The following is a 49596-nucleotide window of genomic DNA, read 5'->3' on the forward strand; positions in this document are numbered from 1 at the left end:
CGTCGCCTATGTGCTCGCGGGCATGATGTGGTTCGACGTGCTGACCACATGGCGGCTCGATATGCCGTTGCCGCCATATTTCCTTTGGTGGGGATCGGCTGTCGTCGCCTTGCAGCTGCTGGCGGGTTTCACGCTGGAACGGGCCAGTTCTGCAAAGGAGGCAATGACATGAACCGGCGTTGGCTTACCCTTGCATTTGCCGCGACCTTTGCGGCATCGGCGCTATCCTTGCATCTTGGCGATTTTGTCGACAGCGACTTGCCGGAAAAGGTGCATGTCGATCATTTGATCGCCAATGGCCTTGAGTCGCTGGGCTGGCTGGCGGTCTTCCTGCTTTATCAGGGCAAGCTGGCGCGGCTGGCTGGTCGGATCGGCCTTTTTCTGATCGGCATGTGGCTCTGGGACATGACGACGACCTTGCCGCTCGCGCTGCCAGTTCCGCCCTATCAGACCGTGTGGGGACCCGCATCGTTGCTGATCCAGCTCTACGTGATCGCACCATTGCTGCGCCGCGATCCGCCCGCAAAACTCTGAAGGAAAATCCGTGATAAAAGAAATAGATGGACGCACAAGCGTTCTCATCGCTGGCGGCTATGGCATCGTCGGCGCGCAAGTCGCCGAACTGCTCGCGTCGCGAAATCCCGAGCTGGAGATCATCATTGGCGGGCGCTCGGAAGCCGCTGCCGCCGCCGCCGCCGAAAGGATCGCCGGCGCGCGCGGGGTCAGGGTCGATATCGACGAGGTCGATCCGCTGGCGAAATTTGCGAAGCTGCCCGATGCGATCATCGCGGTGGCTAATGATGGCGACGACCGTCTGCTACGCGCCGCCGTGACGCGCGGTATCGCTTATGTCGACATTACGCGCTGGACCGAGCGTATGCAGGCATCGATCCTTCGCCTCGCGCCGATGCGGCCCACTGCACCCGTTCTGCTCTCGTCGGGTTGGATGGCGGGGGTCACCGCAACGGTAGCGGCGGCCAACGCGCGGAATTTTGCCCAAGTCAGTTCGATCGACATCGATATTTTATACGCCTTGAAGGACAAGGCCGGTCCCAACTCGCTCGATTATGTCGATCGGCTGCTGATTCCGTTCCCGGTGACGATCGACGGCAAGGTCGAAATGAAAAAGTCGATGTCGGAGCCCCGCGCTGTCCGGTTCTCGGGCGATCGCCTTTTCAATACCTATCGGTTTGACACGCCGGAACAATATACGCTGGTCCACGCAACTGGTGCCGCCAGCGTTTCGTCGCGCCTGTCCTATGACAATGCGTCGGCGATCAACTCCATGCGGTTTCTGATCAATTCGGGCATCTGGAAACTGCTCAGCCTTTCGACATTCGACAAGCTGCGACGCTCGATGCTGTACAACCCCGGCGAAGGCGACGCGCACGAAGTCGTCATTGAGACACACGGGACCGATCCAGCGGGCCGACCGATACGCACACGATCGACGATCCTCGACCCGCTTGGCCAAACGCACATGACCGCGGTTGGGGCCGTGACGGGATTGGAACGTGTCTTGGGGCTGCGCAAACGCCAGCGCGCGCCGATCGGCGTAAGCTTGCCGGAACATTGCTCGGATTTGGATGCGACACTGCGTGCTTTTGCTGAAATGGGGGTCGAAATTCGCTCTGAGCCCTGAACGCTTGTGGATGCTACTCCACCCTCGGCCTGTACCGCCCGAATCTCGTGGCGTGTCTCAGCGCTTAGGGTAAAGGCATCATGGATGCGGAAGGTCCAGATGGCGAAGGCGATAGCGGCGAGGAAGAGGTCGGCGCGTTCGTCGTATCTTGTCTGGATATGTCGCCAGTCCTTGAGCCTTGCGCACATGTTTGCGATGTGATGCCGCCAACGGTAGGTTGCCGGACCGTAGGTGGGCAGGTTACGCCGTTGGCACTGTGCGGGGATGCGGGTTCGCACAAGCAATTTAATTGGTCCTTATCCTAAGCTGCGCGTTTGTCGGGCCATCTCGATGTCCTTGAGGAGACACAAGGATAATCGGACGCTTGGCTGATGCCGGCCTGCAACTGGCAATTTTTCATAGAAACTGACCGTCGCATTGAACGAGTTATAGATCGTGTCGCCGCCCGCGGCGGGAGAATGGCTATTGCGAGAGCTTCGACGAATCGCTGCGTGATGAACTGCTCAACAGCGAAATCTTCTACTCGCTCGCCGAGGCCTCGATCCTGATCGAAGCTTGGCGGCGACTCTATAACACCGTCTGGCCGCACAGCTGGCTCGGATATCGACCCCCGGCGCCGGAGGCGGTTCCATCGCCAGTGCCGCCCTCCGATTGCGCTTCGCCCCATCTATGGCCAACACGGGCGATGGAGGCGTCAATGCACTGACAATCCAACCGGAATACTCCGTGGGGTCCGCATCTGACTGCGACCACCGCCATTTGCGAGACCTCAGCTTTCAACAGGAAGCCGGCGGGCGCGCCACACGGTCCATAGCGTGAAGACGCCCATCAAAGCCCAGACGATGTTGAGCCCCGCCGACGGGAGCGCGCCATTATAGCCTGAGTTGAGCACGAAACCGCTCGCGCCGATGACGTTCATCCACTGATAGAGATAGCTGCGCGGTTCGATCTTACCGAGCGAGAGCAGGACATAGCTGGCGAGGATCAGGATGGCAGCGAGCCAGCCGATAACCTCGATCGCGATCTCAACAACGCTCATATGCCGTCCCTTCGGGTGGCCTGCACCCCGGTCGGGGACAGGTGATTCAGCGCATCGTCTGTTCGAGCGCCTCGACTGCGTCCTTGGCTTCGGCAAGGCTGAATCCGGTGCGTTCGCGGACCAGCTTGATCGCGTCGATCTTGCGGTCCTGGCGGATCAGGGCGCGGATTTCCTCGTCGTCGATCCGCTCGTCGCCGACGCGCACCATCGGGCGAGGCGGCGGCGCGGCGAGGTCGCGGCCTGTCCGCCGCCCGCGCAAATAGCGGGCGAGGAGCAGGCCGAGAGCCAGGCCGAGGACGAGGATCAGCAGCTTGCCCATCCGCCGTCCCCTTGCTTACGCCGCCAGCTTGCGCAGGACGTAGTGCAGGATGCCGCCGTTCATATAATATTCGACCTCGTTCGCGGTATCGATGCGGCAGAGCGTATCGAAGCTGAAGGTCGAACCGTCGGGGCGGGTAACGTTGACGGTCACCGTCTGCCGCGGCTTGAGGTCGGCGACGCCGGTGATCGTAAACGTATCGTCACCGGTCAGCCCCAGCGTTTCGCGCGTGTCGCCGTCCTGGAACTGCAGCGGCAGCACGCCCATGCCGACGAGGTTCGAGCGGTGGATGCGCTCGAAACTCTCGACGATCACGGCGCGGACGCCGAGCAGGTTGGTGCCCTTCGCCGCCCAGTCGCGCGACGAGCCGGTGCCATATTCCTTGCCAGCGATGACCACCAGCGGGGTGCCGTCGGCCTTGTGGCGCATCGCGGCGTCGTAGATCGGCATGACTTCGGCGCCATAGCGCGACATGCCGCCTTCGATGCCGGGGACCATTTCGTTCTTGATGCGGATGTTGGCGAAGGTGCCGCGCATCATGACGTCGTGGTGGCCGCGGCGGGCGCCGTAGCTGTTGAAGTCGGCCTTGTTAACCTGATGTTCCATCAGCCATTTTCCGGCCGGCGAGTCCGCCTTGATGCTGCCCGCCGGAGAGATGTGGTCGGTCGTGATGCTGTCACCCAGGATCGCGAGCGGTTTCGCGTCGATGATGTCCGACACCGGCGCCGGGGTCATCGTCATCCCCTCGAAGTACGGCGGGTTGGCGACATAGGTCGAACCGGCGCGCCACTGATAGGTGTCCGAGCCTTCGACCTCGATCTTCTGCCAATGCTCGTCGCCGCGATAGACATGCTCGTAGCGCGCCTCGAACATGTCGCGGTCGATGCACGACGCGATGGTGTCGGCGACTTCCTGATTGGTCGGCCAGATGTCGGCGAGGAACACGTCCTTGCCTGATTGGTCCTGCCCGATCGGGGTGGTGGTGAAATCTTCGGTCACCGTGCCCTTGAGCGCATAGGCAACAACCAGCGGCGGCGAGGCGAGGAAGTTCGCGCGCACGTCGGGCGACACGCGGCCTTCGAAGTTGCGGTTGCCCGAAATCACCGACGCGGCAACGATGTCGTTGCCGTTGATCGCTTCCGAAATCGGCGCAGCGAGCGGCCCCGAATTGCCGATGCAAGTGGTGCAGCCATAGCCGACGAGGTTGAAGCCGATGGCGTCGAGATCGGCGGTCAGCCCCGCGCGATCGAAATAGTCGGTCACAACCTGCGATCCCGGCGCGAGCGAGGTCTTGACCCACGGCTTGGGCTTCAGGCCCAAGGCGTTCGCCTTGCGCGCGACCAGACCCGCGGCGACCATGACCCCGGGGTTCGAGGTGTTGGTGCAGCTGGTGATCGCGGCGATGACGACGTCGCCGTCGCCGATGTCATGATCCTTGCCCGCAACCGGAACGCGCTTGATGCCGTCGTGCTTGTACACCGACGCCAGATCGGCGTTGAACACATCGTCGACTTCGGTGAGGATGACCTTGTCCTGCGGACGCTTCGGCCCCGCCAGCGAGGGGACGACGGTGCCCATGTCGAGTTCGAGCGTGTCGGTGAACACCGGATCGACCATGTCGGCCGACAGCCACAGACCCTGCGCCTTGGCATAAGCTTCGACCAGCGCGACATTTTCGGCGCTGCGCCCGGTCAGGCGCATATAGTCGAGCGTCTTGTCGTCGATGCCAAAGAAGCCGCAGGTCGCGCCATATTCGGGCGCCATATTGGCGAGCGTCGCGCGGTCGGCGAGCGACAGCGAGGCAAGGCCGGGACCGAAATACTCGACGAAGCGCCCGACGACGCCCTTGGCGCGCAGCATCTGCGTCGCGGTGAGCACGAGGTCGGTCGCGGTTACGCCTTCCTTCAGCGCGCCGGTCAGCTTGAACCCGACGACTTCGGGGATCAGCATCGACACCGGCTGGCCCAGCATCGCGGCCTCGGCCTCGATCCCGCCGACGCCCCAGCCGAGCACGCCCAGCCCGTTGATCATCGTCGTGTGGCTGTCGGTGCCGACGCAGGTGTCGGGATAGGCGATGGTGGTGCCGTCGGCGTCCTGGCTCGACCACACCGCCTGCGCGATATGTTCCAGATTGACCTGGTGGCAGATGCCGGTGCCGGGGGGGACCGCCTTGAAATTGTCGAGGCTTTTCGATCCCCATTTCAGGAAGTCATAGCGTTCGCCGTTGCGATAATATTCGATTTCGACATTCTGTTCGAATGCCTTGGGATGGCCGAATTCGTCGACCATGACGCTGTGGTCGATGACGAGGTGGACGGGGACGAGCGGGTTGATCTTGGTCGTGTCGCCGCCGAGCTTCGCAATCGCATCGCGCATCGCGGCCAAGTCGACGACGCAGGGAACGCCGGTGAAATCCTGGAGCAGCACGCGCGCCGGACGATACTGGATCTCGCGGTTCGAATGCGGGTCTTTCTGCCAGTCGACCAGCGCCTGCACATCGTCGGTCGACACGGTGAAACCGCCATCTTCGAAGCGCAGCAGGTTTTCGAGCAGCACCTTCATCGAAAACGGGAGCCGCGAGACGTCGCCCAGCTTGGCCGCGGCCTTGTCGAGCGAATAGTACGCATATTCTTTGTTGCCGACGCTCAGCGTCGAGCGGGTGCCCAGCGTGTCATGTCCGGTGGTCGTCATCTTGCAGCAGTCCCCTGTTGGCGCGGCGGGGAATGACCATCCGCTGGCGTGGCGGGAGAGCGGGGCCAGCAGGAGTCGCGCGCGCGGTTTTTGTTGGGGACGCCTTACGCGGGGGGTGGGGAAATGCAAGGGGGTGGGGGGTTAATGCCCAGTTGCCTCGTCGGCCCCTGCTGCTCGTTGGACAACAAGAGTTGTACGCAATCGGAAAATCATCATACAGATTACTATAGCTCAAACTGTTGATAAAAATGTTAAAATGTCAGATGCGTACTCGATATATACTAAACGGTATGTCTTCTGATATCCAACGAGCAGCAGGCACCTGTGAAGGAACTGGGACCTAGCTTGGCGTTCTAGGCGCTAAGACTAACCAATAACATCAACAGAAACTGCAAAACCAGTTTCGTTAAGCCGCATGCAAGCTCCCGCCGATCGCGGTAACGAATCGTCTTGTTGACAAGTGCGTAATGAAACTATACCTGATTCGTTGAAGGGACAAATCATGAACGACTCAACCGGAGATTATTCCATCTCGATAAAGGGGCCTGGTCTCAGCTTCCAGCGAGAGTGTAGCTTCGAAGAAGCGTCGAGAGCAATTGCTGCATTGGCGGGTGGCGCTGCGAAGCCTGCTGCGGTCGACGTCCAGAAGGAGTCTAGGGCTGCATCCGTAGAACCAGTGTCCATACGTGAGCGCCTAGATGAGCTAGGTGGAAAAACCAAAGTTGAACAAATTCTGGTAATTTCCGAGTGGCTTATAAGTCAAAATGGTATGAAGTCGGTTACCAAGGATGACATTAAGAGTAGCTTTGTGGATGCGGCTGAGCCGCTCCCGTCGAATTTTCCAAGAGATTTTGCGAATGTTCTCAAAAGGGGTTGGCTCGCAACCGTTCACGGAGATCGAAACAGTTTTTATGTTACGCAGACAGGCCGCAAGGCGTTAACGACCAAATTTGAGTGAGGACGTGAAATGGCTTTAAAAGACCTTATCAGTTCCGCCGATTCAGTTCGAGAGAATGACATTGAAGAGATCGTCGCAGAGACTGTGCGTTTTGATACAAAGCGGAAGTCTCTGGTTCTAACGAGCGCGGGAACTCGGCTTTCGAACAAGGCCAAGGTCCTTACCCTTCTCGTTGCGAATGCGGGGTGGGTATATGTGGACCCAGATGTTTCGCCGATGATCCTTAAACCGAAGACTTTAGAGGATTTGACTGGCATCGCGGGCGGAACCCTGCGTCCAATGTTAATATCTCTCAAAAAGCAGCGGCTCGTCAGCGCAGATGGGGGCGCGTATCAAATTGTCGCTCCAAATCTTCCGGCAATTCGGGATGAAATTTTTGGGTAGATAGCCAAGGAGGTGTTCATGGAAACCCGCGTTCGCGTCTCCGTGAAGGGAAATGAGCTTAGCGTGGAGGGGGCCGATGTCTTCGTGAAGGAGATGTATCTGGATTTCATGGCAAGGATGGAGCTAGCGCTTGACCCACAAGCTTCAATCGCCCCCGACTTGGAGGAAAAGGCTTCCGCCCCTGCAAACAAAAAGGTGCCTCCTTCTTCAAAGACAAAGGCGTTGAAGGCACCTTCAGGCGGTAAGAGCAAGGAGCCCACATATAAGCCGAAGCAGATACATGGTCTGAATCTGACGGGTTTAAGTTCATATTATGAGAAATTTTCTCCTAAGAATAACTCCGAGAAAATTCTTATTTTTGGAAAGTTCTTTGAAGAGAATCTTGGCCAAGATAAGTTTAAGGCTGACGAGATTTATAGCTGTTTTCGCCTTCTAAAGCTAGAAATTCCTAAAGCTTTTTGGCAGGCCTTCATCGACACTCGATCAAAGCACCAATATATAAACTTTTCAGGGCATGAAGAAATATGGATCGCCGATATGGGCGAAAACTTCTTCAATCATAAACTCGCCAAAGCTGGTCACCAAGAGGCCCATGCATGAGCGCGTTCGAGGCGATCAACGTGCTTGGCGGCGTTCCAGCTAACTTGCGCGCTCCTTTGATCAAAGAATTCAACAAGATTCAGACTAATTTTCGCGAACACCGATGGGAGCCGACCGAGTTAGATGGAGGTCGCTTTGCTGAAATAGTCTATGTCATTGTGAAAGGGTACCTCGACAGCAAATTCCCGGCATTGATTTCTAAGCCCGACAACATGCTAGATGCATGTAAAAAATTGGAAGATTACGACAAAAACAAATTCCCAAGATCATTGAGGATTCAAGTGCCTCGGCTCTTAATCGCCCTGTATGAAATTCGTAATCAACGGAATATCGGCCATATCGGCGGAGATGTTGACCCGAATGAAATGGATTCTTCCGTTGTTGTTTCAATTTCGAAGTGGGTATTTGCCGAGCTTGTTCGAGTATTCCATAGTTTAACAGTTTAAGAAGCCCAAGCATGTGTTGCTGCTATAATTGAACCCGTTTATCCCCTACACGCATGTAGCTGGCAACCGGCCGCACTAAGCGTATAGTCCCCCTCTTGAACGAAGGGGGACAACCATGAAGCTACCGAAACGCCTACCCTACGAACTGGTGATCCTCGCCGGTCTGCTGCTGGGAAGCTGTAAGCCCGCATGGGAGAGCAAACTGGAATACGCCGACGTGAACGCGCGCAACGCCATCGCCCGTGTCGATGCTCTGGAGAGCCGCGTAGAGGAACTGGAGCGCAAGCTGCGAGAGTAGGATCAGCGGCGGAACAGGCTTTCAGGCAGGCCCGACTGGCGTATCATCGACTTGAGCGTTTTTGGCCGTATTTCGTCCGACCACCTATGAGCCGCGACATCCACGAGGCGGACTTCGCCGCCGACTAGTCCACGATAGCGCGCATGGCTTCCCTTGCCCTGACGGTGCAGAACGAAGCCGTGAGCTAAGAGAGCATCAAGAAACTGCTGGAATGTGCATTTTAGGCGCGGCATGGACTGGGAAACTAGCCCGACTGATTTGCGCGCGTCTATGTTTTAAATTTGCCCAGATTAGTCTCAAGGCAAAGCCAGCCGTGACATGCCAAGGAGCCACCCGCCCTAGCAGCTTGCGGCGCGTATCCTCATCTTCAGCCATGGCATCCTCAACATATGAGGCCACCGCCTGCTCAAGGCACTCTTGAACCTCATCAAAGGATTTGCCCTGAATTGAGATGTCAAGATCGACGCACAGGGCTTCCCAGCCCTTTTCATCGCCCTCAGCGAAACAAAGAAAATCTCTACCTGCCATTTGTCATTCACCAGATTTCCGGATGCAATCGCTAACCGGAATGCGTTGACAAAAAATGTAGGCGCCGCCGACGTCACGAATCAATGCCCAACTTTTCCGCCCCCTTTTTTTGGAGTCATCCATAAGGGGTCTATTGCATGTCACGCGGGAGCCGCGTATAGGAGTGTAATGAGTGACGCCATGAACGATCTGTTTGCGGGCCTGCCTTCTCCGGAAGATGTCGGCAAATGGGAAAGGGCGAGCGCCGAACTCGGCGAAAAAATTAAAGAGCTTTCAGATCGAAAGCTGCGCGTTGATGAGCTTATTGAGCGCGCGAAACTGATCTTCTCACCCGATCCTTCCCGCCAGGTAGAAACGATTTCGCCCTCTGTGGTTGATTCGGAGCCCCCGAAGTCAAGTGACGGCGCTCGAATGCCAAAGGGAATTTGGATGTCATCAATACTGGAGGTGGCTCGCGCTAAACCGGATGGGCTGTCCTACGAAGATGTTAGGAGCCAGCTTCCAGAGCGCCTTCAAAATCAGATTGTTAGAGGAAATAATAAGGCCTTCTATGGCTCAATGAGGCGTTTGGAGCGCGACGGGCTAGTTGTGCGATATAATGGCCACTTGTTCACCCCGGAGGGCTACGAGAGATTCAAAAAATCTCCCGAACATGGGAGTCTTACGGCTCAAGGGGGGGCTAAGCGTGGGTCGCCTATCGGAGACGCAATTAAGGCTTTCTTGGAAAAGAACGGACCATCTAAGGCGCTGCAAATTAAAGAACATCTTTGCCTTACGCCCGAATTTCGGAGCCCGTTGCTCCGGAATTCATCTGCTCTCTACAATGTCCTAAAACGGCTGTCCGATAGAAACGAGATCATCCACGACAAGGAAAATGCTCTTTTTTCCGTCGCGGACGAGAATGAGGCCCCGAACGACAAAGTCGCCGGGGCCTCAGAAGCCGGAGAAGTTGGCGCTTCTCCAAACGAGAACCGATCACTCTTTCGATTGATCGGCTGAACCTTTGCCTTGGAACGGCGCCGACCGGGGACGGTTCATTTCCCCGGAGAAAGGAGACCCTAGATGCTTACTACAGGACTGATCGCACTGGGGGTCGTAATGACCCTAACCGCGATCCTGTTAATATAACGTCTAAGGCCGGGGCGGGTCGCGATAGCGGCTCGCCCTGTCCCATATCTAGCAAATCCCCGGATTCTCGTCTATAGTGAAGTGTATGGACCGCATTTCCCTAGCGGACGCGCTTGCGTCCGGCGATTTAGAGCCCTTCATCAAGCAAGCGGAAGCGCAAGGCATAGGCCCCGCCGATCGCTCTGACTTTGAGACAATGGTGGGGCGCATCACAGCGCCCCAACCAGAAGATCAAACATCCCATTCACCCGCTCGCGGTTTGTCGCGCGGAAAGTGAACTCCGACAGATAGCGTTGCATATGCTTGCTGCTGATCTGGACGTGGGTCGAGCGGATCGACGCTTTGAACAGGCGCCAAAAGCCTTCCACGGTGTTGACGTGGAACGTCTCGCCAGTGCGATAGTCGTAGTGAGCATATTCCTTCGCGCCGTGCTTCACAGCGCCATGCGTGAAGCCGTCACCAGTGAGTAAGTTGTAGCTGTAGAGTTCGTCGGTCGAGACGACCGAGCCCGGCTCCACGTTGTCCAGAACGACGTTGCGGAGCGTGTCCTTTTTGACGTCGGGGATGACCACTGCCTTCATCGGGCCGTCGCGGCTGATAAGGCCCATCACGATCGTCTTGCCCGGTGCGCCCCGACCGCGCTTGCCACCCGAACGGCGACCGCCAACATAGGCTTCGTCCAGTTCGACGTGACCAGCCAGCAGCGCGTCAAACGATTGAGCCTTGGCGGTCAGGTCGCGGATTTGCTGCCCGATGCGATAGGCCGTCTTATACGTCACCCCAAGCTGGCGCTGGAGTTCTTTACCGCTGACACCGTGGCGCGTCGTGCAGAACAGGTACATTGCGTAGAACCAGCTAACCAGCGGGGTGCGCGTGTCGTGTAGGATCGTGTTGGCCGTCGGGTTCACGTGATAGCCGCACGACGCGCAAACGTAGGTGCGGCGCTTCGCCAGCTTGTGAAAGGTCGAGTCCACGACGCCGCACTTGGGGCAGTCGAAACGGGTGCCGCCGAAACGAACTTGCATGATGTGTTCAAGGCAGGCGTCATCGGTCGGGAAGCGAGCAAAGAACTCGCGAACGCTGAACTCGGGGCTGGCGGAGGGGCTCTTCTTGGTCATGCCATCTTAATGGCAGAATTCCATACATGCGTCAAGGGGATAAACGGGTAATTGAAAGGCAATTGCCAATCGTTTGGCTCGTTAATGGCAAAATCAGGGTTTTGGACAACAAGCTTGGTGCCATCGATAAGGCGCTAATTGTACTTTATTACACTAGAGCGCCCATTGCATCGAAAGATATCGTTTCTCATATTAAGTATTCCAACGCTTCAGTGTTTAGGAAGAAAGTCCTAAAGCCTGCCGATAGCGAGATGTTGCTGGAATTTGATGAGAAATCTGATTTGGTTCACATCTCGCCGCTGGGATCGGAGCGGGTAGAGAAGCTTCTGGCGCAGCGAACCTAGACCAGCGATTTTGGATTACGGTGACGGTTCACCTAATCCAAATCCGTGTGAACAGGCCTGCTCTCTCCTTAACCCCAATTCTCTGCCGGCCTGCACTGCCGCCAGCCTTGCACCCCCACCAAAGCAATGTCACCTTCCCGCTCCGATCGGCGAACAGGGGAGATGATTATGCGAACCATTCAGGCTGCCGCCGCGACAGCGATCCTGGGCCTTGCCCTTCTCGCCGCGCCCACCACCGCCCGTGACCCCGCCAACGTCCTGATGCCCGAAAATCCCGAGGCGCGGGCGTTTCAGGAGGCGGTGGGCTATGCGACCGCGGTGATCGCGGGCGACACCATCTATCTGTCGGGGGTGGTTGCGGGGCCGGCGGAGGGGGAGAGCGATCTGGCGCCCGGATATGAGCGCGCCTTTGCGCATATCGCCGCGACGCTGGCGCGCGCGGGGGCGAGCTGGGACGATGTGGTCGACATCACCACCTTTCACACCGACCTGGCCGCGCACATCGACGGCTTTGCCGCGGTCAAGAACCGCCATGTGAAGGCACCCTTTCCGGCGTGGACCGCGATCGGGGTGTCGCGATTGTACGAGCCGACGGCGGTGGTCGAGATCAAGGTCGTGGCGCGGGTGGTGAAGAAGTAGGGGTTGGGTTGGGGGCTCTCCGCCGTATCGTCACCCACGCTCTCCCTTTGAAACAATCGGTCGTTCCCCGGCGAAAGCCGGGGTCCAGGGCGTGTTCGACAGACGCGGGCGCTTTGGCGCTCTGGGCCCCGGCTTTCGCCGGGGAGCGGTTGTTGCAAGCGTGGATGGGGATGGCGTGGCGGGATGCGGCCCTCCTAATTCAGCGCGTCGTTGATCGTGTCGAAGGGCCGTTCTTTCCTTTGGCGTCGCAAGAAGAAGAACAGTGCTTCGACAAGCTCAGCACGAACGGATTTGGAGACGGTGCAGATTTAGCGGCATGATGCTCTAATTCAGCGCGTCGTTGATCGTGTTGAAGATGTTGGCAAGGCTGAGGCCGAGCATCTGGAAGGCGATGATGCTGGCGAGCGCGATCAGCGCGGCGATCAGGCCATATTCGATCGCGGTGGCGCCGCGCTGGTCGGTGCGCAGCTTGGTTCGCTGGTTGGGTCTGGTCATGCTTGTTCCCGCTGGTGTCTGGCGCGTTGGTCCCCGTCGCTGTGGCTAGGGCTTGCGGGCGAACAGGGTGTTTGCAGGTGCGGTTAACGGCGCGGCAGCGATGGGTGCGGTGCGTTTTGGCTTGACAAAATAACCAATTTGGTTCATATGGATCATCATTCTATCCAGAAATGATATGGGAGATTGGTGTGGGGCGGTTGGTGGAGCGGGGTTCGTGGGGGGCGGCCGGGGTTGCAGAGGGTGGTGCTGCGGCCCTCCCCGCTGCGACTAGCGAACAAGTTCGCAAGTCTCGCTACCCCTCCCGCAAGCGGGAGGGGGTCAAGGAACGGGGGGAGGGGGGCAAGAAGACCAATCCCTTCATGCCGGGGCTGCGGGTGCGGGAGGACGGGTTTACCGCGGCGCGGACGCGGGTGTTTCTGGCGGTGCTGGCGAAGACCGGGTGCGTCAGCGATGCGGCGCGGGTGGCGGGGGTCAGCCGGACGTCGGTCAACCGGTCGCGCAGCCTGTTCGCGCCGTTCGATGCGGCGTGCCGCGAGGCGCTGGCCAAGGCGCTGCGCGGGCTGGAGGCGGTCGCGTACCAGCGCGCGGTCGAGGGGCGCGAGACGGTGGTGATCCGCGGCGGGCGTGAGGTCGAGCGGCGGATCGCGCCGTCGGACGCGCTGCTGGCGCTGCTGATCAAGCGCGGCGAACTGAACGAGGACGCGGCGACCGAGGCGGCGGCGGAGGCGGCGCGGGTCGACGCCGCGACAGCGATCACGAGGGAGGAATATCTGGAGGGGTGGCGGTTCGATGTGGAGGGCACCAAATATTTCTATCCGGGCAGCGCGAAGCAGCGATTGCGGGACAAGCTCGATGCCATGCGCGCGGTGGTGCAGGCTGACAATTGGGCGCATCAGGCCGAGACGGGCGAATGTTTGCGCTGCGGCGAGCGGGCGAGCGGCGCGGGGCTTGACCGGCTGGCGGCGCGGCGCGCGAAGGAGCAGGCGGACGAGGCAGAATATGCGGGGGACGGGCCGCTGGAGGATTAGCGCGGCAGGATGACCTCGACGCGGCGGTTCTTTGCGCGGCCGGCCGGGTCGTCGGCGCCGGTGGCGGTCTCATTGGGGGCGATGGGGGCGGTTTCGCCTTTGCCCGACACGGCGAAGTCGCGCTGGCGCACGCCGATCTGCGCTCCGAACCAGTCGGCGACGGTGCGCGCGCGGGCTTCCGAGAGGCGCTGGTTATAAGCGTCGTCGCCCTTGGCATCGGTGTGACCGATGACCTGGATGCCGCCGGGCGGCGCCTTGCGGATCAGCGCCGCGGCCTTTTGCAGCTGCGCCTCGGCGGCGGGGGTCAGGTCGGCCTTGTCGAATTCGAACAGCGCGTCGGCGGCCAGATCGATGATCGTGCCCATGTCGGTGACGCGGATGTTCAGCCCGCTGATGTCGCCGGTCAGATTGCTGACCGTGCCGGTCATGCCGCCGGGGGGGTTGGCGGGGGCCGCGGCCGCGGTTGGCGCGGGGGCAGCGGGCGCCTCGCTCGCAGGCGGTGGCTCGCTGTCGGCGGCGGGTGCGCAGGCGGCGAGGGCCAGCGCCGACAGCGCAAGCGCGGGTCGGATCATCGGGTGACCGGGATGCCGTCGAACGGGCCGACTTCGGGCAGGTTGATCGACACCGTCGGGCTGGTGACCGGCGGGGCGGGGAATTTGACCCAGAAGATGCCGGGCTTGACCTCGCAATCGGTGCGCAGGAAATTGCCGCTGACGTTCGACGCCATCCAGTCGGCCTTGTCGTCCTTAAGCACGCCCAGGCGCTGCGACGTGCTGTCGTCGATGACGCTGATCTTTTCGACATTGAACGACTGGCTGTTGATTTTCTGGTCGCTCGAACAGCGCAGGGTGACGGTCAGGATGTCGCCGGTGACCGCAACCTTCAGCAGATCGACCTGCGCGCCGTCGGGGCCGGGCTGGCTCTGGATCGCGGCCTGCGCGGGCATGCGGGCGACGGGGGCGGGTTCGGGGGCGGCCATCGGCTCGCGCGTGACGCCGGTGTCCGAGGCGGTGGTGGTCGTGGCGGCGTCATCGGACGGCGGCGCGTCGCTGACGTTGCAGCCCGCCAGACCGATGCCGGCCGCAGCCATGAACGTAAGGTGCCGAATATCCATCGATATTGCCTCCATGCTGATCGTAGCAGGTTTACGCGCGGCCGGGCGTTGGGTTCCCGCAAGCACCGCCCCAGGCGACCGCGCTACGCGATGATACCGGCGTGGCGGGCCTTGTCGGCAAGTTCGCTGCGCGTCGCGGCGCCCATCGTGCGGAGCAGGTGCGAGACATGATTGCGCACGGTGAAATGCGACAGGTCCAGGCTGCGCGCGATCTGTTTGTTCGATTGCTTCTGCGCCAGCATCGTCAGCACTTCGACCTGGCGGTCGGTCAGCGCCGGCGGCGCCGCGGGTATCGCCTGAACCGAAGGCTGGTCGGATCGCAGGACGACAAATTCGCCCTTTTGCAGCGCGCGCAAGCCGGCCACCATGCGGTCGGGACGCACCGATTTGGCGATATAGCCGTCGGCGCCATACCCCATGACGCGATCGATCGTCGCATCGTCGTCGAACATCGAGACGACCGCGATCGACGAGCGCGGGAAGCGGTGGCGCAGCATGGGCAGCGTCTGGGCCGGGTCCATGCCAGGGAACAGCAGGTCGATGGTGAACAGCTGCGGCGCGCCTTCGCGTTCGGCGACGCCCAGCATCTCGTCGACGGTGCCGGCCTGGTGGATCGCCAGATGCGGAAAGGCGCTGCCGAGTAGTTGGCCCAGCCCGGCGCGGAAAATGGGATGATCGTCGGCGATGATGACGTTGTCGATCATGGCATGCGGCTTAGCGCCGCGGCGCAGAATGTCAGATGAATGGATATGGGCGTTCATGGGCTTGGCTCAGTATCGAAGAGTGTCGGGCCACAGGACGCGGTCGCAGCGTGCGATGGGGTCGGGCGTTTTGGCGGCGAGGGCGGTGCGCAGCGCGGAGAGCGCCGCGACCGCCTGGCGCAGCGCCGCGATGTCGAGCGTGCCGCGCGCGAGTTCCTGGTCACCGCCGAGGCGGTCGGACGGGCGGATCAGGGTCCAGCCGAGCGCGTCATAGCCCGTGGCATAAGCGAGCAGGTCGCCAAGTGGCAGCTCGCCGCGGCCGTTGGTCGGGTCGTGCGCGCCATAGGGAAAGATCTGGGTCGACAGCGCGGTGCTGCCGATGATGCCGTGCGGCTGGACCGGGAAGGGACGCTGGATGCGGAGCAGCGCGACATCGGGCAGCGCCGCGTCGATACCGACGCGCAATTTGACGTCGATTGCGCGATCGTCGACCGCGGGCTGGCGCGCGGGTTCCCAGATATAGGACAGTTCGAGTTCGAGCGGGCGCTGCGTCTTTTGCGGATCATACCCGGCCGCGGTCCAGCGCATGAAATCGCCGCCGTCGAACTTGCCGTCTTCGGTGAACAGGCGGGTGAGGGTGATGGTGCCGCCCGCGAGCTGTTGTTCGACGTCGCAGGTGTAGCGCCAGCTTTCGCGATAGGGCGGGTTGGCAACGGGCGGCTGGCCGGCGAGCGGCGGCAAGCGTGCTTCGGCGGCGCCGGGGGCGAGCAGGAGCAGCGGGAGGACGGCAAGGGCGAGCGGGCGACGCATATGTTTTTTTCCGGTTCGGGCAGAAGATGGCCAAACTATCGCACGGGCGGCGGCGCCGCCGTGATCGCGATCACAGCCGCGCCCGACGATCAGCGCGCCGGAGGTGCCGCGGGACGAGTCCAGCCTTTGCGGTATTTGTCGAACCAGGCGAGGATCGCTGCGGCCTTGGCGGCCGATTGCGACGGGCGCGCGGCGATGCCGCCGTGGCTGGCGCCGGGGATTTTGACGAGCGCGGTGGGGACGCCGCGCAGGCGGAGCGCGGTGTAATATTGTTCGGATTCGCTGACCGGGGTGCGGTAATCCTCGGCGCCGACGACGACCAGCGTCGGGGTTTCGACATTGCCGACGAGCGAGAGCGGCGACAGCGACCAGTAAAGTTCGGGCTTTTCCCATGGCATCGCGCCGAGCCAATAGGGGCCGAAAAAGGCAGGGCCGTCGGCGGTGAGCGCCTGCGTCGTCCAGTTGATCACGGGCTTCTGCGTCGCCGCAGCCTTGAAGCGGTTGGTTTTCCCGACGATCCAGCTGGTGAGCACGCCGCCGCCCGACCCGCCGGTGACGAACAGCGCGTCGGGATCGGCGATGCCGAGCGCGATGGCGCGGTCGACGATGCTGATCAGGTCGAAATAATCATTGCCGGGATAAGCCTTGTCGATTTCCTGCGCGAAGGCCTCACCATAGCTGGTCGAGCCGCGCGGGTTGGCCGAGAGGACGGCATAGCCGCCGGCGGCGTACAGCTGGTTGTCGGTCGAGAAATGCGGGCCATAGGCGGTGAAGGGGCCGCCGTGGATTTCAAGGATCAGCGGTACCTTTGTTCCCTCGACATAGCCGGGGGGCAGGGTCAGCCAGCCTTCGATCGGCTTGCCATCGTGGCTGGACGGCGTGGTGATCTTGCGAACTTCGCCGAGCGCTTTGACTTCGCGAAGCGAGCGGTTGAGGTCGGTCAGAATGCGCGCCGAACCGCCGCGCGCCAGTTGCACCTCGGCGGGGCGGGTCGCGGTGCCGCCGGTGAAGGCGATGGCGCCGCCGTCGGACACGGTGAAGCTGCCGCCGGTATAGGGGCGGTCCATGCCGTCACCCGACAATCCCTTGGCGACGTCGCGGACCGATCCGTCGAGGCCGATGCGTGCGATCTTGGTTTCGCCGTGGTCGTCATATTGCGCGTAAAGCGCGCGGCCGCCCTCGCCCCACTGGATCGCATCGACGCTGTAATCCCAATTTTCGGTGAGGTTGCGGCGCCCCGAGCCATCGCGATTCATCACATAGAGGTGGGTGTTTTCATAAGCGCGGCGGGCGTCGTCGAAACCGAGATATGCGATCTTGCCGCCGTCGGGCGAGACCAAAGGATTGGCGTCCGGGCCGTTGCGGTCGGTAAGCGCGGTGATGCGGCCGCTGGCGACGTCGAGCGCGTAGATCTCGCTTTCGAGCGGGTCGGTTTCCCAGTCGGGCTTGCGATTGGCGGCGAAATACAGCGTGCGGCCGTCGCGCGACCAGCTCAAAGGTCCATTGTCGTGATAGGGACCAAAGGTCAGCTGGCGCGGCGCGCCGCCGGTGGCGGGGACGAGAAAGATTTTTTCGAACCCCGGTTCGACATAGCCCTGTCCGTCGGCGCGGTAGGTGAGGAGGTCGCGCACTTCGAGCGGCTCGGCCCAAGTCGCGCCCTTCGGCTTGTTGGCGGGCGCGGCGCCGAGTTTGAGCCCCTCGTCCTTGACCAGCATCGTGTAGGCGATCGAACGGCCGTCGGGTGCCCAGGCGAGCGACGAGGGCGCAGTCGGCAGGCCGGTCAGCCGCACCGCCTCGCCGCCCTGCATCCAGCGCACCCACAGCTGCGCGCTGCCGCCCTCGGTCGAGGCATAGGCCAGGCGCTTGCCGTCGGGCGACCAGCGCGGGGCGAAAGCACCGCCCTGCCGTCCCGCCAGCGGGGTTTCTTCGCCGGTCGCGGTGTCGATCAGCCAGATGCTGCTGACCGCGCGATCGGTCATGATGTCGTTTGCTCGGCGGACATAGGCGATGTGGCGCCCGTCGGGGCTGATCTGCGGATCGGCGGCGATGGCGAGGTCGAACAGGTCGGCGCCGGTCAGGCGGCGTTCGGGGGCGGTGCGTGCGCTGCCGACCGCGGCGGCGGATGTGGCGGCGGGTGCGGGTTTGGGGGCGACCTCTTCCGGCGCGGGCGGCACGGGTGCGTCTTGCGCGACGCTGGGTTGCCCCGAAAACACGAGCAGGCTTGCGCCCAAAATTGCCAGTTTGCGCATGAAAAGCCGCCCCTTTTTGTCCAAGAGGCAGGTTTGTATCTTTCGCGGCGGCGCGTCAACCGGGGCTGTTTTGGCCTTGATGCGAAAGGGGGAGATTTCGATCCCGATCGTCGCGCGGGGTGCGGAAGGTCGAGGCGAGCACGGCGCCGATTGCGGCGGTGGTGACGACCATCAGCGCCACCGCCAGATTGATCCCGCCGACCGCGACCTCGCTGCCGTCGCTGTGGCGCATCGTGCCGCCGTAGAGCGGACTGAGCGCGTAGGCGACGAGGAAGCCCATCGATATGGCGAAGGCAATCAGCGCGGGAAGGCGCAGCTGGCGGCACCACCAGATCAGCCACAGGCAAAGTATCGCGAGCGAGCTGTTAGTGAGTAGCTGCCAAACCTCGTGCAGCCGGGCGTGGCCGGGCCAGTCGGGGTTGACGACGTGCATCGCCCCCAATTCGAGGATCGGGGTGAGCACGCCGAAAGGGATCAGGGCGAGCGAGAGGATGATACGGCGCATCGGGCAACTCCAATTGACACTGTCAATATACGCGCATTAAATTGACAATGTCAATCAAGATCGTTGCCCGTCGATCTCTCGCGCCGCCGTTGAGAGAATGTCGTCAAAGACGGCGGGATCGGGCGATGGCTGGAGCACGGAGCGATCGTGGTAGCCGATCCCTTTCGGCCGGTGCCCGGCCGCGCCAAAGATGGGCCCTGCCGTAACAATCAGCGCCGACCAGCATGGGTGACATCGAACTTGCGTCGCCCGATTGACAGCGTCAATACAGGGCCATGAAGAGAGGCCAACATCATGGCGCGCTGCGCGAGCTGCTGATCGATACGGCGCTGGGCCTGCTCGACCGCGAGGGGGTCGAGGCGGTGACGATCCGCGCCGTCGCGCGGGCATCGGGGGTGTCGCACGCCGCGCCGGCCAATCATTTCGTCGACCGCCGCGCCTTGCTGACCGCGCTGGCCGTCCAGTGCTTCACCGATCTGCGCGCCGGCGCGGCGGCGGCGCGCGATGCGGCATCGCAATCGCCGCGGGCGCGGATCACCGCCTTTGCCGATGCCTATTTCGCCTATGCGCTGGCGCACCCCAATCGCTATCGGATGATGTGGCGGATGGACATGCTCGATCCGCACGACGCCCGATTGACCGAGCTGGTCGACGGATTATATGCCGGTATCGAACAGGATGTGCTGGCGCTGCCCGGCGCGCCGGACGATGATGCGACGACGCTGTTGATCGCGCTGAGCAGCGCCGTCCATGGCTATGTCGCGATGCGGATCGACGGCAATTTCGTCGCTGCGGTGGATACCGCCAGTGGCAAGCCGCGGCATGTCGCGATCGTCGAACGGCTGCTCGGCCCCTAACCGGCGGCGATGTCGGCGGGCGGGTAATCCTCCGCGGTCGACGGGCAGGTGCCTTGTTTCATCACCGCGGGCTGGCCGGGGGTGAACCAGGACGACGACTGCAAGTCCGCGTCATAGTCGCCCGCGTCATAAATGCAGACCTCGGGCTTTGAACCGTCGGGGGCGATCACCACCGCCCAATTATAGCGGTCTTCGGCGCGCCATTCGCCGCCCCAGATCAGGATCCGTCCGCCCGCGACGCGGACGATCGGCACGCCGAGGCTGCGGTCGGCAAAGGCGATGCCAGCGCGCGTTTTGGCATCGGGGACCGCAGCAGCGATGGCCGCCTTGACCGCGGGGTGATCGAGGAAGCGGTGGCCGTTCACGACATCGAACGGATATTTGCCGACGTAGGGCGTCAGATCGACCGGGCCGCGGCGCGCTTCCTTGACGCTGATCGGGATGGAAGGGCTGATCTTGGGTTCGCTGGCGGCGGTTTTGGCGGGTTCAGCGTTCGGATTTTCGGCCTCTGCGCACGCGGACAGGGGAAGCAGCGTGGCGAGAGCAGCGGCGACGAACTTCATGGTATCTCCTGTCTATTCAAAGGTATGATCGTGGGCCGCGGCGGCGCGGCCAATGTGAACCGATTACCGCGCCAATGCCATGGCCGCGGTGACCCGGATCACAAATATGCGTCAGCCGCCGCTTGCGGCCAGACGGATCGATGCGGGGGTGACGGTGCGCACGCGATTGCGGCCGGTGCGCTTGGCTTCGTAAAGCGCCTGATCGGCCTCTTGCATCAGCGCCGACAGATTGGCGCCGGGGGTGCCAATGGTCAGACCGATGCTGGTGGTGGGGACAAGCGCGGCCGGGATGCGGTCGGCAGCGGCGGCGGCGAGCCCGGTGCGCACCGCTTCGGCAAACTGGCGCGCGGTTTCGATCCCGGCGCCGGGGACGAGGAGGGCAAATTCTTCGCCACCGATGCGCCCCGCGATCATTTCGGCGGGGGCGATGGCGCGGACATGCGCGCCAAACGCCGCGATGATCGCGTCGCCGACCGCGTGGCCATAAGTGTCGTTGACGCGCTTGAAATGATCGAGATCAGCGATCATCAGCGCCACCGGGCGGTCGTCGTCAATGCAACGGCGCAGCACCGACCCCGCCCGCGCCTCGAACCCGCGGCGGTTGAGCAGCCCCGACAATTTGTCGTCGTCGACCTGGCGGCGCAGTTCGCTGATCTGGTCGATCGCGACCGCGACCATCAGGCTGATCGCGGCAAGGATCGACACCATCGCCTGCGTAAACTGGACGGTGGTCCAGTATAATGACTGCTGGAAGCCGTCGTAGCTGTCGAAACCGCCGCCGAGCGCGAGCAGGACGATCGGGGGCGCGGTGAGGTTGATCACCGACAGCGCCGCGACCCAGAACAGCACGCGATCGATGACATAGGGTTTGTCGATCGGCCAAAGCGCGCGGACGATCATCGCCGCGATGATCGCGGCGCCGATGCTGATCGACAGGATACGGCCGCCGATGCTGGGCTGGCCAAGCAGGAACCACAAAAAGACCGCCGTTGCCGCCGCGCTGGTGACGGCCATCGACCGCCACGGGATCGGCAGGCCATAGCGACCAATGATCGCGGCGGCGAACAGGGCGCCGGTGGCGAGGAAGCCGATATTGGCGGGAATGCGGTGCAGATCATGGGGCAGGGCGGGACCGACATCGAGGATCAGGAAGGCGATCGTCGAGGCGGCGTAGGCGCCGGCGGCATAAGCGACATAAAGGTCGCGGCGGTTCAGCCACAGCAGGAAAAAGGCGGCCGCGAACAACAGGCCGATGCCCGGATTGAGCAACTGGATGAAAAACTGACCTGACAAATGACTGCCTCTCTGCCCCCCAAAAGGTAGCAGCGCTATGGATAACGAAATGTTACTTTTCTGTGTGTTAGATCACAGCAGCCTATAAAGCCACGAGCCGTCAGGCGGTTCCGCGCACGACTAGATGAACGGGGATGCGGGTGCCGCTGCGCGTGCGTTCGTCATCCTCCAGCGCCATCGCGACCAGCGCCTCGCCAGCAGCGTCGAGATCGGGTTCGAGCGTGGTGAGCGCGGGGTCGGCGAGGGTTCCGGCGCGGATACCGTCGAAGCCGATCAGCGCGACATCGTGCGGGACGCGGCGGCCCGCATCCTTCAGGCCTTGCAGGACGCCGAGCGCGAGCATGTCGCTGGCAGCGAAAATCGCGTCGGTGTCGGGGTGCGCTTCGAGCAGCGCCTGGACCGCGGCGACGCCCTGTGCGTGGCGGTCGGCGGCGGCGGGCGGTTCGGCGATGATCGCGGTGAGGCCATGCGCGGCGAGGGTCGCGGTGAACCCGTCGCGGCGTTCGTCGAACTGGCGCTGCGGCGATTGTTGCGGCCCGACAAAGGCAATGCGGCGGCGGCCGAGTTTGATGAAATGCTCGGCGGCGAGCTGGCCGCCCTCGTCATTTTCGCTGCGCATCCAGTGGAACGGGCTGCCCGGGCTGCCCCAGCAGACGAAGTCGAGGCCCGACGCTTGCGCCTGCGCAAAATAATCCCAGGCGGCGCGGTTGCTGGTGGTGCCGATGACAATCATCGCGTCGGCGAGCCCCGAGGCGACGAAGTCGGCGCGGAAATTGGCTTCGCTCTCCTGGAACGACACGAGCAGGTTGAACCCGCGCGCCGAGGTCGCGGCGGCGATGCTGCCGAGCAGCGCGAAGTAGAAGGGGTTGATCGCACTGCGATCCTCGCCGGGGCGGCAGATGGTGACGAGCGCGATCGTCTCGCTGCTTTTCAGGCGTAATGACGAGGCATGGCGATCGACGACATAGCCGAGTTCGCGCGCGGCGGCGGCGACACGGGCGCGGGTTTCGGCGTTGACGCCGGGGGAGTTGCGGAGCGCGCGCGAGACGGTCGATTGCGACACCCCGGCGCGTTCGGCAACGTCGAACGATGTCGGGCGCAGCATTTTTGCGGTCATGGCGGCCTCTCTCCCCTCGGCGCGTTCTCTCGCCGGGGGGGCGGGGGTTGTCAATCGGGTGTCACGGGCGGCGGCGTGGGTGCGTCAGCGGCCAGGGTCGCGGTCGGGCCAGCGAATGGTGATGGAGAGGCGGTGGTCGGCGGCGCTGCGCTGCCAGCTGCCCTTCAACTGCCGCTCAATCAGGGTGCGGATGAATTGGGTGCCAAAGCTTTCGCCCTCGATCCGCGGGGTTTCGGGCAGATTGCTTTCGGTCCAGCTGAGTTCGATGTCGCTGCCATTGCGGCGCCAGCCGACCGCGAGATCGCCGTGTCCCGCGAGCGCCCCATATTTGATGCTGTTGGTGACAAATTCATGGATGGCGAGCGACAATGCTTGCGCGCCTTCGTCGTCGAGGCGGACGTCAGGGCCAGTGACCGCGGCCATCTGTTCGGGCGAGCGCCCTGCGAGTTCGAGTTCGCGGCGGACGATCTGGCCCAGTTCGACCGAATCCACGGCGCCAGTGACCAGCATCTGCTTGGCGTCGGACAATGCGCGCATCCGGCCGTCGAATTTGGCCTCGAATTCCTCAAGGCTGGCCGATTCGCGCAGGGTGATGCGCGCGAGCGCGCCGATGCGCGCGAAGGCGTTTTTCATCCGGTGCGCCATTTCGCCGATCATCAGCTCGCGGTCCTCGGCATGGCGCGCCTTCTCTTCGGCCAGCGCCTGTGCGGCATCGATCCGCCGCCGCTGCACAAGATGGAGCTGGGTCGCGAGCAGCGCGACGGCGATGCCGAAGATCATGATCGCGAACGGACGCCCGAGCCGTTCGAGCAGACGGCCATAGGAAATCCGCATCGTCCATTGTCGGTCGGCGACATGCAATGTCTGTTCCTGTGCGTCCCAGCCCATCGTCCCTTTGCTGAAGACGAGCGGCGCCGAGGGGCCTTTGCCTGCGTAAATTTCGATGCCGTCGATGGTGTCTAGCTGGGCGCCGAGCACTGCTTTCATCATATCGTCGGTGCGGAAAGGTGCATAGACGAACGCCTCGATCGGGCGCGCGCCTCTGGCGGTTGCGATGGTATCGGGATTGGTGCCGGCCGGCGAGCGGGCATAGACGGGCAGGTAAATCAGAAATCCGGGCTGTTTGACCTTCGCGGCTTTTTCCTGGGCCAGATAGACGATGCCGCTCGCCGCCGGTTGGCCGGTCTGCCACGCGCGGCGCATCGCGGCGCGGCGGGTCGGATCGCTGTACATGTCGAAGCCGAGCGCGGCATTGCGGCGCGGCGTATAGGGTTCGACCAACACGACGGCGAAGCCTATCGGCTGGTCCGTGGTCGGCCAGACCTTGATGTCGCGGCCGTAATTTTCACGCAGTTTTGCCTCGAGCGCAGCGGGGGTGCCGGCGCGCATCGCGGCGGCGATGCCGACGCCCTCCATCCCCGGTGCCTGCACCTGCGGTTGCAGCGCGGCGAGATAGGCGCGAATGCCGGGGCCGCTGGCGGCGGCGTCGGACTGATAGAGCGCGCGCACCCCCTTGAGCACCGCGACATGATCGTGCAGCCGCATATTGACCTGCGCCGCAACGCGCGCGGCGCGGTCGGCCTCTTCCGATTGATTGTACAGAAAACTTGCAGTGGCGGCGGCAAGGGTTGCCAAGAGGATGACCAGCCCGACGAAACGGACCAGCAGCGCCAACAGCCGATCTGCCCATGAATTAGGGCGCATTCATTCTTCCTGCCTGTTGGCTGCCGCGGCAGCGCCCCCCTCGCAGTCCGGATGTTCCACGCGGCGCGCGCGTTGGCAAGATTATTTCGTGGCGCATTGGCAACGTTCGCAACGGGTTGCGAACCGCAACCTTTTGGCTAAGCTGGACACAATGCAATCGGGAGAGACGCAATGATCATTTATGGTTCGCTGGTGTCGCCATTTGTGCGCAAATTGCTGGCGTATCTGGGCGAAAAGGGAATTGAATTCGAGCTGAAGGGCGTCGGCATTGGCGATGCCGATCCCGGGTTCCGCGCCGCATCGCCGCTGGGCAAGATGCCTGCGATGGACGATGACGGCTTCACGCTGGCCGATTCGAGCGCGATCATCCATTATCTGGAAGCGAAATATCCCGAGCCTGCGCTGATCCCGACCGACGCGCAGGACCGCGGGCGGGTGATCTGGTGGGACGAGTTCGGCGACACGGTGCTGGCCGCGTGCGGCGGCAAGATGTTCTTCAATCGCATCGTCGCGCCGAAATTCCTGGGGCGCGAGGGCGATCTGGTGGCGGCGGCGCAAGCGGAGAGCGAAGAGCTGCCCAAGCTGCTCACCTATCTGGAAAGCGCGATTCCCGCGTCAGGCTATCTGGTCGGCGACCGGCTGACGCTCGCCGACCTGGCGGTGGCGTCGCCGCTGATGAACCTGCGCCACTGCGGCTGCGGGGTCGATGCAGCGGCTTATCCCAAGGCGGCGGCGTGGAGCGAGGCGATCCTGTCGCGGCCGAGCATCGCGCCGTGGATTGCCAAGGAAGAGCGGATGATGGCGAAGGTGCTGGCCCCGGCATCATAACGCGATCAGCCATCCGGCGAGCGCAGCGACGGCAATGATCGCGGGCGTGACCCACGCGCCCTTGACCCGCCAGACGATCGCGAGCGCCACGGCGAACAGCAGTATTGCGACCAGCGGGGCGGAGATGCGCGCCGCCGTTGCTTCGCCCAGCTGGACCAGCGTTGCCGCGATCACGCCGACGACGGCGGCGGCAACCCCGGCGAGCAGGCGGTGGAGCGCCGGGTTTTCGACCACCGCCTCCAGCCGTTCGAAGAAGATCAGCGAGAAAGCGAAGGCGGGCAGGAACATGCCCGCGGTGATCGCGAGCGCACCGCCAAGGCCGCCGACGACATAGCCGACGAAGGTCGCAAAGATGACGAGCGGCGCCGGCAGCACCCCGGCGAGCGCGATGCCGTCGAGGAAGGTCGCGTCGTCGACCCAGCCGCGCCCGACGGTATCGCTCCGCACATAGGGGATGGCGGTATAGGCGCCGCCAAAAGTCAGCAGCCCACCCTTCAGGCCCGCGATGAACAGCGCAAGCAGCGTGATCGGGGCGTCCGCAGCGCCCGCGACCAGCGCGCCGCCGGTGTCGGGACCGGCAAACTGCTGGGCGGCCACGGCGGCGGCAATCGCGCCGACAAGGACGGTGGTGGCAAGCAACGGGCGCTGGGCGGCGGCATAGACAAGCCCCCCCGCAGCGAGCGGGATCCAGAATGGCACCCCAACAAGCGTCGCGAGCAGGCTGGCGATCGCGATGACAGCAAGCAGGCGATCCTCGATGATGTGCTGGCCGATACGGACGACGGCGCGCAGAATGATTGCGAGCACCACGATCTGCACCCCAAGCAGGACGCCGGTCAGCCCCGCGTCGCCCGCGATCCAAGTGACATAGAGCCAGCCCGCAAGCAGCATCAGCAGGAGCCCGGGCAGCATGAAGCCGAGCCCCGCAAGCAGGCCGCCGATCCGGCCGCGCGCAATCATGCCAAGATGGACGCACAGCTCATGCGCTTCGGGGCCGGGCAGGACTTGCAGCACCGCGAGCAGGCGGTTGAAGCGCCCCGAATCGATCCAACGATCCTGATCGACCAACGTCTGCCGGACCATCGCAATCTGTGCCACGGGGCCGCCGAATGCCAAGGCGCCAAAGCGCAGGAATTTCAGAAATAGCGCCAGCAGGCTGAGCTGGGACGGGTCGGTCGGGGTCGGGTGAGGGGTCATATCAACGCTCCTTGCGCCGCAGTTGCGACGGGTGGAGCGGACTTGGACGGCGCCGAAATGTTCTTGGCCGTCTGAACGGGCGTCCGCGTCGGCCCGTTACCCCGCGTATCGACGAAGGTGCGCCGCGCTGTCAAGCCGGGTTGCTACAGCCAGCCGATGCTTTTGAAGCGCCAGAAGACCAGCCCCGAACCGCCGAAAATCAGGGTCAATGCAAAGGGATAGCCAAGCGCCCAGTCGAGTTCGGGCATGAAGTCAAAGTTCATGCCGTAAATGCCCGCAATCGCGGTGGGGACGGCCAGAATTGCGGCCCAGGCCGCGAGCTGGCGCGTGATGACGCCCTGGCGTTGCTGTTCGAGCATCCCGTTGGTTTCGATCACCGACGCCGCGACATCGCGGAGGCCAGTGAGGCGGAATTCAGCGCGCTGGACATGATCCCACACGTCGCGGAAAAACGGGCGCACCGCCGGGTCGATGCACGGCAGGTCATCCTCGCCCGCGAGGCGTCCGGCGACATCCTTCATCAATCCGGCGAGCCGTTGGAAGCGGATGACTTCGTGGCGCTGGGCATAAAGCTGACGGATCGCGGCGGCGTCGAGCGGGGTGTCCATGACGCTATCCTCGACCAGCAGCATCCGGTCCTCGATCGCGTCGATCAGCGGGAAATAGCCATCGACGATGAAATCGAGGATCGCATAGAGGACATAGTCGGGGCCATGTGCGAGCTTGGCGGGCAAGGTTTCGAGCCGCGCGCGCACCTCGCTGTGGGTGCGCGCCGAACCGTGGCGGACGGTGACGATGAAATGACGCCCGACAAAAATCGCCGTCTCGCCCGACTGAATCGTCCCGTCGCCCAGGTTGCCGGTGCTGGCGATGATGAACAGCTGGTCGCCATAGACTTCGACCTTGGGCAGCTGTTTCGCCTTGGTCGCATCCTCGACCGCGAGCGGATGGAGGCCAAAGCGTTTGGCGATGCCCTCCAGCTCACCGGGGGTCGGCTCGTACAGCCCGAGCCAGAAAAAATCGCCCTCGGCGCAATCGTCGGGCAGCTCCTCGTCGGGACCGATGTCGCGGACGAGTTTGCCGTCGTGATAAACGCGGGCGGCCATGATCGGCATCGGCGAGTTACTCCGTTGAACTGCCGTCCCTATAATCGGCGCGGCAGTGAAGGGGAAAGAGTTCGTTGCGCGACAGCGTAGCGATTTGGACGATAACCATTCGTGGCCCTGCGAAGGCAGGGGCCCATCACCTCCGCCATCGTTGGCCAGCGAGCGTGGCTTGACAGCTCGGCGCCGGGTGATGGGCCCCTGCCTTCGCAAGGGCGCGGCGGTGATGGTATCGAAGGCTAGTCGTCGCGGTTGGCGATGTTGGTGAAGGCGGCCCAGGCGGCCGGATGCGCCCAAGCGGCTTTCCAGCCCGCGATGGCGCTGCCGTCGGTGCGCTTGCCGCTGCGCACCGCGGCCATACCCTGTTGCAGCGCCTGCGCGCGTGACAACGCCGGGTTGGTGCGGCGCGCGAGCAAAGTTTCGACGGTGAGGACCGCGGTGGCATCGTCGGACACGCGCCAATGACTGGCGAGCAGCGCGTCGGCGCCGGCATAGAGGAAGCCGCGCGCGAGCGCCGACAGACTGTCGCCGCCGCCCGAATTTTCCGCCGACGCGGTGTTGCACGCCGACAGGATCACCCAGTCGGCCGACAGGGTCAGCCGCGCCGCTTCGGTTGCGGTGAGCAGCCCGTCGTCGCTGTCGGTGGGGGTGGTCGGCGGGGTGAGCACCAGCCCCGGCTCGGTAAAGCCCAGGCCCGGTTCAGGAAGCAGGCCGTGGGTGGCGATGGCGATGATGTCGCTGGTCGCCAGCGCCGGATCCTGCCGTAACGCAGCCTCGGTCGCCCGGCCGTCGATGGTGAGCTGGCCCGGCGCGACGCCGAACAATTTGGCCATCGCCGCCAGTTCGACCTTCGTCCCGGGCAGCGGCGCGAGGCGGCGCAGCGCGTCGGGATCGGCGAGCGGCGCCCCCGATTCCGACATGCCGCGAAACACGCCGATCCCGGCGCGCGAGCCGGTGTCGCCGCCGATCAGCACGGGGGCGCCATAACCGCTGAACCGCGTGTTGCGGCGCGCGGGCCGCGGGTCGCGCGCCAGGGTCAGCGCCGCGACCGCGGGCAGGCTGGTAAAGGCAAAGCGGTCGGACAGCCAACCAGCGCGGGCGAGCGTGTCGGGGTCGGCGATGTCGGCGCCCGCGGGCCGGGCGGTCGCCGACAGCATCGCGAGCGGCAGGTCGCCCAGCTTGCCCGAACTCGCGACATAGATGCGCTGGCTGTCCTTGAGCAGGGGTTCGATCGGTTCGATCAGGCTCTTGTACAGCGCGTTGGCAGTGTCGAGGTCGAAGCGGCGATGCCCTTCCAGTTCGAGCGCCGACATCGGCAGCGCGTCGAGTTCGGCCTTGCGCGCCGCCGAGCAGGTCGCGAAATCGACGTCGCAGCGCAGGTCGGAAATCTGTTTGAGGATGACTGCGATGTCCGTGCCCGGGCGGCTCCACCCGACCGAAGTGGGGGTGACGACGAACAGGTGCAGCGCGTTCGCCGCCTCGGTCATCAGCAGCAGCGCCTCGCCCGGACGCAGCGCCCGCTGTGCTTCGGCGATGCTGATCGGGCGCGGCGAGACGAGCTGGCGATAGGCGGGATATTTTTTGTCGATCAGCGCACTGACGCTGGCGAGTTCGGCCTGCACCGTGTCGAGTTCGCCGCGCAGCCGCGCCGCCTCGACCGGTTGGCGGGCGGCGAGGGCGCGCAGCAGGTTCTTGTCGATCAGATTGGCTTTGGCGGCGAGATCCTGTTCCTGGCGCACGGCTTCGGCCATTTGCGGCGTCTTGGCGGCGCCGCGCGCCGCGGTTTGCAGCACTGCACGGCCCGATGCCGAGGCGATCGCATCCTGTGCCGCGCGAAAGGCGCGGTCCTGAATCTCCGCCTGCTGTGTGGCATCCGGGGTGACATCCATCAGCCCGAAGGCGGCATTCATATAGGTGGTGAAAATGCCGCGGTCGGGCGCGGCTTGTTGCCGGTCGAGCGCCGCCAGCCCGACGGCGCCGCTGCCCGCGGCGCTTTGTTCGTTCAGTCGGCGCAGGATCGCGACCGCGCTCGCCGCCAGTGCCTCGGCTTCGGCGGCCTTGCCTTGGCGCAGCAGGGTCAGCGCCAGATTTTCATAAGCGCGGGCGGTGTCGATATGCGCATCCCCGACGCTCCGCCGCAGGATCGCAAGCGCTTGCCGGTAATAGGGTTCGGCGGCGCGGTCGCCCGGCCCGCTGCGGTCGCTGCGGACGAGCGCCGAACCGACATTGTTGTACGCGACCGCGGTCAATGGATGGTCTTCGCCCAGCAAGCGGCGCCGGATGGCGAGCGCTTTCCCGGTCATTTCCGCCTCTTCGGCGGGACGGCCGAGACCGCCCAATAGTGTGCCGAGGCTGAGATAGGCCCAGGCGGTTTCGGGGTTATCCTCACCGAATTTGGTCCGAAAAACGTCGAGCGCCTGGCGCATCAACGGTTCGGCGCGTTCGCCCTGACCGCCGTCGCGCAGATTATAGCCCAGGTTGATCAGCGTTGTGGCGTAGGACGGATGGTCGCGACCGGCGATCCCCGCCTGGATGTCGAGCGCGCGCCGATACATCGGCTCCGCCTCGGCATAACGGCCCTGCTGGTTCAAATTATGGGCGACATTGGCGTATAGCGTGGCGGTGCGCTCGCTGCTCTCGCCGAACGCGCGGCGCGTCGTGTCGAGCGCCTTGCGGATCAGCGGTTCGATCGCGGTGGGGGGCAATCCCTGATTGTCCATGTTGAGAGCGAGGTTGTTCGACGCTTCGGCGGTCAGCGGGTGCGCCTCGCCAAGCCGCTTGGTGCGGATCGCCAGCGCTTTGCGATAGGCAGCGTCGGCGTCGGCGAACCGCCCGGTCAGCCCATAGCTGTAGCCGAGGACGGTATAGCCCAGCGCGGCCTGGGTGCTGTCGTCGCCCTTTGTCGCGCGCCAGATGGTGAGCGCCCGATTCGCCGCGGTCTCGGCGTCGGCATAGCGCCCGAGTTCGGTAAAGTTCACCGCGCGGTTATAATGGTGCAGCGCGACGTCGGGGCCGTTCGGGCCGGTCAGCCCCTCGTCGATCGCCAGCGCCTTGTCGAGCATCGTCGCCGCCTCTTCGAAGCGTCCGAGGCTGCGCAGGGTGACGGCAAGATTGCCATATTGCGACGCGGTTTTGCGGTGCTGCTCGCCATGCAGCGCGATGTTGGCGGCAAGCGCCTGGCGGAACAGCGTCTCGGCGCCCTGCATATCGCCGAGTTCGACCAGCAGGCCGGCAAGGTTGCCGGTCGCCGCGATCGTCTTGGCATGTTGCAGGCCGAATTGGTCGGTTCGGGCATCGAGCAGCGCGCGGCGCAGCGGCAATGCCTCCGCGGGGCGACCCTGTTTGGCCAGATTGGTGGCGAGGAAGCCGGTGGCGGTCAGCGTCTCTTCATCCTTGCTCCCAAGCAGCCTGGTGTTGATCGCGAGCAGGCGGCGCCAATGGGTCTCCGCCGCCTTAAACTCGCTTTGCTCCTCCAAATTGCCGGCGAGCAGCCGATAGCCAAGGCTGGTGATCAGACCGTCGGCGCCGTATCGCTTGGTCGCCTCGTCAATCCAACGTCGATAAACCTCGCCTGCCTCGCGCAGCTTGCCGCCGCGTTCGAGGTCGATGCCGCGGTTCATCAGATCCATCATTTTTTGCTGGTCGGCGTCCAGCGGGCTGGCAGACGCCGGGCTGGCGGGCGCCGCGTCCTGCGCAAAGGCCAACGGTGCCGCGGTCCATAGCGGCGCGGCGAGCAGAAACGCGAAAAGGCGATGTCGACGGTCGGCCATGACGCTGCATATTCCCTGTTTTGACCCAAGATACCGATAAATTAGGATATTGTTAGCGGCGCGGGGATGGCCCGACGCCGCGGACGATGGCGGCTGCGTTCGATATGCTTAAGTTGCGGCGCTTTTCAGGGGTGTGATGGCCATCACTGGCGTGCAGGTTGGCGATGACCCGGTACATCGCGGCCCCTGCGGCGGGCTTTTTGGTGCGCGATGTGGGCCGAGGGACTAGAGGGAGCGAATGATACGGCGCCGCACCAAAATCTATTTCGATGGCGGGTGCCGCCCCAATCCCGGCGTCATGGAGATTGCCGTCGTGGTCGGCGGGGTCGCCGCGGTCGACCGCGACGTGGGAACGGGCAGCAGCCTGGATGCCGAATGGCTGGCGCTGATCGCGGCGCTGCGGCTGGCGCAGACGCATGGCCTGTCGGATTTTGTCCTGCTGGGCGATGCCGCGGCGGTGGTGGGTCAGGCGAATGGCACGATGACGGCGCGCGGGAATGCGGCGTCGCATCTGGCGGCCTTTCGATCGTTGGTCGGCGATGGTCCCGCCCCGCGCGTCAAGCACGTCAAGCGCGCCCAGAATTTGGCCGGCATCGCGCTGGCGCGCGGATGGCAGCGATAAAATTGCCGATTCGGTAACCGCCATGTACTAGTGCCGGTGGGGGGCATCCGCTATCCCCATGTCAAAACAGGAAAGACCGGTGCGTTGAAGCCGACCCATCCCTTGCCCGTGCACCACAGTTGGCCGCTGTACGAACGCGCGCGCTATTTCGCGCTGGGTCAATTGCACGGCACCGGTACGCTCGACGCGGTTGCCGATATGGCCGACCTGGCCTCGGAAAACCGCGCGTTGCATGGCCAGTCCGGCTGGTGGGAATGCGACCTGGCCGCGGGCAACCGCCTCAGCTGGTCGAGCGAGGTCTATGATATTTTCGGCCTGCCGCGCGGCGCCGCGGTGACGCGCGAAGAAAGCGTCGCGCTGTACGAAGAGGGGTCGCGCGCGGCGATGGAAAAATTGCGCGCTTATGCCATCAAGCATCGCCGCGGCTTTACCCTCGACGTGGAAATCAAGCCCGCTACCGCCGCGCCGCGCTGGATGCGCCTGATCGCCGCGCCGGTTTGTATCGACGACCGGATCGTCAAATTGCAGGGCCTGAAATTCATCGTTCCCGATCGCGATTAGCGGACCCTGCGCGCCATCGACGAATGGGCAGTCGGAACGACGAACCGTTGGGTTGGGGCGGCAAATGGCGCGTTTGGCTCGTCCGGCCCTAAGAAACCAACGGTCTGCGCCAGCAGCGTTGACGCGATTTAACCATCGTCACAAGCCGAAATCCACGGGTGTTGCGGGCGTGGTCGCGCGCGTCCCCGATTCTCCAATCCGCATCACCAGGGGCGTTCGGCGCATATGAAATTTTTTAATCGGTTCGGTTCAGCCGCGCATGACATGGCCATCGATCTGGGGACTGTGAACACCGTCGTCTATGTCCGCGACAAGGGCATCGTGCTGAACGAACCGTCGGTTGTCGCGCTGGAAACGCGTGATGGGGTGCGGCGGGTCAAGGTCGTCGGCAACGAGGCCAAGCTGATGATGGGCAAGACGCCGAGCAATATCCAGGCGATCCGCCCGCTGCGCGACGGGGTGATTGCCGACATCGATGTCGCCGAACAGATGATCAAACATTTCATCGACAAGGCGCTCGGCGGGCCGAGCCGCCTGCGCCAGCGCAGCAATGTCGTGATCTGTGTCCCGTCGGGATCGACGATGGTCGAACGCCGCGCGATCCGCGATGCGGCGTCGAACGCGGGCGCGGTTTCGGTGCAGCTGATCGAGGAATCGCTGGCGGCAGCGATCGGCGCCGGACTGGACGTCACCGCGCCGCTGGGCGCGATGGTCGTCGATATCGGCGGCGGCACGACCGAGGTCGCGATCCTGTCACTGGGCGGCATCGCGTACAGCAATTCGGTGCGGGTCGGCGGCGACAAGATGGACGACATGATCTCGTCCTACATCCGCCGCAAACATAATCTGATGATCGGCGAAATGACCGCCGAGCGCGTGAAACTGGCGATCGGCTGCGCGGTGGCGCCCGAGGGTGACGGCATGACGATCGCGGTCAAGGGCCGCGACCTGGTCAACGGTCGGCCCGCCGAGGTGCAGGTGACGGAGGCCGAAATCGCCGAAGCGCTGGCCGAACCCGTGGGGCAGATCGTCGCCGCCGTGCGCGCCGCGCTGGAACAGACGCCGCCCGAATTGTCGGCCGACATCATCGATGAAGGCATCACGCTGACCGGCGGCGGCGCGCTGCTGCGCCGGATGGACGTCGCGATCGCCGAGGCAACGGGATTGTCGGTGCGGGTGGCGGAGAATGCGCTGATCTGCGTCGCGATGGGCGCGGGGCAGGCGTTCGAGGACCGGTCGTATCACGGGGTGCTGATCGCGGCGTAAGGGGACATTGAGAGGGCGCAGCTGCCCTTCCCACTTCGTCATCCCGGCGGAGGCCGGGATCTCACCCTCTCCTATTTGCGCACCGGCGAGATCCCGGCTTTCGCCGGGATGACGATGATTTGAACGCTGGACTTTAGCTGCGATCGTAAGTGTCAATTGCCGCGAGGTGCCTCGCTTTCGCCGCGTCATCCAGAAATGACCCCGTGAAGCTGTTGCGCGCCAGCGTGACCAGCTCGATCTTTGACAGGTCGAGCGCATCGGCGACGGCTTGGTAGTTGGCGTTGACGTATCCCCCGAAATAGCTGGGGTCATCGCTGTTCACCGTGGCGATAAGCCCCGCACGCAGCATGTTTTTCAGCGGATGCGCCGCCATGTCGTCGACGACGCACAGCTTCAGGTTCGACAGCGGACAAACCGTCAGGGTTATTTCCTCGGCAGCGAGGCGTGCGACAAGCACCGGGTCTTCGAGGCTGCGGTTGCCATGGTCGATGCGGTCAACCCGGAGCAGGTCGAGCGCTTCGACCACATAGTCGGGCGGGCCTTCTTCACCGGCGTGCGCGACGATTTTCAGGCCGAGACTGCGGGCGCGGGTGAAGACGCGGGCGAATTTTGCCGGGGGGTGGCCGACTTCTGAGCTGTCGAGGCCGACGCCGTCGATGCGGCCCAGATACGGCAGCGCCTCGTCGAGCGTCGCTTCGGCCTCGGCTTCGCTGAGGTGGCGCAGGAAACACATGATCAGCTTCGACGTCATGCCATAGCGCGCCTGTGCATCGTCGAGCGCGCGGGTGATGCCGGTGACAACGGTTTCGAACGCGACGCCGCGCGCGGTATGCCCCTGCGGATCGAAGAAGATTTCGACGTGGCGCACCGCGTCGGCATGGGCGCGGGCGAGATAGGCGGCGGTGAGGTCGAAGAAATCCTGCTCGGTGATGAGCACGCCCATCCCCTGATAATAGATGTCGAGGAAATCCTGAAGGTTGGAGAAGGCGTAGGCGGCGCGGACCTCTTCGACATTGGCGAAGGGAATGGCGACGCCGTTGCGCTGCGCGAGCGCGAACATCAGTTCGGGCTCAAGCGAGCCTTCGATATGCAGGTGCAGTTCGGCCTTGGGGAGCGCCGCGATGAACGCGGCGCGCTCGGCGGCCGAGGCGAACCCTTCATGCATCGTTGGTGCCCTCTTCGCGCAGGATGATCGCCGCCTCGGGCTTGTGGCGGCGGATTTCCTCGGTCGTCAGCCCGTCGATTTCGTGCGGAAAGATCAGCCACTGGTCGGTTTCGTGGACGAAGAAATCGGGGCGCAGATCGGTGACGTTGCGCCCGGGTTTGAACCACACGGTCGCGATGCGGATGTCGCGCGGCATATTGTGGCGGCAGCGCGCCTTGAGTTCGGCGATGAAGGCGCGGATGCTGCGCCCGCTGTCGAACACATCGTCGATGATCAGCAGCCGGTCGTCGGGATCGAGCGTGTCGATCAGATAACCGAGTGCGAACACCTTCACCTCCGGATCCTGACGGTCGATGCCGTGATAGGAGGAGGTGCGGATCGCGATATGGTCGCAATGCTGGCCATGATAATCGAGCAATTCCTGCACCGCGATCCCGACCGGAGCCCCGCCGCGCCAGATGCCGACGAGGTGGGTGGGTTTGAACCCGCTGTCGATCACCTGCATCCCGAGCCGCAGCGAATCGGCGAGGAGGTCGTTGGCGCTGATGAAGATTTTGTCGGCGGTCATGGGGCAGGGGTAATCGCGTGGGGTGGCGTCCGCAAGGCGGGTTTATGGCGGCCCGGCCCCGTCTGCGACACCTTTCACGCCCAGCTCGGCGCGCAAAAAGGCGCTGATCTTTGCCCAGCTATCGGCGCGCGCCGCAGCATTGCCGGCCTCGGTGCCGCCCAGCTGTGCCCAGTTCCGGCGCGCCTTGGCGTCGGTAAAGGGCGCCCCCATCACGCCATGCCCGGCATCCTTGTACCGCAACACGATCGGCGCGGGCGCCGCCATTTTTTCGGCGCGCGCGACGATCTGGTCGGTCATCGGGCAGCTCGGCCACAGTTTTTCGGCCTCGCCGCAGATGAGCATCAGCTTGCCCTGAAATTTCTCGACCGGGATGATGGCGGCGGGATTGGCGTCCATTTGCTTGAGGCCGTTCACAAACACCGGCATCAGCCCGTCGGCGCCGGGCTGTCCTTTATAGGCAAGATGGGGGAGCGGCTCGCCTTTCTCGCTCCACGACGAGTTGAACGATCCGAACATATAATTTTCGCCCGACATGCCGTCCCACACGACGCTTGACGGCATCCCGAGCACCGCGGCGCGAACCCCCGGATAGCGCGTTGCGACGACCAGGCCCGCCTCGGCGCCCTTCGAATAGCCGATGATACCGATCCGCCCCGGATCGACCCCGGGCTGCTGCTTGAGCCAGTCGAGACCTTTGTAGAAATCTTCCAGCGGGATGTTCTTGAGCTTCGCCGATTTGCCGGGTGCGTTGTGATAGGCCAGTTGTAGCGTGCTGTAGCCCTGCGCTTGCAGCAACAGCGCCAGCGCGTGCATGTCCTTGCCCAGGCCGCCTTCGGACCCGCCCAGCAACAAGATCGCGGGAGACGGGGCGTTGCCCGCAGCGGGGAAGTAATTGGCGAAAATGCCGTTGTCGGCGACGCGCTGGCCGGTCGGTCCCGCATCGACGACCCGCGCCGCCTTCGGTGGCTGGACGATCATCCACGTCGCGCCGCCCGCGCCGACGACGACGAGCGCGCCGAGCAGCCCGAGAGTGATTTTCCATTTCCGTTTCATCGCCGCTCTCCCTCTTCAACTGTGTTGCTCGTATAGGGCAGCCATGCGATTGGCCACAAAAAAGGGGCCGCCTTCACGGCCCCTATTGCACTAGTGCGTTTTGATCAGCCTGCCAGCCGCGCCGCATATTCGCCGCGCAGGCGCACGAAATTGTCCCAGTGCGGCGTGGCTGCGGTGCCGCGGAGCTTTGCCTCCAGCACATCGACATGCGCATGCCAGCCGGCGCTGACGTTGAGCAGGACTGCGGGGTCGGTCACGCGGTGGTGGGTGATGGTCAGCAGCACCTCGTCGCCCTGTTCGCGCAGGGTGAAGGTCACCCCGCCGGTGCTGCCCCAACTGATCGCCAACCGGCGCGGCGCGTCGCATTCGAGCACTTCGCAGGTCATGCGATGTTCTTCGTCCATCCCGTCGGGGCGGGTGCCCGGCGGGTCGGTCAGCTCGTCGTTGCGCCACACCAGTTCGACCGCGGCGCCGACCTTTTCTTCCATCGCGCCCGCGGCGAGCCACTGGCGGCGCAGGTCGCTGTCGACAAGATAGGACCAGACGCGGTCGATCGGGCCGGGGAGCAAGCGTTCCAAGGTCAGCGTGGCGTCCTCGCTGACCACGCCATAATCGTTGGCGGTTGTCATGATAGTCATCGTCATTCTCCTTCTTTCCCGGGGAGGGGGGGCTTGGGCGGCGGCGCGGCGTTGTCGGCGCGCAGCAGCTGTTCGAGGGTGTCGAGGCGGTCGGTCCAGAAGCGGCGATAGACGCCGAGCCACTGGTCGGCGGACATCAACGGCGCCGGTTCGAGCGAGCAGATATGGGTGCGGCCGCGGACGTCGCGGCGGATCAGCCCCGCGCCTTCGAGCACCTTGATATGCTTCGACGCTGCGGCGAGCGACATCGCGAAAGGCTGGGCGAGCTCGCCGACCGTGCGTTCGCCGGTCGCAAGGTCGCCAAGCATCGCGCGCCGGGTGGCGTCGCCAAGGGCGTGGAAGATCGTGTCGAGGGTGTGCGAATCATGTTCAACCATGTGGTTGAATATGAGTATCGCGTCGAAATTGTCAACCACACGGTTGAATTTTTCGAATTATTGCGAATATCCCGCCGCCTTTGAGCGTTGCCGCCGATGCAAACTTCATTTGCCATTCATGGCGGAGATGGCACGGTGGCAGGGTGAAACGGATTGGTTCCTTGTTGCTGGCGATCGCCACCCTGACGGTTGTTCCCGCGACCCCCGCCCAAGCCGACGACGACGATCGCGGCGCCGGTTCACGAGTCAGCGAGGCGCAGGCGGTGCGCATCGCGCGCGGCTATGGCATGGTGCGGGTGACCGAGGTCGAACGCGACGATGGCGGCTGGGAAATCGAAGGCCGCGACCGGCGCGGCCGCGAGGTCAAGGTGACGATCAACCGGCTGGGCCGCGTGACCAAGGTCGAGCGCGGCGACGATGATTGATCGCGGTCAGAGCGCCAGTCCGGTCCACTTCCACCATAGGAAATAGGTCGCGACCATCAGCATCAGGTTGAGCGGCGCGAGCACGGCGCTGAGGCGGAGCAGGTCGGCGGGGCGGAAGCCGCCGCCGGGCGCGTCCTGAAACAGCAACAGCGCCTTGGAACAGGCGGGCAGCGTCAGGCAGTAATTCATGCCCACGGTGGCGATGAACAATACCGCCATCGGCTCGATACCCGCGCTTTGCGCCATCAGGATGAAGGGCGGGCCGAGCGCGGCGGTGCGCGCGACATGGCTGGTCAGGAACAGGTGCGACGCGGTGCTGATCAGCGCGATCGCGGCGATCACCGCGATTTCGGGCAGCGTCCCGGCGCGGCCGCCGTCGATCCCGACTAGCGTGAACAATTGATCGACCAGCCACCCCGCGGCCTGCGTGTTGATCAGCGCCTGTCCGAGCAGCATCGCGCCGCCGACGAACAGGATCAGGCTCCAGTTCACCGCCTTCATGCCCGCCTTGAAGCTCATCACGCCGATGCGCGGCGCGGTGAGCGCGATCATCGCCAGGATGGCGACGGTGGCGATCTCCAGCCCGTGCAGGTCGGTGGTGAACCACAGGCCAAAGGTTGCGGTGGCCACGACCATGACGCGCCATTCGGCGCCGGACAGCGCGGAGCGGTCGATCGTCGCATGGGCCGCGATCGGCGCGGCGCGCTGCTCGGCGGAGAGGAACAGGCGCAGGACGATCGCACAGGCCAGCGCGCTTGATGCCAGCGCGAAGGGCAGCCCCCACAGCGCCCAATTGGCGAAACCAAAGCGTTCGCCGAGCCGCTGGTCGAGCAGATCCTGTTGCAGCAGATGCGATCCCGCGCCGGTCAGCGCGGCGCTGGTGGCAACCAAGATGATGACCGGGATCAGCAAAGCAAAGGCGCGGCGGCGGGGGTCGGCGCCGTCGTCGGGGAGCAGGGCCAGCGCCGGCAGCGCCGCCGCGGCGCGGCCCGAGGTCGAGGGGATCAGAAAGGTCAGCGGGATCAGCGCCAGTGTCGTCAGCCAGAATAATTGCGCGGTTGTCCGCGCTTTCGCCGCGATGCCGCCGGTGATCCGCGCTGCCAGCCCGCTCGACTGGATCGCGGCGCCGATGACAAAGGCGCCCGCCATCAGCCAGATGATATTGTGCCCGAGCATCGCCATCAGCTCGCGCTGGTCGGCGGCTTGCAGCGGCACCAGCGCGACCGCGGCGGCGAAGGCGACCCAGGCAGCGTCGAGCCGCGTCGTCGTCCACAGGATCACCGCGATGCCGAACACAGCGAGCGCAGCGCGGGCCGGAGGCAGCAGGTCGGTCGGCAGGAACACCAAGGCCGCGAGCAGCACGAAGGCGACGCTGATCCCCGTCCAGCGCGCCGCCGCCATTTTCATGCGGCAGTCTTCACGCGCGCGGCATGGCGCGGCCCGCGAGGATCGCGCGCATGGCGTTTTCGGCGCCAAGCGCCAGCATGGTTTCGGCCTCGGCCATCGCCATTTCCATGGGGCCGGGGTGCATCGAAGTCGAGAAAAAGGCGTCGATGCCATGGTCGTAAACGATGCGGGCGCGATCATCGACGGCCCCTGCGAGCGCGATCACCGGCAGGCCGCGTTGCTTGGCGCGCCGCGCGACCTCGACCGGGATCTTGCCATTCGGAGTCTGGAGGTCGATGCCGCCCTCGGCCGTGAACACCAGGTCGGCGCGGTCGAGATGACCGTCGAGGTCGAAATAGGACAGCACGACGTCGTAGCGCGAGCGCAGTTCAGCGCCGAGAAACACCGACAGGCCGGTGCCCAGCCCGCCCGATGCGCCGCCGCCGGGCATGGCGCGCACGTCGATGCCAAAGCTGGCCTCGATCACTGCGGCGAGATTGTCGAGCGCCGCCGCCATCTGTTCGATCGTCGCGGGGTCGGCACCTTTTTGCGGGCCGAACACGCGCGCAACCCCGCGCGGGCCGCACAGCAGCGTGGTGATATTAAGCACCGCCTCGATCGCGACATCGGCGAGCCGCGGGTCGCGGCCGGTCATGTCGATGCTGGCCAGCTGCGCCAGCCCGCCGCATCCGGGCGGAATATCGACGCCATGCGCGTCGAGCAGGCGGATGCCAAGTGCCTGCGCCATGCCCGCGCCGCCGTCGTTGGTCCCCGAATCGCCGCAGCCGACCAGGATATGCGTCGCGCCTTCGTCAAGCGCGGCGCGGATGAGCTCGCCGACGCCGCGCGTGGTCGTGTGCATCGGATCGCGGCACTCGGCCGGCACCAGCCGCAACCCCGCCGCCTGCGCCATTTCGACCACCGCGGTGCGCGGGCCGTCTCCGCCGAGCAGGCCGAAGCAGGCAGTGACCGGGTCGCCGACCGGGCCGGTGACGGAGAGAGTGCGCGTCGTACCGCCCGTTGCCGACGCCATCGCGCGGGCAAAGCCTTCGCCACCATCGACCAGCGGCAGCGGGGTAACCAGCGCGTCGGGATCGGCGCGGCGGACCCCTGCCGCGATCGCAGCGGCGACGCGGTCCGCCTCCAGGCATTCCTTGTAGCCCGATGGCGCGACGAGGATTCGCAATCGCATATCGACACCTCGAACCAGGTTTGCAGACAGTTTGAATTGACACCGCGACAATGAATGGCGGCTGACAATGTTCCCCCGCTGATTCGGCCTTTCGCTGCGAAACGGAGCGGGCCATAAGCAAGGCCATGTTGACCGGCTTCCTTCTCTCGCTCGCCTTGACGGCTCAGACCGCTCCCGTCCCGCCATCGCCCTCGCCCTCGCCGCCGTCACCGGTGCCGGTCGATGCGGCGACGCCGGATACGCGGCCCTATGTTTCGCTCGTGACTGATCTGGGGACGATCGTCGTGCGGCTGGAAAACAAGCGCGCGCCGATCACCGCGGGCAATTTCCTGCGCTATGTCGATGCCAAGCGGATGGACGGTTTCAAATTTTATCGCTCGACCAAAAGCTGGGGACCGGCGAACCAGCTGATTCAGGCAGGCAATCGCGGCGATCCCCGGCGCAACTTCCCGCCGATCGCGCACGAGCCGACGAAGGCCAGCGGGCTCACCAACTGCAAGGGGGCGTTGTCGATGGCGCGGCTGACCCCCGGCGATGCGACAAGCGATTTTTTCCTGCTGTTGTCGGACATCAAGGGATTCGACAGCGACGCGGTGGGCGGTGACGGCGCGGGCTTTGCGGTGTTCGGCGAAATCGTCAGCGGCGCCGATGTGGCCGACCGCATCTTTAACGGCCCGATTTCGCCGACCGCGGGCGATGGCGTGATGAAGGGCCAGATGCTGGAACCGCAGGTCACGATCAAGACGGCGCGCCGCGTGCCAGCGCCCGCCGATGCACCGAAAGGGTGTGTGGTGAAGGCGCCGTAAAACAGCGGCGCACGTCCCCATCATTTATTTTGCGTTCATCGGCGCTGTGGCTATACCGCGCGCATGACTCACCGCACCCCTTCGCGCGCCGCCGTGCGCCTGCTCGCCGCCGCTCTTGTCGTTACGCCTTTGTTGGCGGCCTGTGCCGGCGGCGGGGTCAAGAAGGACACGCGCTATGTCGCGCGCGACGTCAACACGCTGTATCGCGCAGCGCAGGATCGGCTCGATCGCCGCCAATATGGCCTTGCCGCGGCGCTGTTTGACGAGGTCGAGCGGCAGCATCCCTACTCGCCTTGGGCACGCCGCGCGCAGCTGATGAGCAGCTTCAGCTATTATATGGACCGCGAATATACCCCGGCAATCGAGGCTGCGCAGCGCTTTCTGGCGATCCATCCGGGCAACAAGGATGCACCCTACGCCTATTATCTGATCGGGCTCAGCTATTATGAGCAGATTAGCGACGTCACCCGCGACCAGAAGATCACCCAGCAGGCGTCGAACGCGCTGGGCGAGGTGATCCGCCGCTATCCCGACAGCCGCTATGCGTCGGACGCGCGGCTCAAGATCGACCTGGTGCAGGACCATCTGGCGGGCAAGGAAATGGAAATCGGCCGTTTCTATCAGCGCAGCTCGAACTGGCTGGCGGCGTCGATCCGCTTCCGCGAAGTTGTCGACAAATATCAGACGACCAGCCACGCGCCCGAGGCGCTGTACCGTTTGACCGAATCCTACCTCGCGCTGGGCATTCCGGCGGAGGCGAAGAAGTCGGCGGCGGTGCTGGGCGCCAACTATCCGGGCAATGAATGGTATGAGCGCGCGTACAAGCTGATGCAGAAGAACGCGCCGTCGGCCTGAGCGTCAACCGTCGCCCCCGCGAATGCGGGGGCCGTTGTCGGTTTGTTCGACAATGCGGGATTAGACCTCTAGCGGCCCCCGCCTTCGCGGGGGCGACGTGCTAATACCGAATAGATCCGTGCTTTGTTCTGCGGTAAGGACGGCTCGTGCTAACCGCTTTATCCATCGCCAATATCGTTCTGATCGAACGGCTCGACCTCGATTTCGCGGCCGGGCTGGGTGTGCTGACGGGCGAGACCGGGGCGGGCAAGTCGATTTTGCTCGACGCGCTGGGGCTCGCGCTCGGTGCGCGCGCCGACAGCGCCCTGGTGCGGCAGGGGAGCAGTCAGGCGCAGGTGACCGCGAGTTTTGTCGCGCCCGCGGCGGGCACGCCGCTCGCGGCGCTGCTTGCGGACAATGAGATTGCGTTGGAGCCCGGCGAGCCGTTGCTGGTGCGTCGGACGCTCAAGGCCGATGGAGGCAGCCGCGCATTTCTGAATGATCAGCCCTGCTCGGCGGCGCTGCTGCGCGAAGTCGGGGCGCATCTGGTCGAGATCCACGGCCAGCACGACGATCGCGGACTGCTGGCGCCCGCAGGGCATCGTGCGCTGCTCGACAGCTTTGCGCGCGCGGACACCGGGGCGGTGGCGGCGGCCCATGCGGCGTGGCGCGCCGCCGAGGCAAAGCTGGCGGCGGCGCGCAGCGCGCTCGACGAAGCGACGCGCGACCGCGAATGGCTGGAGCATTGCGTTGCCGAATTGCAGGCGCTGAATCCTCAACCGGGCGAAGATGCCGAGCTTTCCGAAGCGCGCGCGGCGATGCAGAAGGGCGAACGGATCGCTGGCGATCTGGGCGCGATCATGGAAGCATTTGAGGGCAGCGACAGCGGCCCGGCGCAGCTGCGCGGCGCGGCGCGGCGGCTCGACCGGCTGGCGGGCGATCACCCGCTGCTCGCCGAGGCGCTGGCCGGGCTCGACCGCGCGATCATCGAGGCTGACGAGGCCGAAACGCGGCTGCGCGAGGCGGCGCGGGCGATGGAATATGACCCCGAGCGGCTCGACGCGGCCGAAATGCGGCTGTTCGAGCTGCGCGCGATGGCACGCAAACATGGAGTCCAGCCCGACGAGCTGACCGAGCTGACTGGCACGCTGGCGGCGCGGCTCGATGCAATCGAGGGCGGCAGCGCGGGGCTGGCGAAGTTGGAGGCCGCAGTCGCAGACACCGCCGCCGCTTATACCCATGCCGCAAGCGCATTGTCCGACCTGCGCACCAAGGCCGCGTCGCGGCTCGATGCGGCGGTGGCGGGCGAACTGGTGCCGCTGAAGCTCGACGCGGCGCGCTTCCAGACGTTGGTCGAGCGGCTGCCCGCCGATCGTTGGGGGCCGGAGGGGATCGATCGCGTCGAATATCTGATCTCGACCAACCCCGGCGCGCCGTTCGCGCCGCTGGCGAAAATCGCGTCGGGCGGCGAATTGTCGCGTTTCATCCTGGCGCTCAAGGTCGCGCTCGCCGAAGAGGGCGGCGCCGACACGATCATCTTCGACGAGATCGACCGCGGCGTCGGCGGCGCGGTGGCAAGCGCGATCGGCGAGCGGCTGGCAAGGCTGGCGGGCGCGGGCAAGCAATTGCTGGCGGTGACCCACAGCCCGCAGGTCGCGGCGAAGGGCGCGGCGCATTTCGTCATAGCCAAGTCGAGCGAAGGGGTCGTGACGCGGACCAGCGTCCATGCGCTCGACGAAGCGGGCCGGCGCGAAGAAATCGCGCGGATGCTGTCGGGCGCCGAAGTGACAGCGGAAGCGCGCGCGCAGGCTGAGAGGTTGTTGGAGGTGGCGCGATGACCGCCGGGCATGTCATCGACCGTCGCGGACATTTAAAAGCTATGCTGGCAATGGCCGGGTTGTTGTTGCCGGCAAGCGCGGTGCGGGCGTTGGAGGTCGGGATGGAAGAAGTCGAGCCGCAATATGGGCTGATCGGACAGATGGTCGCCAAGCCCGGCGAGCGCGCTGCGTTGGCGGCGGCATTGACCGAGGGGACTGGCCATATGCCGGGAAATTTCCTCTATCTGGTTGGCGAGGACGGCGCCAATCCCGACGCGCTATGGATCGTCGAATTATGGACCGACAAGGCGGCGCACGCCGCATCGCTGGCGCTGCCCGAGGTGCAGGCGGCCATCGCAAAGGGTCGCCCGCTGATTGCCGGATTTGGCACCCGCGCTGAATTCAAGCCGGCGGCAAGGACGCGTGCATGAACGACGTCGAAGCGCTCTCCGAGGCTCACGCGGCCAATGAGTTGATGCGGCTGGCGAAGGCGATCGCGCATCACAATCGGCTCTATCACGCCGACGACAGCCCTGAGATTAGCGACGCCGATTATGACGCGCTGGTGCGGCGCAACAATGCGCTGGAAGAAGCCTTCCCGCATCTGATCCGTCCCGACAGTCCGAACAGCCTGGTCGGCGCCGCGGTTGAGGCGTCGCCGCTGGCCAAGGTGACGCACGCGCAGCGGATGATGAGCCTCGACAATGCGTTTGCCGATGACGATGTCGCCGAGTTTGTTGCGCGGGTGCGGCGGTTTCTGAATCTGCCCGAGGATGTCCCGGTGGCGCTGACCGCCGAGGACAAGATCGACGGGCTGTCGTGCTCACTGCGTTATGAACGGGGCGTGCTGGTGCAGGCGGCGACGCGCGGCGACGGGAGTGTCGGCGAGGATGTCACGCCAAACGTCCGCACCATATCGGATATTCCGGAAAAGCTGGCCGGAAACGCGCCCGAAATTTTCGAAATCCGCGGCGAAATATACATGGCGAAGGTCGATTTTGCTGCACTCAATGCTGCGCAGCAAAAAGCCGAAGCAAAGGTGTTTGCGAACCCGCGTAACGCCGCCGCCGGATCGCTGCGGCAGAAGGATGCGAGCGTCACCGCGGTGCGGCCGCTGCGCTTTCTGGCGCATGGCTGGGGCGAGGTCAGCGACGTGCCTGCGGCGACGCAATATGAGATGATGCGGTTGATCGAAAGCTGGGGGTTGCCGGTGTCGCCGCTGCTCGGACGCTTCGACGGCATTGCCGATGTGCTCGCCCATTACCGCGCGATCGAGACGCGCCGCGCCGAGCTGCCTTATGATATCGACGGCGTCGTTTATAAGGTCGACCGGCTCGACTGGCAGGCGCGGTTGGGGTTTGTGGCAAGGGCGCCGCGCTGGGCCATCGCGCATAAATTCCCCGCCGAACGCGCGCAGACCACCCTCGAAGCCATCGACATTCAGGTTGGGCGCACCGGCAAGCTGACCCCGGTCGGGCGGCTGACGCCGGTGACCGTCGGTGGCGTCGTGGTGTCGAACGTCACGCTGCACAATCGCGACGAGATCGGGCGGCTGGGCGTGCGTCCCGGCGACCGGGTGGTGGTGCAGCGCGCGGGCGACGTGATTCCGCAGGTGGTCGAGAATCTGACCCGCGACGAGGATCGCGACCCCTATGTCTTTCCCGACCATTGTCCGGTGTGCGGCAGTGAAGCGGTCGCCGAGGAGGGCGAGGTTGATGTCCGCTGCACCGGCGGGCTGATCTGCGCCGCGCAAAAGTTTGAGCGGCTCCGCCATTTCGTCAGCCGCGGGGCGCTCGACATCGAGGGGTTGGGCGAAAAGAGTATTGCCGAGTTTCTGGAGCTCGGCTGGCTCGACAAGGGGCCGGCGGATATTTTCCGGCTGCATCGGCACCGCGACGAGCTGCTGGCGCGTGAAGGGTGGAAGGAAAAGTCGGTCGACAATCTGTTCGCCGCGATCGAGGCGAAGCGGCAGCCCGATGCGGCGCGGCTGCTGTTCGGGCTGGGTATTCGCCATATCGGTGCGGTGACGGCGCGCGATCTGCTCAAAGGCGTCGGCGACATTGCGCTGCTGCCCGCCAAGGCGGCCGAGATCAACGCCTATGCCGAGGCAAACCCGCGCGGCGAGGGCGAATCCGACGGCAAATATGCGGCGCGCAAGATGGAAGCGATCAAGGCGATCCTCGACGTTCGCGCCGACGGCATCGGCCCCGCGGTTGCTGAAGCGCTCGGTGACTTCTTCCACGAGCCGCACAATCGCGCGCTGTGGGACGATCTGCTGTCCGAAGTGTCGCCGCCGCCGTTTGTCGTCGAAACGCGCGCGAGCGAGGTGTCGGGGATGACGGTGGTGTTCACCGGCAAGCTGGAGACGATGAGCCGCGACGAGGCGAAGGCGCAGGCGGAAGCGCTGGGCGCCAAGGCGGCGGGATCGGTGAGCGCGAAGACCGACCTGGTGGTGGCGGGGCCGGGGGCGGGGTCGAAGCTGAAGCAGGCGGCGGCACTGGGGATCAGGGTGATTGATGAGGCCGAATGGGCGGCGATTGTGGCGGCGGCGGGCCCTCGGACAACCTTACCCTGACCCGCTACAAGGTTAACGGTCCAATGATGCGTAAGTGGGCGTCATGATCGGGCTGTATTAGTGTCGTGGGATGTGGAAAAGCTGCTCTTCTAATTCGCTTCCACGCAACGGTCGAGGTTGCTCGCGGAGAAACCGCATCCTGTCTCAGAACGAACTGGCCTCGCGCAGTAGCAGCCGCCCGGGGATTAGGTTGGACGCGTGTAGGATACAGAACACTCCGCCCATGCCGTCAAGTCCCCCGACGGGACTTGCCCAGCGGCAGGAGATGCCGATCTTTACGGCGGTCAAATTCGGTGTTGCGCGTAACTTCCGCGGATCGACCATGTCAAAGCTGTATTTTCCTGCAACGATCGGTCACCGAGACAGCCCGCCCGCGCCGACGATGACCGACAAGAAATGACTTGTCAGCGCCGACGCGCCTTTTCGGTAGGCGATTTCACCCCAATCATCCCAACGGTGCACCCGCTCGGCAAGCCAGGCGAAGAGGTCATCACGCGATTTGGCATCGGCGAAGGACTGCGACCACGCGATATTGCGCGTCGGCATCCGCGCGCCAACCTTAAGTCCGGTCAACGTCACCAGGTATCGACTTCCCAAATCTTCGCGCGCGAACAGATGGCGACGAAACCCAACCTGCTGCTCAAAGGTCATCAGCGCCCGCTCTCGTGCCTCGGCGTCGAGCCCCTTGTTCGCACTGACAGCCGCCACAACCGCCGACATTGGCAAGCGCTCGAATTCCGGCTCGCGCGTGGCCTGCAGCATCATGAGGACCGACCTGCCCAAAGATGTCAGTCCCCCGTCGAAGAAATTCCTCTCGTTCGATTTCCCGACCATTCCGATGCTGGCGAGCCAGCACTGATAGAAACGCCAGAACATCATGTCCCCGCCAAAAATGTCGTGCTGACGCTCTTCGCCGCACCACATCGATTTTATCGCGGTCATCACCCTCAGCATCAGTTCATGCTGTTCGGGCGCGAAGTGGACCGATGGGAAGCCAAGCTCGCCTACCCAGAATGCGTCCCTGACACTCGCCCAATTTCGCCCGGATGCATCCTCGTAGCCGCGCGGATTGGCTCGAAGCCACCATCCCCACGGAAGCTCGCCGGCGTGGCGATCAAAGTCGGTCACGGCCACCTCCGCGACGAGGATCGACGCCGAGCGGCGGCGGCGCGCCATCGCGCGCGGGCGCCGCGCCTCCTTCAGCGATTGCTCGCAGCTGAGCCGCGAGGGCAATCGTTTCCCTGACAACATAGGCATCATCGCGGTAGATCCGGGCAAGTTCCGACGACTTCGATCCGGAGGAATTCGGCCTATCGTTCGGACTAAGATCGTAGGCATGATCGCAACTGAAGCCGAACCACCACGCATGCGAATCTTCGACCCGGTGGTCAGTTGCGTGTTCTACCGGATGGTAGACCGCCGGTCGTAATGTCACGTGGCAGATGCGGCGCGCCTCGACGGCTAAACGACGCGCCGGACTTGGCCCTTCGTCGCACAGTCGTGAATAGGTCAAACCGCCATGCACCTCGATCCCGATGTCCGGCGGAACTGCGTCGGCATCCCAGCCCCAGAGAGGGTGATCCCGGGGAATGCCGACATATCCGCAGAGAAAGCCATCGTCCGTGTTACGCAACATGATGCAGTCATAGCCACTCACCTCGTCGCGCCAGCTGACCTTGTCCGCCTCTCCGAGCCACGCGCCCTTGCCACCAGGCCGCGCGGCCTGATCGTAGAATATTTCTTCTGCGGGAACGACGCATTCGCGGGTTGCATAGGCGCGGCCGGTGACGAGACCGACGCCGCCTTCTCGCGCGACATCGCCTCCAACGCCAATTAGTTTCGCCACAGCGAGTTCGGAATCGAAGATTGACAGCAGCGTGTCGTCCGTGGCGGGCACGACAGTAAGCGTGGCAGCCTTGCGTTTGACGGGCGCCTTATGCCTTCCGATCGGGACGAGCGCGGTGGACTTGGTGGACTTTTTTGCCATGCCTTTTCTCCAGTCTAATAAGGGTGCGCGCATAGTTTCTGGCTGAGCGTTCATGGCGGTCGGTTCGATGGCGCTGTTGGTGCGTAGCGCTGCCGCCACGTTATCCGCTCGATGATCGGTCCAAGAGCTCGGGGATTGGCCTCCATCGAGTAGACATGACTGGCGAGCCACCATTCCTCCTCGGCACGACGGGCGTCGGGCACTTCTCGCCACCAACATTTCGGATTGCTCGCAGCGTCCCAGCGGTAGCCCCGCAGTCGCAGCAGGTCCTTCACCTCGAAGGAGGCGCCGACCGCGCGGAATTGCCAGCTGGGCGCGCGGGCGGTGGCGAGCATCTGCGCGAGCGCAGTCGTGCCACCAGGCATATTCTGTCGTAGAATTTGGATCACCGCGTCGACATCGTCCACGGCGCGGTGCGCACCGTGGAAGTATCCGCTCTGCGCAAGAAGCCACCCCAGCGACCGTCCGTCGAAACCATTGGCGCGCCAGTCGATGTCGTTGCAGCTGCAGCACCACGCGAGCCCCGCAGCCTCCGGTAGCCGGCGTTCAACATGACGACGATCGAAGGCAGCATTGTGCGCGCAGATGAAGGTAGCGGATTTGAGAAGCCGCACCGCCGCCGTTTCGTCGATTGCCTTACCGGCTACGTTGGCGTCGGTGATGCCGGTCAGGCGCACGATGTCCTCTGGCAGATAACTTCCCGGATCCTCTAGCCACTGTCCGTCGTCAGAACATTTGGCGCAGATCGCGGCGTAAATTAGTGGAGAGCGGGCCTCGTCTGGGGATTGATATTAGGCGGCGAGCTTTCGGTGCTGCAAGCGCCGATATTGGATGGTCTGTCGTTTGATCCTTTCGC

The 49596-nt window shown here is 64.2% G+C and carries 53 protein-coding genes and 1 pseudogene (1 of these 54 cut by a window edge); 24 read left to right on the top strand and 30 right to left on the bottom strand.

Annotation, left to right across the window (positions count from 1 at the left end; genetic code table 11):
- The 4 genes and pseudogenes from VGN68_RS06415 to VGN68_RS06430 all read left to right on the top strand — a co-directional run.
- Nucleotides 1–172 carry the 3' portion of a hypothetical protein gene (locus VGN68_RS06415; RefSeq protein ID WP_327474939.1) on the top strand. The gene continues 215 nt to the left of window position 1, outside the view, so 172 of the gene's 387 nt are visible here — the last part of the coding sequence; its start codon lies off the left edge, out of view; it ends in the stop codon at nt 170–172.
- The gene (locus VGN68_RS06420; RefSeq protein ID WP_327474941.1) at nt 169–534 is read left to right on the top strand and encodes a hypothetical protein; all 366 of its coding nucleotides are present in this window, start codon (nt 169–171) and stop codon (nt 532–534) included. The genes VGN68_RS06415 and VGN68_RS06420 overlap by 4 nt, the downstream gene beginning before the upstream one ends.
- A gap of 10 nt (nt 535–544) precedes the next feature.
- Complete coding sequence (locus tag VGN68_RS06425) at nt 545–1642, top strand: saccharopine dehydrogenase NADP-binding domain-containing protein (protein ID WP_327474942.1); 1098 nt, start codon at nt 545–547, stop codon at nt 1640–1642.
- Nucleotides 1643–2096: 454 nt separating this feature from the next.
- Nucleotides 2097–2348 (top strand): annotated as a pseudogene (locus VGN68_RS06430) (integrase core domain-containing protein); the annotation flags it as partial.
- Between the two features lie 63 nt (nt 2349–2411).
- Here VGN68_RS06430 and VGN68_RS06435 read toward each other — a convergent pair.
- From VGN68_RS06435 to acnA, 3 genes are read right to left on the bottom strand one after another with little or no spacing between them, the layout of a single operon-like run.
- Nucleotides 2412–2681 carry a CBU_0592 family membrane protein gene (locus tag VGN68_RS06435; RefSeq protein ID WP_327474943.1) on the bottom strand — a complete coding sequence of 90 codons (270 nt, stop codon included), beginning with the start codon at nt 2679–2681 and terminating at the stop codon, nt 2412–2414.
- A gap of 46 nt (nt 2682–2727) precedes the next feature.
- A complete protein-coding gene (locus tag VGN68_RS06440) occupies nt 2728–3000 on the bottom strand; it encodes a ribosomal protein L7/L12 (protein ID WP_293702302.1) in 273 nt (90 codons plus the stop codon).
- 15 nt (nt 3001–3015) lie between these two features.
- Nucleotides 3016–5691, bottom strand: coding sequence for an aconitate hydratase AcnA (acnA, locus tag VGN68_RS06445; protein WP_327474946.1), 2676 nt, complete (start codon nt 5689–5691; stop codon nt 3016–3018).
- A 502-nt stretch (nt 5692–6193) separates the two neighbouring features.
- On the opposite strand from acnA, the gene VGN68_RS06450 reads away from it, so the two are divergent.
- The 5 genes from VGN68_RS06450 to VGN68_RS06470 all read left to right on the top strand — a co-directional run bounded on the left by VGN68_RS06450 (nt 6194) and on the right by VGN68_RS06470 (nt 8377).
- Nucleotides 6194–6649, top strand: coding sequence for a hypothetical protein (locus VGN68_RS06450; protein ID WP_327474948.1), 456 nt, complete (start codon nt 6194–6196; stop codon nt 6647–6649).
- 9 nt (nt 6650–6658) lie between these two features.
- Nucleotides 6659–7033 carry a hypothetical protein gene (locus VGN68_RS06455; protein ID WP_327474950.1) on the top strand — a complete coding sequence of 125 codons (375 nt, stop codon included), beginning with the start codon at nt 6659–6661 and terminating at the stop codon, nt 7031–7033.
- A gap of 18 nt (nt 7034–7051) precedes the next feature.
- Entirely contained in the window at nt 7052–7633 is a 582-nt protein-coding gene (locus tag VGN68_RS06460) for a hypothetical protein (protein ID WP_327474952.1), read from the top strand.
- The gene (locus VGN68_RS06465) at nt 7630–8079 is read left to right on the top strand and encodes a hypothetical protein (protein ID WP_327474954.1); all 450 of its coding nucleotides are present in this window, start codon (nt 7630–7632) and stop codon (nt 8077–8079) included. The genes VGN68_RS06460 and VGN68_RS06465 overlap by 4 nt, the downstream gene beginning before the upstream one ends.
- A gap of 115 nt (nt 8080–8194) precedes the next feature.
- Entirely contained in the window at nt 8195–8377 is a 183-nt protein-coding gene (locus VGN68_RS06470; protein WP_327474956.1) for a hypothetical protein, read from the top strand.
- A gap of 2 nt (nt 8378–8379) precedes the next feature.
- Here VGN68_RS06470 and VGN68_RS20535 read toward each other — a convergent pair whose 3' ends face one another.
- Together VGN68_RS20535 and VGN68_RS06475 are read right to left on the bottom strand one after the other, a co-directional pair.
- Nucleotides 8380–8610 carry a type II toxin-antitoxin system HicA family toxin gene (locus VGN68_RS20535; protein WP_414713021.1) on the bottom strand — a complete coding sequence of 77 codons (231 nt, stop codon included), beginning with the start codon at nt 8608–8610 and terminating at the stop codon, nt 8380–8382.
- Nucleotides 8573–8905 carry a hypothetical protein gene (locus VGN68_RS06475; protein WP_327474958.1) on the bottom strand — a complete coding sequence of 111 codons (333 nt, stop codon included), beginning with the start codon at nt 8903–8905 and terminating at the stop codon, nt 8573–8575. The genes VGN68_RS20535 and VGN68_RS06475 overlap by 38 nt, the downstream gene beginning before the upstream one ends.
- Nucleotides 8906–9085: 180 nt before the next feature.
- On the opposite strand from VGN68_RS06475, the gene VGN68_RS06480 reads away from it, so the two are divergent.
- Nucleotides 9086–9904 carry a hypothetical protein gene (locus VGN68_RS06480; protein ID WP_327474960.1) on the top strand — a complete coding sequence of 273 codons (819 nt, stop codon included), beginning with the start codon at nt 9086–9088 and terminating at the stop codon, nt 9902–9904.
- Between the two features lie 338 nt (nt 9905–10242).
- Here VGN68_RS06480 and VGN68_RS06485 read toward each other — a convergent pair whose 3' ends face one another.
- Entirely contained in the window at nt 10243–11151 is a 909-nt protein-coding gene (locus VGN68_RS06485) for an IS1595 family transposase (RefSeq protein WP_327474962.1), read from the bottom strand.
- 26 nt (nt 11152–11177) lie between these two features.
- Here VGN68_RS06485 and VGN68_RS06490 point away from each other — a divergent pair, with 26 nt between their 5' ends.
- Both VGN68_RS06490 and VGN68_RS06495 read left to right on the top strand, forming a co-directional pair.
- Nucleotides 11178–11495, top strand: a complete 318-nt coding sequence (locus tag VGN68_RS06490; RefSeq protein ID WP_327474964.1) for a hypothetical protein — start codon at nt 11178–11180, stop codon at nt 11493–11495.
- Nucleotides 11496–11663: 168 nt separating this feature from the next.
- A complete protein-coding gene (locus VGN68_RS06495) occupies nt 11664–12134 on the top strand; it encodes a RidA family protein (RefSeq protein WP_327474966.1) in 471 nt (156 codons plus the stop codon).
- A 324-nt stretch (nt 12135–12458) separates the two neighbouring features.
- On the opposite strand, the gene VGN68_RS06500 is transcribed toward VGN68_RS06495, so the two are convergent.
- Nucleotides 12459–12629: a Flp family type IVb pilin gene (locus tag VGN68_RS06500; RefSeq protein ID WP_327474968.1), complete on the bottom strand. Its 171-nt coding sequence runs from the start codon at nt 12627–12629 to the stop codon at nt 12459–12461.
- Nucleotides 12630–12988: 359 nt separating this feature from the next.
- Between VGN68_RS06500 and VGN68_RS06505 the strand changes: the two genes are divergently transcribed.
- The gene (locus VGN68_RS06505; protein ID WP_327474970.1) at nt 12989–13657 is read left to right on the top strand and encodes a hypothetical protein; all 669 of its coding nucleotides are present in this window, start codon (nt 12989–12991) and stop codon (nt 13655–13657) included.
- Here VGN68_RS06505 and VGN68_RS06510 read toward each other — a convergent pair.
- The 6 genes from VGN68_RS06510 to VGN68_RS06535 all read right to left on the bottom strand — a co-directional run bounded on the left by VGN68_RS06510 (nt 13654) and on the right by VGN68_RS06535 (nt 19036).
- Nucleotides 13654–14229, bottom strand: a complete 576-nt coding sequence (locus VGN68_RS06510) for an OmpA family protein (protein WP_327474973.1) — start codon at nt 14227–14229, stop codon at nt 13654–13656. The genes VGN68_RS06505 and VGN68_RS06510 overlap by 4 nt on opposite strands.
- Nucleotides 14226–14771 (bottom strand): hypothetical protein, encoded by a 546-nt coding sequence (locus VGN68_RS06515; protein ID WP_327474974.1) that lies wholly within the window; start codon nt 14769–14771, stop codon nt 14226–14228. Before VGN68_RS06515 ends, VGN68_RS06510 begins: the two co-directional genes overlap by 4 nt.
- A gap of 83 nt (nt 14772–14854) precedes the next feature.
- Complete coding sequence (locus VGN68_RS06520) at nt 14855–15475, bottom strand: response regulator transcription factor (protein WP_327474975.1); 621 nt, start codon at nt 15473–15475, stop codon at nt 14855–14857.
- Nucleotides 15476–15541: 66 nt separating this feature from the next.
- A complete protein-coding gene (locus VGN68_RS06525) occupies nt 15542–16282 on the bottom strand; it encodes a hypothetical protein (RefSeq protein WP_327474976.1) in 741 nt (246 codons plus the stop codon).
- A gap of 89 nt (nt 16283–16371) precedes the next feature.
- Complete coding sequence (locus VGN68_RS06530) at nt 16372–18531, bottom strand: S9 family peptidase (protein WP_327474978.1); 2160 nt, start codon at nt 18529–18531, stop codon at nt 16372–16374.
- Nucleotides 18532–18586: 55 nt separating this feature from the next.
- Nucleotides 18587–19036 carry a hypothetical protein gene (locus VGN68_RS06535; RefSeq protein WP_327474980.1) on the bottom strand — a complete coding sequence of 150 codons (450 nt, stop codon included), beginning with the start codon at nt 19034–19036 and terminating at the stop codon, nt 18587–18589.
- A 275-nt stretch (nt 19037–19311) separates the two neighbouring features.
- Here VGN68_RS06535 and VGN68_RS06540 point away from each other — a divergent pair, with 275 nt between their 5' ends.
- Nucleotides 19312–19893 (top strand): TetR/AcrR family transcriptional regulator, encoded by a 582-nt coding sequence (locus tag VGN68_RS06540; RefSeq protein ID WP_327474982.1) that lies wholly within the window; start codon nt 19312–19314, stop codon nt 19891–19893.
- On the opposite strand, the gene VGN68_RS06545 is transcribed toward VGN68_RS06540, so the two are convergent.
- The 4 genes from VGN68_RS06545 to VGN68_RS06560 all read right to left on the bottom strand — a co-directional run bounded on the left by VGN68_RS06545 (nt 19890) and on the right by VGN68_RS06560 (nt 24570).
- Nucleotides 19890–20456, bottom strand: coding sequence for a hypothetical protein (locus tag VGN68_RS06545; protein WP_327474984.1), 567 nt, complete (start codon nt 20454–20456; stop codon nt 19890–19892). The two genes, VGN68_RS06540 and VGN68_RS06545, sit on opposite strands and share 4 nt — an antisense overlap.
- A gap of 111 nt (nt 20457–20567) precedes the next feature.
- Nucleotides 20568–21749: a GGDEF domain-containing protein gene (locus VGN68_RS06550; protein WP_327474986.1), complete on the bottom strand. Its 1182-nt coding sequence runs from the start codon at nt 21747–21749 to the stop codon at nt 20568–20570.
- 100 nt (nt 21750–21849) lie between these two features.
- Nucleotides 21850–22866, bottom strand: a complete 1017-nt coding sequence (locus VGN68_RS06555; RefSeq protein WP_327474988.1) for a LacI family DNA-binding transcriptional regulator — start codon at nt 22864–22866, stop codon at nt 21850–21852.
- Between the two features lie 84 nt (nt 22867–22950).
- On the bottom strand, nt 22951–24570 hold the full coding sequence (locus VGN68_RS06560; RefSeq protein WP_327474991.1) for a CHASE domain-containing protein: 1620 nt from the start codon (nt 24568–24570) through the stop codon (nt 22951–22953).
- Between the two features lie 171 nt (nt 24571–24741).
- Between VGN68_RS06560 and VGN68_RS06565 the strand changes: the two genes are divergently transcribed.
- On the top strand, nt 24742–25398 hold the full coding sequence (locus VGN68_RS06565; RefSeq protein ID WP_327474992.1) for a glutathione S-transferase family protein: 657 nt from the start codon (nt 24742–24744) through the stop codon (nt 25396–25398).
- Here VGN68_RS06565 and chrA read toward each other — a convergent pair.
- From chrA to VGN68_RS06580, 3 genes are all read right to left on the bottom strand, one after another.
- On the bottom strand, nt 25393–26595 hold the full coding sequence (gene chrA / locus VGN68_RS06570) for a chromate efflux transporter (protein WP_327474994.1): 1203 nt from the start codon (nt 26593–26595) through the stop codon (nt 25393–25395). The genes VGN68_RS06565 and chrA overlap by 6 nt on opposite strands.
- Before the next feature lie 143 nt (nt 26596–26738).
- On the bottom strand, nt 26739–27710 hold the full coding sequence (locus tag VGN68_RS06575; RefSeq protein ID WP_327474996.1) for a magnesium and cobalt transport protein CorA: 972 nt from the start codon (nt 27708–27710) through the stop codon (nt 26739–26741).
- Nucleotides 27711–27937: 227 nt separating this feature from the next.
- Nucleotides 27938–31468: a CHAT domain-containing tetratricopeptide repeat protein gene (locus VGN68_RS06580; RefSeq protein WP_327474999.1), complete on the bottom strand. Its 3531-nt coding sequence runs from the start codon at nt 31466–31468 to the stop codon at nt 27938–27940.
- A 238-nt stretch (nt 31469–31706) separates the two neighbouring features.
- Here VGN68_RS06580 and VGN68_RS06585 point away from each other — a divergent pair, with 238 nt between their 5' ends.
- From VGN68_RS06585 to VGN68_RS06595, 3 genes are all read left to right on the top strand, one after another.
- Entirely contained in the window at nt 31707–32090 is a 384-nt protein-coding gene (locus VGN68_RS06585; RefSeq protein ID WP_327475001.1) for a reverse transcriptase-like protein, read from the top strand.
- An 84-nt stretch (nt 32091–32174) separates the two neighbouring features.
- The gene (locus VGN68_RS06590) at nt 32175–32651 is read left to right on the top strand and encodes a hypothetical protein (RefSeq protein WP_327475003.1); all 477 of its coding nucleotides are present in this window, start codon (nt 32175–32177) and stop codon (nt 32649–32651) included.
- Nucleotides 32652–32876: 225 nt separating this feature from the next.
- Entirely contained in the window at nt 32877–33917 is a 1041-nt protein-coding gene (locus VGN68_RS06595; RefSeq protein ID WP_327475005.1) for a rod shape-determining protein, read from the top strand.
- Between the two features lie 133 nt (nt 33918–34050).
- On the opposite strand, the gene VGN68_RS06600 is transcribed toward VGN68_RS06595, so the two are convergent.
- The 5 genes from VGN68_RS06600 to VGN68_RS06620 form a co-directional block, all read right to left on the bottom strand.
- The gene (locus VGN68_RS06600) at nt 34051–35082 is read right to left on the bottom strand and encodes an adenosine deaminase (protein WP_327475007.1); all 1032 of its coding nucleotides are present in this window, start codon (nt 35080–35082) and stop codon (nt 34051–34053) included.
- On the bottom strand, nt 35075–35650 hold the full coding sequence (locus VGN68_RS06605) for a phosphoribosyltransferase (RefSeq protein WP_327475009.1): 576 nt from the start codon (nt 35648–35650) through the stop codon (nt 35075–35077). Before VGN68_RS06605 ends, VGN68_RS06600 begins: the two co-directional genes overlap by 8 nt.
- Before the next feature lie 42 nt (nt 35651–35692).
- Entirely contained in the window at nt 35693–36703 is a 1011-nt protein-coding gene (locus VGN68_RS06610) for an acyl-CoA thioester hydrolase/BAAT C-terminal domain-containing protein (protein ID WP_327475011.1), read from the bottom strand.
- 104 nt (nt 36704–36807) lie between these two features.
- On the bottom strand, nt 36808–37341 hold the full coding sequence (locus VGN68_RS06615; RefSeq protein WP_327475013.1) for an SRPBCC family protein: 534 nt from the start codon (nt 37339–37341) through the stop codon (nt 36808–36810).
- A 2-nt stretch (nt 37342–37343) separates the two neighbouring features.
- Nucleotides 37344–37757: a metalloregulator ArsR/SmtB family transcription factor gene (locus tag VGN68_RS06620; RefSeq protein WP_327475015.1), complete on the bottom strand. Its 414-nt coding sequence runs from the start codon at nt 37755–37757 to the stop codon at nt 37344–37346.
- 122 nt (nt 37758–37879) lie between these two features.
- On the opposite strand from VGN68_RS06620, the gene VGN68_RS06625 reads away from it, so the two are divergent.
- On the top strand, nt 37880–38143 hold the full coding sequence (locus tag VGN68_RS06625; protein ID WP_327475017.1) for a PepSY domain-containing protein: 264 nt from the start codon (nt 37880–37882) through the stop codon (nt 38141–38143).
- Between the two features lie 6 nt (nt 38144–38149).
- On the opposite strand, the gene VGN68_RS06630 is transcribed toward VGN68_RS06625, so the two are convergent.
- Together VGN68_RS06630 and VGN68_RS06635 are read right to left on the bottom strand one after the other, a co-directional pair.
- Nucleotides 38150–39550: an SLC13 family permease gene (locus VGN68_RS06630; protein ID WP_327475019.1), complete on the bottom strand. Its 1401-nt coding sequence runs from the start codon at nt 39548–39550 to the stop codon at nt 38150–38152.
- Nucleotides 39551–39560: 10 nt separating this feature from the next.
- On the bottom strand, nt 39561–40721 hold the full coding sequence (locus tag VGN68_RS06635) for a glycerate kinase (RefSeq protein WP_327475021.1): 1161 nt from the start codon (nt 40719–40721) through the stop codon (nt 39561–39563).
- 125 nt (nt 40722–40846) lie between these two features.
- Between VGN68_RS06635 and VGN68_RS06640 the strand changes: the two genes are divergently transcribed.
- From VGN68_RS06640 to ligA, 5 genes are all read left to right on the top strand, one after another.
- Complete coding sequence (locus tag VGN68_RS06640; protein WP_327475023.1) at nt 40847–41527, top strand: peptidylprolyl isomerase; 681 nt, start codon at nt 40847–40849, stop codon at nt 41525–41527.
- A 63-nt stretch (nt 41528–41590) separates the two neighbouring features.
- Nucleotides 41591–42382, top strand: coding sequence for an outer membrane protein assembly factor BamD (locus tag VGN68_RS06645; RefSeq protein ID WP_327475025.1), 792 nt, complete (start codon nt 41591–41593; stop codon nt 42380–42382).
- A 146-nt stretch (nt 42383–42528) separates the two neighbouring features.
- Entirely contained in the window at nt 42529–44199 is a 1671-nt protein-coding gene (gene recN, locus VGN68_RS06650) for a DNA repair protein RecN (protein ID WP_327475027.1), read from the top strand.
- Nucleotides 44196–44609, top strand: a complete 414-nt coding sequence (locus VGN68_RS06655) for a putative quinol monooxygenase (RefSeq protein ID WP_327475029.1) — start codon at nt 44196–44198, stop codon at nt 44607–44609. Before recN ends, VGN68_RS06655 begins: the two co-directional genes overlap by 4 nt.
- Nucleotides 44606–46753, top strand: coding sequence for an NAD-dependent DNA ligase LigA (gene ligA / locus VGN68_RS06660; protein WP_327475031.1), 2148 nt, complete (start codon nt 44606–44608; stop codon nt 46751–46753). The genes VGN68_RS06655 and ligA overlap by 4 nt, the downstream gene beginning before the upstream one ends.
- A 354-nt stretch (nt 46754–47107) precedes the next feature.
- On the opposite strand, the gene VGN68_RS06665 is transcribed toward ligA, so the two are convergent.
- The 3 genes from VGN68_RS06665 to VGN68_RS06675 are packed head-to-tail and all read right to left on the bottom strand — an operon-like array spanning nt 47108 to nt 49498.
- Nucleotides 47108–47881: a hypothetical protein gene (locus VGN68_RS06665; RefSeq protein WP_327475033.1), complete on the bottom strand. Its 774-nt coding sequence runs from the start codon at nt 47879–47881 to the stop codon at nt 47108–47110.
- On the bottom strand, nt 47868–48740 hold the full coding sequence (locus tag VGN68_RS06670) for a hypothetical protein (protein WP_327475035.1): 873 nt from the start codon (nt 48738–48740) through the stop codon (nt 47868–47870). Before VGN68_RS06670 ends, VGN68_RS06665 begins: the two co-directional genes overlap by 14 nt.
- A 50-nt stretch (nt 48741–48790) precedes the next feature.
- A complete protein-coding gene (locus VGN68_RS06675) occupies nt 48791–49498 on the bottom strand; it encodes a 3'-5' exonuclease (protein WP_327475046.1) in 708 nt (235 codons plus the stop codon).
- Between the last annotated feature and the right edge of the window lie 98 nt (nt 49499–49596).

Origin of the sequence: Sphingopyxis sp., from assembly GCF_035998965.1 — a bacterium.
In the GTDB taxonomy this organism is placed as follows: domain Bacteria; phylum Pseudomonadota; class Alphaproteobacteria; order Sphingomonadales; family Sphingomonadaceae; genus Sphingopyxis.

What these genes read in the sequence shown, in the direction of transcription:
- VGN68_RS06565 (WP_327474992.1), top strand. Translation starts at nt 24,742, where the DNA reads ATGATCATTTATGGTTCGCTGGTGTCGCCATTTGTGCGCAAATTGCTG.
- VGN68_RS06520 (WP_327474975.1), bottom strand. Translation starts at nt 15,475, where the DNA reads ATGATCGACAACGTCATCATCGCCGACGATCATCCCATTTTCCGCGCC.
- VGN68_RS06670 (WP_327475035.1), bottom strand. Translation starts at nt 48,740, where the DNA reads ATGGCAAAAAAGTCCACCAAGTCCACCGCGCTCGTCCCGATCGGAAGG.
- VGN68_RS06575 (WP_327474996.1), bottom strand. Translation starts at nt 27,710, where the DNA reads ATGCCGATCATGGCCGCCCGCGTTTATCACGACGGCAAACTCGTCCGC.
- VGN68_RS06455 (WP_327474950.1), top strand. Translation starts at nt 6,659, where the DNA reads ATGGCTTTAAAAGACCTTATCAGTTCCGCCGATTCAGTTCGAGAGAAT.
- VGN68_RS06515 (WP_327474974.1), bottom strand. Translation starts at nt 14,771, where the DNA reads ATGGATATTCGGCACCTTACGTTCATGGCTGCGGCCGGCATCGGTCTG.
- VGN68_RS06555 (WP_327474988.1), bottom strand. Translation starts at nt 22,866, where the DNA reads ATGACCGCAAAAATGCTGCGCCCGACATCGTTCGACGTTGCCGAACGC.
- VGN68_RS06610 (WP_327475011.1), bottom strand. Translation starts at nt 36,703, where the DNA reads ATGAAACGGAAATGGAAAATCACTCTCGGGCTGCTCGGCGCGCTCGTC.
- acnA (WP_327474946.1), bottom strand. Translation starts at nt 5,691, where the DNA reads ATGACGACCACCGGACATGACACGCTGGGCACCCGCTCGACGCTGAGC.
- VGN68_RS06490 (WP_327474964.1), top strand. Translation starts at nt 11,178, where the DNA reads ATGCGTCAAGGGGATAAACGGGTAATTGAAAGGCAATTGCCAATCGTT.
- VGN68_RS06495 (WP_327474966.1), top strand. Translation starts at nt 11,664, where the DNA reads ATGCGAACCATTCAGGCTGCCGCCGCGACAGCGATCCTGGGCCTTGCC.
- VGN68_RS06510 (WP_327474973.1), bottom strand. Translation starts at nt 14,229, where the DNA reads ATGATCCGACCCGCGCTTGCGCTGTCGGCGCTGGCCCTCGCCGCCTGC.
- VGN68_RS06450 (WP_327474948.1), top strand. Translation starts at nt 6,194, where the DNA reads ATGAACGACTCAACCGGAGATTATTCCATCTCGATAAAGGGGCCTGGT.
- VGN68_RS06530 (WP_327474978.1), bottom strand. Translation starts at nt 18,531, where the DNA reads ATGCGCAAACTGGCAATTTTGGGCGCAAGCCTGCTCGTGTTTTCGGGG.
- VGN68_RS06615 (WP_327475013.1), bottom strand. Translation starts at nt 37,341, where the DNA reads ATGACTATCATGACAACCGCCAACGATTATGGCGTGGTCAGCGAGGAC.
- chrA (WP_327474994.1), bottom strand. Translation starts at nt 26,595, where the DNA reads ATGACCCCTCACCCGACCCCGACCGACCCGTCCCAGCTCAGCCTGCTG.
- VGN68_RS06480 (WP_327474960.1), top strand. Translation starts at nt 9,086, where the DNA reads ATGAACGATCTGTTTGCGGGCCTGCCTTCTCCGGAAGATGTCGGCAAA.
- VGN68_RS06505 (WP_327474970.1), top strand. Translation starts at nt 12,989, where the DNA reads ATGCCGGGGCTGCGGGTGCGGGAGGACGGGTTTACCGCGGCGCGGACG.
- VGN68_RS06465 (WP_327474954.1), top strand. Translation starts at nt 7,630, where the DNA reads ATGAGCGCGTTCGAGGCGATCAACGTGCTTGGCGGCGTTCCAGCTAAC.
- VGN68_RS06605 (WP_327475009.1), bottom strand. Translation starts at nt 35,650, where the DNA reads ATGACCGCCGACAAAATCTTCATCAGCGCCAACGACCTCCTCGCCGAT.
- VGN68_RS06475 (WP_327474958.1), bottom strand. Translation starts at nt 8,905, where the DNA reads ATGGCAGGTAGAGATTTTCTTTGTTTCGCTGAGGGCGATGAAAAGGGC.
- VGN68_RS20535 (WP_414713021.1), bottom strand. Translation starts at nt 8,610, where the DNA reads ATGCCGCGCCTAAAATGCACATTCCAGCAGTTTCTTGATGCTCTCTTA.
- VGN68_RS06440 (WP_293702302.1), bottom strand. Translation starts at nt 3,000, where the DNA reads ATGGGCAAGCTGCTGATCCTCGTCCTCGGCCTGGCTCTCGGCCTGCTC.
- VGN68_RS06640 (WP_327475023.1), top strand. Translation starts at nt 40,847, where the DNA reads ATGTTGACCGGCTTCCTTCTCTCGCTCGCCTTGACGGCTCAGACCGCT.
- VGN68_RS06525 (WP_327474976.1), bottom strand. Translation starts at nt 16,282, where the DNA reads ATGCGTCGCCCGCTCGCCCTTGCCGTCCTCCCGCTGCTCCTGCTCGCC.
- VGN68_RS06560 (WP_327474991.1), bottom strand. Translation starts at nt 24,570, where the DNA reads ATGCGCCCTAATTCATGGGCAGATCGGCTGTTGGCGCTGCTGGTCCGT.
- VGN68_RS06420 (WP_327474941.1), top strand. Translation starts at nt 169, where the DNA reads ATGAACCGGCGTTGGCTTACCCTTGCATTTGCCGCGACCTTTGCGGCA.
- VGN68_RS06500 (WP_327474968.1), bottom strand. Translation starts at nt 12,629, where the DNA reads ATGACCAGACCCAACCAGCGAACCAAGCTGCGCACCGACCAGCGCGGC.
- VGN68_RS06435 (WP_327474943.1), bottom strand. Translation starts at nt 2,681, where the DNA reads ATGAGCGTTGTTGAGATCGCGATCGAGGTTATCGGCTGGCTCGCTGCC.
- VGN68_RS06655 (WP_327475029.1), top strand. Translation starts at nt 44,196, where the DNA reads ATGACCGCCGGGCATGTCATCGACCGTCGCGGACATTTAAAAGCTATG.
- VGN68_RS06535 (WP_327474980.1), bottom strand. Translation starts at nt 19,036, where the DNA reads ATGCGCCGTATCATCCTCTCGCTCGCCCTGATCCCTTTCGGCGTGCTC.
- VGN68_RS06470 (WP_327474956.1), top strand. Translation starts at nt 8,195, where the DNA reads ATGAAGCTACCGAAACGCCTACCCTACGAACTGGTGATCCTCGCCGGT.
- VGN68_RS06460 (WP_327474952.1), top strand. Translation starts at nt 7,052, where the DNA reads ATGGAAACCCGCGTTCGCGTCTCCGTGAAGGGAAATGAGCTTAGCGTG.
- ligA (WP_327475031.1), top strand. Translation starts at nt 44,606, where the DNA reads ATGAACGACGTCGAAGCGCTCTCCGAGGCTCACGCGGCCAATGAGTTG.
- VGN68_RS06600 (WP_327475007.1), bottom strand. Translation starts at nt 35,082, where the DNA reads ATGCATGAAGGGTTCGCCTCGGCCGCCGAGCGCGCCGCGTTCATCGCG.
- VGN68_RS06645 (WP_327475025.1), top strand. Translation starts at nt 41,591, where the DNA reads ATGACTCACCGCACCCCTTCGCGCGCCGCCGTGCGCCTGCTCGCCGCC.
- VGN68_RS06540 (WP_327474982.1), top strand. Translation starts at nt 19,312, where the DNA reads ATGAAGAGAGGCCAACATCATGGCGCGCTGCGCGAGCTGCTGATCGAT.
- VGN68_RS06635 (WP_327475021.1), bottom strand. Translation starts at nt 40,721, where the DNA reads ATGCGATTGCGAATCCTCGTCGCGCCATCGGGCTACAAGGAATGCCTG.
- VGN68_RS06595 (WP_327475005.1), top strand. Translation starts at nt 32,877, where the DNA reads ATGAAATTTTTTAATCGGTTCGGTTCAGCCGCGCATGACATGGCCATC.
- VGN68_RS06585 (WP_327475001.1), top strand. Translation starts at nt 31,707, where the DNA reads ATGATACGGCGCCGCACCAAAATCTATTTCGATGGCGGGTGCCGCCCC.
- VGN68_RS06545 (WP_327474984.1), bottom strand. Translation starts at nt 20,456, where the DNA reads ATGAAGTTCGTCGCCGCTGCTCTCGCCACGCTGCTTCCCCTGTCCGCG.
- VGN68_RS06580 (WP_327474999.1), bottom strand. Translation starts at nt 31,468, where the DNA reads ATGGCCGACCGTCGACATCGCCTTTTCGCGTTTCTGCTCGCCGCGCCG.
- VGN68_RS06485 (WP_327474962.1), bottom strand. Translation starts at nt 11,151, where the DNA reads ATGACCAAGAAGAGCCCCTCCGCCAGCCCCGAGTTCAGCGTTCGCGAG.
- VGN68_RS06630 (WP_327475019.1), bottom strand. Translation starts at nt 39,550, where the DNA reads ATGAAAATGGCGGCGGCGCGCTGGACGGGGATCAGCGTCGCCTTCGTG.